52 protein-coding genes (2 of these 52 cut by a window edge) are annotated in these 57,671 nt (G+C 57.6%); 31 read left to right on the forward strand and 21 right to left on the reverse strand.

Annotation, left to right across the window (positions count from 1 at the left end; all coding sequences use genetic code 11):
* The 6 genes from mnmG to rpmH form a co-directional block, all read right to left on the reverse strand.
* Positions 1–1,675, reverse strand: the 5' portion of a protein-coding gene (gene mnmG / locus EYC95_RS02995) for a tRNA uridine-5-carboxymethylaminomethyl(34) synthesis enzyme MnmG (RefSeq protein WP_131059037.1). The gene continues 224 nt to the left of window position 1, outside the view; the window shows 1,675 of its 1,899 coding nt (coding positions 1–1,675); it begins with the start codon at positions 1,673–1,675; its stop codon lies off the left edge, out of view.
* Positions 1,676–2,226: 551 nt separating this feature from the next.
* Positions 2,227–3,597 carry a tRNA uridine-5-carboxymethylaminomethyl(34) synthesis GTPase MnmE gene (gene mnmE / locus EYC95_RS03005; protein ID WP_131059038.1) on the reverse strand — a complete coding sequence of 457 codons (1,371 nt, stop codon included), beginning with the start codon at positions 3,595–3,597 and terminating at the stop codon, positions 2,227–2,229.
* Positions 3,598–3,676: 79 nt separating this feature from the next.
* Positions 3,677–5,362, reverse strand: coding sequence for a membrane protein insertase YidC (gene yidC / locus EYC95_RS03010; protein WP_131059039.1), 1,686 nt, complete (start codon positions 5,360–5,362; stop codon positions 3,677–3,679).
* 2 nt (positions 5,363–5,364) lie between these two features.
* Complete coding sequence (yidD, locus tag EYC95_RS03015; RefSeq protein ID WP_074872215.1) at positions 5,365–5,610, reverse strand: membrane protein insertion efficiency factor YidD; 246 nt, start codon at positions 5,608–5,610, stop codon at positions 5,365–5,367.
* Positions 5,603–6,004 carry a ribonuclease P protein component gene (gene rnpA, locus EYC95_RS03020; protein WP_027926203.1) on the reverse strand — a complete coding sequence of 134 codons (402 nt, stop codon included), beginning with the start codon at positions 6,002–6,004 and terminating at the stop codon, positions 5,603–5,605. The genes yidD and rnpA overlap by 8 nt, the downstream gene beginning before the upstream one ends.
* 16 nt (positions 6,005–6,020) lie before the next feature.
* Entirely contained in the window at positions 6,021–6,155 is a 135-nt protein-coding gene (gene rpmH, locus EYC95_RS03025) for a 50S ribosomal protein L34 (RefSeq protein WP_003213577.1), read from the reverse strand.
* A gap of 567 nt (positions 6,156–6,722) precedes the next feature.
* Between rpmH and dnaA the strand changes: the two genes are divergently transcribed.
* The 4 genes from dnaA to gyrB are packed head-to-tail and all read left to right on the forward strand — an operon-like array spanning position 6,723 to position 12,939.
* Entirely contained in the window at positions 6,723–8,243 is a 1,521-nt protein-coding gene (dnaA, locus tag EYC95_RS03030) for a chromosomal replication initiator protein DnaA (protein ID WP_131059040.1), read from the forward strand.
* Between the two features lie 39 nt (positions 8,244–8,282).
* On the forward strand, positions 8,283–9,386 hold the full coding sequence (gene dnaN, locus EYC95_RS03035) for a DNA polymerase III subunit beta (RefSeq protein WP_017341709.1): 1,104 nt from the start codon (positions 8,283–8,285) through the stop codon (positions 9,384–9,386).
* A gap of 20 nt (positions 9,387–9,406) precedes the next feature.
* A complete protein-coding gene (gene recF / locus EYC95_RS03040) occupies positions 9,407–10,510 on the forward strand; it encodes a DNA replication/repair protein RecF (RefSeq protein ID WP_131059041.1) in 1,104 nt (367 codons plus the stop codon).
* 5 nt (positions 10,511–10,515) lie between these two features.
* Entirely contained in the window at positions 10,516–12,939 is a 2,424-nt protein-coding gene (gene gyrB / locus EYC95_RS03045) for a DNA topoisomerase (ATP-hydrolyzing) subunit B (RefSeq protein ID WP_131059042.1), read from the forward strand.
* Positions 12,940–13,226: 287 nt separating this feature from the next.
* Here the strand turns inward: gyrB and EYC95_RS03050 are convergent, their stop codons facing one another.
* From EYC95_RS03050 to glyQ, 4 genes are all read right to left on the reverse strand, one after another.
* The gene (locus EYC95_RS03050) at positions 13,227–14,006 is read right to left on the reverse strand and encodes a 1-acyl-sn-glycerol-3-phosphate acyltransferase (RefSeq protein WP_131059043.1); all 780 of its coding nucleotides are present in this window, start codon (positions 14,004–14,006) and stop codon (positions 13,227–13,229) included.
* Positions 14,007–14,088: 82 nt separating this feature from the next.
* On the reverse strand, positions 14,089–14,628 hold the full coding sequence (gene gmhB, locus EYC95_RS03055) for a D-glycero-beta-D-manno-heptose 1,7-bisphosphate 7-phosphatase (protein ID WP_165557421.1): 540 nt from the start codon (positions 14,626–14,628) through the stop codon (positions 14,089–14,091).
* A 4-nt stretch (positions 14,629–14,632) separates the two neighbouring features.
* Positions 14,633–16,687 (reverse strand): glycine--tRNA ligase subunit beta, encoded by a 2,055-nt coding sequence (glyS, locus tag EYC95_RS03060; RefSeq protein ID WP_131059045.1) that lies wholly within the window; start codon positions 16,685–16,687, stop codon positions 14,633–14,635.
* Positions 16,684–17,637, reverse strand: coding sequence for a glycine--tRNA ligase subunit alpha (glyQ, locus tag EYC95_RS03065; protein ID WP_008155694.1), 954 nt, complete (start codon positions 17,635–17,637; stop codon positions 16,684–16,686). The genes glyS and glyQ overlap by 4 nt, the downstream gene beginning before the upstream one ends.
* Positions 17,638–17,718: 81 nt before the next feature.
* Between glyQ and tag the strand changes: the two genes are divergently transcribed.
* From tag to EYC95_RS03080, 3 genes are all read left to right on the forward strand, one after another.
* A complete protein-coding gene (gene tag / locus EYC95_RS03070; RefSeq protein WP_131059046.1) occupies positions 17,719–18,276 on the forward strand; it encodes a DNA-3-methyladenine glycosylase I in 558 nt (185 codons plus the stop codon).
* Positions 18,277–18,316: 40 nt separating this feature from the next.
* On the forward strand, positions 18,317–19,204 hold the full coding sequence (locus tag EYC95_RS03075) for a lysophospholipid acyltransferase (RefSeq protein ID WP_131059047.1): 888 nt from the start codon (positions 18,317–18,319) through the stop codon (positions 19,202–19,204).
* A gap of 164 nt (positions 19,205–19,368) precedes the next feature.
* On the forward strand, positions 19,369–19,608 hold the full coding sequence (locus tag EYC95_RS03080) for a PilZ domain-containing protein (RefSeq protein ID WP_131059048.1): 240 nt from the start codon (positions 19,369–19,371) through the stop codon (positions 19,606–19,608).
* On the opposite strand, the gene EYC95_RS03085 is transcribed toward EYC95_RS03080, so the two are convergent.
* The 5 genes from EYC95_RS03085 to def form a co-directional block, all read right to left on the reverse strand.
* The gene (locus tag EYC95_RS03085) at positions 19,609–19,923 is read right to left on the reverse strand and encodes a tetratricopeptide repeat protein (RefSeq protein ID WP_131059049.1); all 315 of its coding nucleotides are present in this window, start codon (positions 19,921–19,923) and stop codon (positions 19,609–19,611) included.
* Positions 19,924–20,066: 143 nt separating this feature from the next.
* Positions 20,067–21,440, reverse strand: coding sequence for a Trk system potassium transporter TrkA (gene trkA / locus EYC95_RS03090; protein WP_131059050.1), 1,374 nt, complete (start codon positions 21,438–21,440; stop codon positions 20,067–20,069).
* A 22-nt stretch (positions 21,441–21,462) separates the two neighbouring features.
* Positions 21,463–22,773, reverse strand: coding sequence for a 16S rRNA (cytosine(967)-C(5))-methyltransferase RsmB (gene rsmB / locus EYC95_RS03095; RefSeq protein ID WP_131059051.1), 1,311 nt, complete (start codon positions 22,771–22,773; stop codon positions 21,463–21,465).
* Positions 22,770–23,729, reverse strand: coding sequence for a methionyl-tRNA formyltransferase (fmt, locus tag EYC95_RS03100; protein ID WP_131059052.1), 960 nt, complete (start codon positions 23,727–23,729; stop codon positions 22,770–22,772). The genes rsmB and fmt overlap by 4 nt, the downstream gene beginning before the upstream one ends.
* A 57-nt stretch (positions 23,730–23,786) precedes the next feature.
* Entirely contained in the window at positions 23,787–24,293 is a 507-nt protein-coding gene (def, locus tag EYC95_RS03105; protein WP_131059053.1) for a peptide deformylase, read from the reverse strand.
* Positions 24,294–24,460: 167 nt separating this feature from the next.
* Between def and EYC95_RS03110 the strand changes: the two genes are divergently transcribed.
* The 3 genes from EYC95_RS03110 (at position 24,461) to EYC95_RS03120 (ending at position 27,281) form a co-directional block, all read left to right on the forward strand.
* On the forward strand, positions 24,461–25,486 hold the full coding sequence (locus EYC95_RS03110) for a LysM peptidoglycan-binding domain-containing protein (protein WP_131059054.1): 1,026 nt from the start codon (positions 24,461–24,463) through the stop codon (positions 25,484–25,486).
* A 79-nt stretch (positions 25,487–25,565) separates the two neighbouring features.
* Positions 25,566–26,669: a DNA-processing protein DprA gene (gene dprA / locus EYC95_RS03115; protein ID WP_131059055.1), complete on the forward strand. Its 1,104-nt coding sequence runs from the start codon at positions 25,566–25,568 to the stop codon at positions 26,667–26,669.
* A 54-nt stretch (positions 26,670–26,723) separates the two neighbouring features.
* Entirely contained in the window at positions 26,724–27,281 is a 558-nt protein-coding gene (locus tag EYC95_RS03120; protein WP_131059056.1) for an L-threonylcarbamoyladenylate synthase, read from the forward strand.
* A gap of 114 nt (positions 27,282–27,395) precedes the next feature.
* Here EYC95_RS03120 and EYC95_RS03125 read toward each other — a convergent pair whose 3' ends face one another.
* The gene (locus EYC95_RS03125; RefSeq protein ID WP_131059057.1) at positions 27,396–28,373 is read right to left on the reverse strand and encodes an NADPH:quinone reductase; all 978 of its coding nucleotides are present in this window, start codon (positions 28,371–28,373) and stop codon (positions 27,396–27,398) included.
* Positions 28,374–28,529: 156 nt separating this feature from the next.
* Between EYC95_RS03125 and hemF the strand changes: the two genes are divergently transcribed.
* Positions 28,530–29,444: an oxygen-dependent coproporphyrinogen oxidase gene (gene hemF / locus EYC95_RS03130; RefSeq protein ID WP_131059058.1), complete on the forward strand. Its 915-nt coding sequence runs from the start codon at positions 28,530–28,532 to the stop codon at positions 29,442–29,444.
* A gap of 11 nt (positions 29,445–29,455) precedes the next feature.
* Positions 29,456–30,277: a shikimate dehydrogenase gene (gene aroE, locus EYC95_RS03135; RefSeq protein ID WP_131059059.1), complete on the forward strand. Its 822-nt coding sequence runs from the start codon at positions 29,456–29,458 to the stop codon at positions 30,275–30,277.
* Between the two features lie 109 nt (positions 30,278–30,386).
* Here the strand turns inward: aroE and EYC95_RS03140 are convergent, their stop codons facing one another.
* From EYC95_RS03140 to betC, 3 genes are all read right to left on the reverse strand, one after another.
* Positions 30,387–31,955, reverse strand: coding sequence for a SulP family inorganic anion transporter (locus EYC95_RS03140; protein ID WP_131059060.1), 1,569 nt, complete (start codon positions 31,953–31,955; stop codon positions 30,387–30,389).
* Positions 31,956–32,113: 158 nt separating this feature from the next.
* Positions 32,114–33,034 carry a choline ABC transporter substrate-binding protein gene (choX, locus tag EYC95_RS03145; RefSeq protein WP_131059061.1) on the reverse strand — a complete coding sequence of 307 codons (921 nt, stop codon included), beginning with the start codon at positions 33,032–33,034 and terminating at the stop codon, positions 32,114–32,116.
* A gap of 16 nt (positions 33,035–33,050) precedes the next feature.
* Positions 33,051–34,565: a choline-sulfatase gene (gene betC / locus EYC95_RS03150; RefSeq protein WP_131059062.1), complete on the reverse strand. Its 1,515-nt coding sequence runs from the start codon at positions 34,563–34,565 to the stop codon at positions 33,051–33,053.
* A gap of 114 nt (positions 34,566–34,679) precedes the next feature.
* Here betC and EYC95_RS03155 point away from each other — a divergent pair, with 114 nt between their 5' ends.
* From EYC95_RS03155 to EYC95_RS03175, 5 genes are all read left to right on the forward strand, one after another.
* On the forward strand, positions 34,680–35,630 hold the full coding sequence (locus EYC95_RS03155) for a LysR family transcriptional regulator (protein ID WP_131059063.1): 951 nt from the start codon (positions 34,680–34,682) through the stop codon (positions 35,628–35,630).
* Between the two features lie 267 nt (positions 35,631–35,897).
* The gene (locus EYC95_RS03160; RefSeq protein ID WP_131059064.1) at positions 35,898–38,447 is read left to right on the forward strand and encodes a pyridoxal-phosphate dependent enzyme; all 2,550 of its coding nucleotides are present in this window, start codon (positions 35,898–35,900) and stop codon (positions 38,445–38,447) included.
* 21 nt (positions 38,448–38,468) lie between these two features.
* Positions 38,469–39,524, forward strand: coding sequence for an iron-containing redox enzyme family protein (locus tag EYC95_RS03165; RefSeq protein WP_131059065.1), 1,056 nt, complete (start codon positions 38,469–38,471; stop codon positions 39,522–39,524).
* 13 nt (positions 39,525–39,537) lie between these two features.
* Entirely contained in the window at positions 39,538–40,824 is a 1,287-nt protein-coding gene (locus EYC95_RS03170) for an acetyl-CoA carboxylase biotin carboxylase subunit family protein (protein ID WP_165557418.1), read from the forward strand.
* Between the two features lie 12 nt (positions 40,825–40,836).
* The gene (locus EYC95_RS03175) at positions 40,837–42,063 is read left to right on the forward strand and encodes an MFS transporter (protein ID WP_131059067.1); all 1,227 of its coding nucleotides are present in this window, start codon (positions 40,837–40,839) and stop codon (positions 42,061–42,063) included.
* A gap of 47 nt (positions 42,064–42,110) precedes the next feature.
* Here the strand turns inward: EYC95_RS03175 and EYC95_RS03180 are convergent, their stop codons facing one another.
* Positions 42,111–42,782 (reverse strand): NAD(P)-dependent oxidoreductase, encoded by a 672-nt coding sequence (locus EYC95_RS03180; RefSeq protein WP_131059068.1) that lies wholly within the window; start codon positions 42,780–42,782, stop codon positions 42,111–42,113.
* An 84-nt stretch (positions 42,783–42,866) separates the two neighbouring features.
* Between EYC95_RS03180 and EYC95_RS03185 the strand changes: the two genes are divergently transcribed.
* A complete protein-coding gene (locus tag EYC95_RS03185) occupies positions 42,867–43,193 on the forward strand; it encodes a DOPA 4,5-dioxygenase family protein (protein WP_131059069.1) in 327 nt (108 codons plus the stop codon).
* On the opposite strand, the gene EYC95_RS03190 is transcribed toward EYC95_RS03185, so the two are convergent.
* The gene (locus EYC95_RS03190; protein WP_131059070.1) at positions 43,194–43,595 is read right to left on the reverse strand and encodes a GFA family protein; all 402 of its coding nucleotides are present in this window, start codon (positions 43,593–43,595) and stop codon (positions 43,194–43,196) included.
* A gap of 423 nt (positions 43,596–44,018) precedes the next feature.
* On the opposite strand from EYC95_RS03190, the gene EYC95_RS03195 reads away from it, so the two are divergent.
* From EYC95_RS03195 to EYC95_RS03255, 13 genes are all read left to right on the forward strand, one after another.
* Entirely contained in the window at positions 44,019–45,326 is a 1,308-nt protein-coding gene (locus EYC95_RS03195; protein ID WP_131059071.1) for a CitMHS family transporter, read from the forward strand.
* A gap of 85 nt (positions 45,327–45,411) precedes the next feature.
* On the forward strand, positions 45,412–46,179 hold the full coding sequence (locus tag EYC95_RS03200) for a TerC family protein (protein ID WP_131059072.1): 768 nt from the start codon (positions 45,412–45,414) through the stop codon (positions 46,177–46,179).
* A gap of 282 nt (positions 46,180–46,461) precedes the next feature.
* On the forward strand, positions 46,462–46,959 hold the full coding sequence (locus EYC95_RS03205) for a PAAR domain-containing protein (protein WP_131059073.1): 498 nt from the start codon (positions 46,462–46,464) through the stop codon (positions 46,957–46,959).
* Positions 46,960–46,978: 19 nt separating this feature from the next.
* Positions 46,979–48,136 (forward strand): DUF2515 family protein, encoded by a 1,158-nt coding sequence (locus EYC95_RS03210; RefSeq protein WP_131059074.1) that lies wholly within the window; start codon positions 46,979–46,981, stop codon positions 48,134–48,136.
* On the forward strand, positions 48,136–48,765 hold the full coding sequence (locus tag EYC95_RS03215) for a hypothetical protein (protein WP_165557419.1): 630 nt from the start codon (positions 48,136–48,138) through the stop codon (positions 48,763–48,765). The genes EYC95_RS03210 and EYC95_RS03215 overlap by 1 nt, the downstream gene beginning before the upstream one ends.
* Positions 48,762–49,403 carry a hypothetical protein gene (locus EYC95_RS03220; protein ID WP_256656900.1) on the forward strand — a complete coding sequence of 214 codons (642 nt, stop codon included), beginning with the start codon at positions 48,762–48,764 and terminating at the stop codon, positions 49,401–49,403. Before EYC95_RS03215 ends, EYC95_RS03220 begins: the two co-directional genes overlap by 4 nt.
* A 285-nt stretch (positions 49,404–49,688) precedes the next feature.
* Positions 49,689–51,347: a Na/Pi cotransporter family protein gene (locus tag EYC95_RS03225; protein WP_131059076.1), complete on the forward strand. Its 1,659-nt coding sequence runs from the start codon at positions 49,689–49,691 to the stop codon at positions 51,345–51,347.
* Positions 51,348–51,542: 195 nt separating this feature from the next.
* The gene (locus EYC95_RS03230) at positions 51,543–52,919 is read left to right on the forward strand and encodes a pitrilysin family protein (RefSeq protein ID WP_131059077.1); all 1,377 of its coding nucleotides are present in this window, start codon (positions 51,543–51,545) and stop codon (positions 52,917–52,919) included.
* Between the two features lie 285 nt (positions 52,920–53,204).
* Entirely contained in the window at positions 53,205–54,233 is a 1,029-nt protein-coding gene (locus tag EYC95_RS03235) for a DUF5924 family protein (protein ID WP_131059078.1), read from the forward strand.
* A 55-nt stretch (positions 54,234–54,288) separates the two neighbouring features.
* The gene (locus EYC95_RS03240; protein ID WP_131059079.1) at positions 54,289–55,437 is read left to right on the forward strand and encodes an ABC transporter permease; all 1,149 of its coding nucleotides are present in this window, start codon (positions 54,289–54,291) and stop codon (positions 55,435–55,437) included.
* Positions 55,434–56,237 carry an ABC transporter ATP-binding protein gene (locus EYC95_RS03245; protein ID WP_131059080.1) on the forward strand — a complete coding sequence of 268 codons (804 nt, stop codon included), beginning with the start codon at positions 55,434–55,436 and terminating at the stop codon, positions 56,235–56,237. The genes EYC95_RS03240 and EYC95_RS03245 overlap by 4 nt, the downstream gene beginning before the upstream one ends.
* Position 56,238: 1 nt before the next feature.
* A complete protein-coding gene (locus EYC95_RS03250; RefSeq protein ID WP_131059081.1) occupies positions 56,239–57,177 on the forward strand; it encodes an MlaD family protein in 939 nt (312 codons plus the stop codon).
* Positions 57,174–57,671 carry the 5' portion of an ABC-type transport auxiliary lipoprotein family protein gene (locus tag EYC95_RS03255; RefSeq protein WP_131059082.1) on the forward strand. 129 nt of this gene lie beyond the right edge of the window, so the window shows 498 of its 627 coding nt (coding positions 1–498); its start codon is at positions 57,174–57,176; the stop codon falls past the right edge of the window. The genes EYC95_RS03250 and EYC95_RS03255 overlap by 4 nt, the downstream gene beginning before the upstream one ends.

Consider the following 57,671-nt stretch of genomic DNA (forward strand, 5'->3'; position numbering starts at 1 on the left):
TTTCATCCTGTTGACGATCGATATAACCCGCGTATTTGGTCTTGATTTCGACCTGCTCGGCGACTTGTGGATCTTCAGCGCCGCCACCGGTCACGGCGATCAGACCCGCGTAGTCGATTTCCGGACGGCTCAGCAGATTGAGCAAATTGTATTCATGGGTCAGCGGCGTGCCGAACTTCTCGGAAATCGCATCGCCCTGCTCGGTGCCCGGGCGGACCCAGGTACTTTTCAGGCGTTGTTCTTCCAGGGTGATGCTTTCACGTTTGGTGCAGAACGCCGCCCAACGCGCGTCATCCACCAGACCCAGCTCGCGACCTTTTTCGGTCAGGCGCAGGTCGGCGTTGTCTTCACGCAGGATCAGGCGGTACTCGGCGCGGGATGTGAACATTCGGTACGGCTCTTGAGTACCGAGGGTAATCAAGTCGTCGACCAACACACCGATGTACGCCTCATCGCGACGCGGACACCAGGCGTCTTTGCCCTGCGCACGCAGTGCAGCGTTGGCACCGGCCAGCAAACCCTGGGCGCCGGCTTCTTCGTAACCGGTGGTGCCGTTGATTTGCCCGGCGAAAAACAGACCGCCGATGACTTTGGTTTCGAGGCTGTACTTCAGGTCACGCGGGTCGAAGTAGTCGTACTCGATGGCGTAGCCCGGACGAACAATGTGGGCGTTTTCCATGCCACGGATCGATTGCACGATCTGCAATTGCACGTCGAACGGCAAGGATGTGGATATCCCGTTCGGGTACAGCTCGTGAGTGGTCAAGCCTTCCGGTTCGATGAAGACCTGGTGGCTTTCCTTGTCGGCAAAGCGGTGGATCTTGTCTTCGATCGACGGGCAATAACGCGGGCCGATGCCTTCGATCAACCCTGCATCGGAATACATCGGCGAACGATCAAGGTTGGCGGCAATGATTTCGTGGGTGCGGGTGTTGGTGTGGGTAATCCAGCAGCTGACCTGTTTCGGGTGCTGCTCTTTGGAACCCATGAACGACATCACCGGGATCGGTGTATCGCCGGCCTGCTCGGTCATGACCGAGAAATCCACAGTACGACCGTCGATACGCGGTGGTGTACCGGTTTTCAAACGACCAACGCGCAGCGGCAGTTCACGCAAACGGTGAGCCAGGGCGATCGATGGCGGATCGCCGGCGCGGCCGCCGGAATAATTCTGCATCCCGATGTGGATAAGTCCACCGAGGAAGGTGCCAGTCGTCAACACCACGGAATCGGCGAGGAAACGCAGGCCCATTTGGGTGACAACACCGCGCACTTGTTCCTGCTCGACGATCAGGTCATCAGCGGCTTGTTGAAATATCCACAGGTTCGGCTGGTTTTCCAATGCTTCGCGGACAGCGGCCTTGTACAGAACCCGGTCTGCCTGAGCGCGAGTCGCTCGTACGGCCGGGCCTTTGCGGCTGTTCAACACGCGAAATTGAATACCACCTTTGTCGGTGGCCATGGCCATCGCGCCGCCAAGGGCATCGATTTCCTTGACCAGGTGGCTTTTGCCGATCCCGCCAATGGCAGGGTTGCAACTCATGGCCCCGAGGGTTTCCACGTTATGCGTCAGCAACAGGGTTTTTGCACCCATACGTGCTGAGGCCAGTGCTGCCTCGGTACCGGCATGACCGCCGCCGATGACGATCACTTCAAAACGGGAAGGGAAATCCACCACGCACCTCGTGCCTGCTTCAGTTAGGTAATCAGGAATAGTTTGAGCTCAGGTTTCTATACCTGGTCGGCAAGTATAGGGACTTCGCCCTTCCTAAAGAACCCTTTGCACAAAATTTAACCAGCTGTGGAGAAGTCGAGGTTATAGAAATTAAAAAGAGAGAAATTTATTAAATCTTTGTTTTTATGTTTATTTCTACTGAGGAACATTTCTGTGGATAGATCTCTACGGACCTTTATATTCAATGTGTACAGAGATTCAAAACCCTGTGGTCATGTGCCAAGGAGTCCCTTGGATAACCGGTTTAAGCCTGTGGATTAAAGTGGTGGTTATCCACAGTGGTGGTTATCTTCAGTTTTCAGGCCCTGTTATCAACTGCCCTTAGTGGCAGTTACTCACAGGGCTTAATCCACAGAAAAGCGCTGATCTAGCAAATTCCGCACACGGAAAATCCGCTCAAGCAGAAAGAATCTGCTCGGCACTGGAGAAAGATTTAAGAGAAGGGAGGGAACAGACAGGCGCGAATGGCCTGTCTGTGGACAACGGAAGGACTATTTACCAATACAGAAGCTGGAAAAGATGCGTCCCAACAGGTCATCGGAGCTGAATGCACCGGTGATTTCACCCAAAGAGTGCTGAGCCTGACGTAAATCTTCGGCCAACAACTCACCAGCCCCCGCCAATGTCAGCTGTGCACGGCCATGCTCAAGGGATGCGCTGGCATGACGCAACGCCTCAAGGTGACGCCTGCGTGCACTGAAGCTGCTTTCCGAGGTCTGCTCGTAGCCCATGCAAGCCTTGAGGTGATCGCGCAGCAATTCCAGGCCATCGCCTGCAGACTTGGCACTCAGGCTGATGGTGACGTGGCCATCATCACTGACCTCCAGGGCAATGGCTTCACCGGTCAGGTCTGCCTTGTTACGAATCAGCGTGACTTTGGCCGGATCCGGGCGGATTTCGAGGAATTCCGGCCATAACGCGAACGGATCAAGTGCCTCAGGAGCGGTCGCATCGACAACCAACAGAACGCGATCTGCCTCGCCGATGGCTTTCAACGCCCGCTCGACTCCGATTTTTTCCACCTGGTCATCGGTATCCCGCAGACCGGCAGTGTCGACCACGTGCAACGGCATGCCATCGATGTGGATATGTTCGCGAAGAATGTCTCGGGTGGTGCCGGCAATCTCAGTCACGATCGCGGCTTCCCGACCGGCCAAGGCATTCAGCAGGCTGGACTTGCCGGCATTCGGCCGGCCGGCAATGACCACGGTCATCCCATCGCGCAGCAAGGCACCTTGCCCGGCTTCACGAAGCACTGTGGATAATTCATCGCGAACTTTGTCGAGCATCGCCAGTACGTGGCCGTCGGCCAGGAAGTCGATTTCTTCTTCCGGGAAATCGATGGCTGCCTCGACGTAGATGCGCAGGCCAATCAACTGCTCGGTGAGGTTATGCACACGCTGGGAGAAGGCGCCCTGCAACGAACGCAGCGCGTTTCGAGCAGCCTGTGCAGAACTTGCCTCGATCAAGTCGGCGATGGCCTCCGCCTGGGCCAGATCGAGCTTGTCATTGAGGAAAGCACGCTCACTGAATTCACCTGGCCGTGCCAGACGGCAGCCCAGTTCCAGGCAACGTTTGAGCAGCATGTCCAAAACGATTGGCCCGCCGTGACCCTGCAGTTCAAGCACGTCTTCGCCGGTGAAGGAGTTCGGTCCCGGGAAATACAGCGCGATGCCTTCGTCCAGCACCTCTTCGTTTTCATTGAGAAACGGGCCGTAGTGGGCAAATCTGGGTTTCAATTCTCGACCGCTGATCGCCTTGGCGGCAATGCTCGCCAATGGCCCGGAAATACGGACGATGCCCACACCGCCGCGACCTTGAGCGGTGGCGACAGCTGCGATGGTTTCACGAGGAACGCTCATAAACCGGTATCCAGACAAAAGTGACAGATAGCAAAACGCCCCACTAGGGGGCGTTCTGAGTGGTTATTCACAGTGTAAATCAGGCAGCTGCTTTGGTAGCCGCTTCGACTTTACGAGTGATGTACCACTGTTGGGCGATCGACAAAACGTTGTTCACAACCCAGTACAGCACCAGACCAGCCGGGAACCACAGGAAGAAGAAGGTGAAGATGATTGGCATCAACTTCATCACCTTGGCCTGCATCGGATCCGGAGGAGTCGGGTTCAACTGCTGCTGGATGAACATGGTTGCACCCATGATGATCGGCAGAATGAAAAACGGATCCTTGATCGACAGGTCAGTAATCCACAGCATGAACGGCGCTTGGCGCATTTCAACGCTTTCCAGCAGAACCCAGTACAGCGAAAGGAAAACCGGCATCTGCACGAGGATTGGCAAGCAACCACCCAGCGGATTGATTTTCTCTTTCTTGTACAGCTCCATCATGGCTTGCGACATTTTCTGCCGATCGTCGCCGTGTTGCTCTTTCAGCGCGGCCAGTTTCGGTGCCACTGCACGCATACGAGCCATGGATTTGTAGCTGGCTGCCGACAGCGGGAAGAAGATCCCTTTGATCAGCATGGTCAGGAAGATGATTGACCAGCCCCAGTTGCCGATCAGCGCGTGGATATGTTGCAGCAACCAGAAAATTGGCTGGGCAATGAACCACAAAATGCCATAGTCGACGGTCAGTTCCAGACCTGGGGACAACTCTTTCAACACAGCCTGGCTTTTCGGACCGGCGTATAGAACGGCGCTGGTCTCGGCTTTTGCACCTGGCGCGACAGTCATCGCCGGGGCGGTGTAGCCGATGATGTAGTTGCCTTTGCTGTCTTTACGGGTCTGGACGACGTTATTTTCGCCCTTGGCCGGAATCCATGCGGTCACGAAGTAGTGCTGCAACCAGGCAACCCAACCACCGGTTACGGTTTCTTTCAGCTGGGCCTTGTCCATGTCGCTCATCGACACTTTCTTGTACGGCTCGTTACTTGTCCACAGGGCGGCGCCCAAATAAGTCGCGGTGCCGGTGGCAGTGCTGGAAGAAGGATCGGAGCTGGCGTCACGCTTCAACTGCGCAAACATTGCACCGGACCAGGGCTGAGCGCTCTGGTTATCGATCAGGTAGGAAACGGTTACGTCATACAGGCCACGTTTCACGGTGAAACGCTTGATGTAGTTGACGCCGTCCTTGCTGAACTTCAGGTCTACGACCAATTGGTCCTGACCGTCAGCCAGTTGGTAAACCTTCTTCTCCGAGGAGTAAACCGGACGACCGGCAGGACTTGCGTCCGGACCGTTGGTGCCGATCAAACCGCTCTGGGCCAGATAAGTCCGTTCGTTGCCGTTATCGAACAGCTGGAATGGAATGTCCGGATGGTCCTGGCGACGTGGATACAGTGGCAGCGTCAACTGGGCAACATCGCCACCTTGTGGATCGACAGCCAGGTTGAGCACATCCGTTTTGATCTGGATGAGGTCTTTGCTTGCAGCCACTGGGGCATCAGCAGGTGCAACGGCACTGGTTTCGCTTGCGGCGCGTGGAATGTCGTCACTGACAGAAGCATTATTGCCAGTCGCCGTATCCGGTAGACCCGGTGCGGTAGTACTGGAAGCAACATTCTGAGTCGGCAGGGCAGCCTGGCCATAGTCCTGGTTCCATTTAAGAACCATAACGTAGGACACGATTGCCAGGGCGACGATCAGGATCGTGCGTTTGATATCCATGATTACTCGGCCATCGAAGAAGAACGGGAGGTAGGGATAGATGGAACCGGGTCATAACCACCGGGATTCCACGGATGACAGCGACCTAAACGACGAAAGGCCAGCCAGCCACCGCGCAGAAGGCCATGATTTTCTATGGCCTCATACGCGTAGCAGGAACAACTGGGGTAGAAGCGACAGTGACTGGCCATCAGAGGACTAATGGCATAGCGATAAAACTGGATCGGAACGAGTGCCAGTTTACGCATCGGGACTGTCTACCCCTACAGTTTCGGTTTTGACTGCTGGTACTGGCGTGCTGCGTGCCAGACGCTTCCAGAGTTTGCCGAAATGCTGAATCAATTCGGGGTTTTCTACGTCCCCCAAACCTTTGCGCGCGACGATAACAATGTCCCAGCCGACCAGTGAATCCTGGTGCAGACGGAACGATTCGCGCATCAGACGTTTGAGGCGATTGCGCTCGACGGAGAGCTTTACGCTCTTTTTCCCGATAACCAGCCCGAGACGGGGGTGATCAAGATCGTTATTGCGCGCAAGGAGCAGGAGATTTTTCCCCGGAACCTTGCCGGTAGGGGAGTCAAAGACTGCCTTGAAATGCCGGGGAGTAAGCAGACGCTTTTCCCGACTGAAGTCCTGACTCACCTCCAGTGCCGGATTATCAAACTGCCAGACGCGCACGACCTTTGGCGCGACGACGCGACAGGACGGCACGACCGTTCTTGGTAGCCATGCGAGCACGGAAACCGTGGGTACGAGCGCGTTTGATAGTGCTTGGTTGGAAAGTACGTTTCATTGTCGTGTTACCTGGTTCGTCCACAACGGGCCGGAATGGCCCCCGTTTTAAGAGACCGGGGATTCTAGAGAAAGCAAGCCTCTAGGTCAATTTCCAACCAGCGTTTCCTTATAAATAGATCTCCAAGCGTTTTCCTGTCCGCAGGTCCTTCGCTAGATATAGAAATAAAGAAGGAAGTTATTTAAAGCTTTTCTGTAATGCTTATAAAAGCTAGGGACGCGATCATCTGTGGATAACTACCTTTAGCCCTTCTATCTCGTGCTGTACAGAGAATGACAACTACGGTGGAAAACAGTGGTCAGCCTGTGCTGCGCTGTCGGATAAGCTGTGTGTGGAATGGCTAGTTATCCACAGGCAGGTTATCCACCGAGTTTCACCCCCACTTGTCCAGTGCCCTCATGAGGGGTTATCCACAGAGCTTATGCACAGACCATTGGTCGTCTTTTTTGCGGTTAACGCGTTGATAATTCATGCCCTGTGCGCAACCTGCATGTGGATAAGTGGACGTCTGGCCGCTACAATGGCTGCTTGTTTTTGCCTCACCGGCTTTCAACTTAGGGGATATCCGTGTCAGTGGAACTTTGGCAGCAGTGCGTGGAGCTTTTGCGCGATGAGCTGCCTGCCCAACAATTCAACACTTGGATCCGTCCACTACAGGTCGAAGCCGAAGGCGACGAGTTGCGTGTCTACGCACCGAATCGTTTTGTTCTCGACTGGGTCAACGAAAAGTACCTGGGCCGCGTCCTTGAGCTGCTGGATGAGCATGGCAATGGCATGGCGCCTGCGCTCTCCTTATTAATAGGCAGCAAACGCAGTTCGGCACCCCGTGCGGCGCCGAATGCACCGTTGGCCGCCGCTGCCTCACAGGCTCAGGCCGCTCAAGCACCAGCCAGCGCTCCGGCGCCATCCTCGGTATCCGCCCCGGCCAAGCGTTCGACGCAAAAAATTGCCGAGGTTAATGAAGAGCCTTCTCGTGACAGCTTCGACCCGATGGCCGGTGCCAGTTCGCAACAGGCCCCGATTCGCGCCGAACAGCGCACGGTGCAGGTCGAAGGTGCGCTCAAGCACACCAGCTACCTGAACCGCACCTTCACCTTTGAAAACTTCGTCGAGGGCAAGTCCAACCAACTGGCACGGGCTGCGGCCTGGCAAGTGGCGGACAACCCCAAGCACGGTTACAACCCGCTCTTCCTTTATGGTGGCGTTGGCTTGGGTAAAACCCACTTGATGCACGCGGTGGGTAACCATCTATTAAAGAAGAACCCGAATGCCAAGGTCGTGTACCTGCATTCCGAGCGCTTCGTGGCCGATATGGTCAAGGCGCTGCAACTGAACGCGATCAACGAGTTCAAGCGCTTCTACCGTTCGGTGGATGCATTGCTGATCGATGACATTCAGTTCTTCGCCCGCAAGGAACGTTCCCAGGAAGAGTTTTTCCATACCTTCAACGCCCTGCTTGAAGGTGGCCAGCAGGTCATTCTCACCAGTGACCGCTACCCGAAAGAAATCGAAGGCCTTGAAGAGCGGCTCAAATCCCGTTTCGGTTGGGGCCTGACGGTCGCCGTCGAGCCGCCGGAGTTGGAAACCCGCGTCGCCATCTTGATGAAAAAGGCCGACCAGGCCAAAGTCGATCTGCCACACGATGCGGCGTTCTTTATTGCCCAGCGCATTCGCTCCAACGTCCGTGAGCTGGAAGGCGCGCTCAAACGCGTCATCGCCCACTCTCACTTCATGGGCCGCGACATCACCATCGAGCTGATTCGCGAATCCCTGAAAGACCTGTTGGCGCTGCAAGACAAACTGGTCTCTGTGGATAACATTCAGCGCACGGTCGCCGAGTACTACAAGATCAAGATCTCCGATCTGCTGTCCAAGCGTCGTTCACGCTCGGTAGCTCGTCCGCGTCAGGTTGCAATGGCGTTGTCCAAAGAGTTGACTAACCACAGCCTGCCGGAAATCGGTGACGTGTTTGGCGGCCGAGACCACACGACTGTTTTGCACGCCTGCCGCAAGATCAACGAACTCAAGGAATCCGACGCGGACATCCGCGAGGACTACAAGAACCTGCTGCGTACACTGACCACTTGATGAACACCAGCGCAGCTTATTAAGGCAAGGGACGAGACCATGCATTTCACCATTCAACGCGAAGCCCTGTTGAAACCCCTGCAACTGGTCGCAGGCGTCGTCGAGCGCCGACAGACCTTGCCGGTGCTCTCCAACGTGCTGCTGGTTGTCGAAGGCCAGCAACTGTCGCTGACCGGTACCGACCTGGAAGTCGAGCTGGTCGGTCGTGTGCAACTTGAAGAGCCTGCGGATCCGGGTTCCATCACCGTGCCTGCGCGCAAGCTGATGGACATCTGCAAGAGCTTGCCGAATGACGCGCTGATCGACATCAAGGTCGACGAGCAAAAGCTCGTGGTGAAGGCCGGTCGTAGCCGCTTCACCCTGTCGACTCTGCCGGCCAACGATTTCCCGACAGTTGAAGAAGGCCCAGGCTCGCTGACTTGCAGCCTGGAGCAGAGCAAACTGCGTCGTCTGATCGAACGCACCAGCTTCGCCATGGCCCAGCAGGACGTGCGTTACTACCTGAACGGCATGCTGCTGGAAGTCTCGGCTGGGATCATCCGCGCCGTGGCCACCGACGGTCACCGTCTGGCCATGTGCTCGATGCAGGCCGACATCGGTCAGCCGGATCGCCACCAGGTCATCGTGCCGCGCAAGGGTATCCTTGAGCTAGCGCGCCTGCTGACCGAGCCGGACGGCATCGTCAGCATCGTGCTGGGTCAACACCACATCCGTGCCACTACCGGCGAGTTCACCTTCACTTCGAAGCTGGTCGACGGCAAATTCCCTGATTACGAGCGCGTTCTGCCAAAAGGCGGCGACAAACTGGTACTTGGCGATCGTCAGGCCCTGCGTGAAGCCTTCAGCCGCACCGCGATTCTGTCCAACGAGAAGTACCGCGGCATCCGTCTGCAACTGGCTAACGGCCAGTTGAAAATTCAGGCGAACAACCCGGAGCAGGAGGAAGCGGAAGAAGAAGTGGGCGTTGAATACAACGGCGGCAATCTGGAAATCGGCTTCAACGTGAGTTATCTGCTCGACGTGCTGGGTGTGATGACCACCGAGCAGGTTCGCCTGATCCTGTCCGACTCCAACAGCAGCGCGCTGGTGCAAGAGTCCGACAACGATGACTCGGCCTACGTTGTTATGCCGATGCGTTTGTAATCATGCTCAGCAGAAGCTAGATGTCCTTAAGTCGCGTCTCGGTCACCGCGGTGCGCAATCTGCACCCGGTGACCATCTCCCCCTCCCCCCGAATCAATATTCTTTACGGCGCCAACGGCAGCGGCAAAACCAGTGTTCTGGAAGCCATTCACCTGCTGGGGCTTGCCCGTTCGTTTCGTAGCACCCGTCTGTTGCCCGTCATTCAGTACGAGCAATTGGCATGCACGGTGTTTGGGCAGGTTGAGTTGGCCGAGGGTGGCCACAGTGCTTTGGGGATATCTCGCGACCGGCAGGGTGAGTTCCAGATCCGCATCGACGGCCAGAACGCCCGCAGCGCCGCGCAACTGGCAGAGATCCTGCCGCTTCAGTTGATTAACCCGGATAGCTTCCGCTTGCTGGAGGGCGCACCGAAGATTCGTCGGCAGTTTCTCGACTGGGGCGTGTTCCACGTGGAACCGCGATTCATGTCCACGTGGCAGCGCTTGCAGAAGGCCCTGCGCCAGAGAAACTCTTGGCTGCGGCATGGTACACTTGACGCCGTTTCGCAAGCGGTTTGGGACAGGGAACTGTGCCAGGCCAGCGCTGAAATAGATGAATACCGCCGCGCTTACATCAAAGCCTTGAAACCAGTCTTTGAACAGACCTTGAGCGAACTGGTTGAGCTCGAGGGCTTAACGCTCAGCTATTACCGAGGTTGGGACAAAGACCGCGAACTGAGTGCAGTGCTCGCCGGGTCCCTTCAGCGGGATCAGCAAATGGGTCATACCCAGGCCGGACCACAACGTGCTGATTTGCGTCTTAGATTGGGCGCACATAATGCCGCGGACATCTTGTCCCGTGGTCAGCAAAAGTTGGTGGTCTGTGCATTGCGGATTGCCCAAGGGCACTTGGTGAGCCAGGCCCGACGCGGCCAGTGTATTTATCTGGTGGATGACCTGCCGTCCGAACTGGACGAGCACCACCGTCGCGCGCTTTGCCGCTTGTTGGAAGACTTACGCTGCCAGGTGTTTATCACCTGTGTAGATCACGAATTATTGAGGGAAGGCTGGCAGACGGAAACGCCAGTCGCTCTGTTCCACGTGGAACAGGGCCGTATCACCCAGACCCACGACCATCGGGAGTGAAGGCATTGAGCGAAGAAAATACGAATACCTACGACTCAACGAGCATTAAGGTGCTGAAAGGCCTGGATGCCGTACGCAAACGTCCCGGTATGTACATTGGTGACACCGACGATGGTAGCGGTCTGCACCACATGGTCTTCGAGGTAGTCGACAACTCCATCGATGAAGCACTCGCTGGCCACTGCGACGACATCAGCATCATTATCCACCCGGATGAGTCCATCACCGTTCGCGACAACGGTCGTGGCATCCCGGTAGACGTGCACAAAGAAGAAGGCGTTTCGGCAGCCGAGGTCATCATGACCGTGCTGCACGCCGGCGGTAAGTTCGACGACAACTCCTACAAAGTATCCGGCGGCCTGCACGGTGTAGGTGTGTCGGTGGTGAACGCCCTGTCCGAAGAGCTTGTTCTCACGGTGCGCCGCAGCGGCAAGATCTGGGAACAGACCTACATTCACGGTGTTCCGAAAGAACCGATGAAAATCGTCGGCGAGAGCGAAACCACCGGCACTCAGATCCACTTCAAACCATCCGATCTGACCTTCAAGAACATCCACTTCAGCTGGGACATCCTGGCCAAGCGTATTCGTGAACTGTCCTTCCTCAACTCTGGTGTCGGTATCGTCCTCAAGGATGAACGCAGCGGCAAGGAAGAGCTGTTCAAGTACGAAGGTGGCCTGCGTGCGTTCGTTGAATACCTGAACACCAACAAGACTCCGGTCAACCAGGTGTTCCACTTCAACATCCAGCGCGAAGACGGCATCGGCGTGGAAATCGCCCTGCAGTGGAACGACAGTTTCAACGAGAACCTGTTGTGCTTCACCAACAACATTCCGCAGCGCGATGGCGGTACTCACCTGGTGGGTTTCCGTTCCGCACTGACGCGTAACCTGAACACCTACATTGAAGCTGAAGGTCTGGCGAAGAAGCATAAAGTCGCCACCACCGGTGACGATGCCCGTGAAGGCCTGACCGCGATTATTTCGGTAAAAGTGCCGGATCCGAAGTTCAGCTCCCAGACCAAAGACAAGCTGGTTTCTTCCGAAGTGAAGACCGCGGTCGAACAGGAAATGGGCAAGTATTTCTCCGACTTCCTGTTGGAAAACCCGAACGAAGCCAAACTGGTCGTCGGCAAGATGATTGACGCGGCCCGCGCTCGTGAAGCGGCGCGTAAAGCGCGTGAGATGACCCGTCGCAAAGGCGCGCTGGATATCGCCGGCCTGCCGGGCAAACTGGCTGACTGCCAGGAAAAAGACCCTGCCCTGTCCGAACTGTACCTCGTGGAAGGTGACTCTGCTGGCGGCTCCGCCAAGCAGGGACGTAACCGCCGCACCCAGGCCATCCTGCCGCTCAAGGGCAAGATCCTGAACGTCGAGAAGGCGCGCTTCGACAAGATGATCTCTTCCCAGGAAGTGGGCACCTTGATCACCGCGCTGGGCTGCGGCATCGGCCGCGACGAGTACAACATCGACAAGCTGCGTTATCACAACATCATCATCATGACCGATGCTGACGTCGACGGTTCGCACATCCGTACCCTGCTGCTGACCTTCTTCTTCCGTCAGTTGCCGGAGCTGATCGAGCGCGGTTACATCTACATCGCTCAGCCGCCGCTGTACAAGGTCAAGAAAGGCAAGCAAGAGCAATACATCAAAGACGACGACGCCATGGAAGAGTACATGACGCAATCGGCCCTGGAAGACGCGAGCCTGCACCTGAACGAAGAAGCCCCGGGTATCTCCGGTGAAGCGCTCGAGCGTCTGGTGAACGACTTCCGTCTGGTGATGAAGACCCTCAAGCGTCTGTCGCGTCTGTACCCACAGGAACTGACCGAGCACTTCATCTACCTGCCAGCCGTCAGCCTGGAGCAATTGTCCGATCACGCAGCGATGCAGGCCTGGATGGCCCAGTACGAAGTTCGCCTGCGCACCGTCGAGAAGTCCGGCCTGGTCTACAAAGCCAGCCTGCGTGAAGACCGTGAACGTAACGTCTGGCTGCCAGAGGTCGAACTGATCTCCCACGGCCTGTCGAACTACGTCACCTTCAACCGCGACTTCTTCGGCAGCAACGATTACAAAACCGTTGTATCCCTGGGCGCTCAACTAAGCACCTTGCTGGACGACGGCGCGTACATCCAGCGTGGCGAGCGCAAAAAGCCGGTGACCGAGTTCAAGGAAGCCCTTGAATGGCTGATGGCTGAAAGCACCAAGCGTCACACCATCCAGCGATACAAAGGTCTGGGCGAAATGAACCCGGATCAGCTGTGGGAAACCACCATGGACCCAAGCCAGCGCCGGATGCTCAAAGTGACCATCGAAGACGCCATTGGCGCAGACCAGATCTTCAACACCCTGATGGGTGATGCGGTCGAACCTCGCCGTGACTTCATCGAAAGCAACGCCCTGGCGGTATCCAACCTAGACTTCTGATCCAGAAAACCTGCCCAAATGAAAAAGGCCAACGCTCAGCGTTGGCCTTTTTTATTGTCCGTGTAATAGCTCTGGAAGCAGTTAAACCGTGCTGTTGTTTAACTTATGAAACAGCAATCACGGGCATAAAAAAACCGGCTATATCAGCCGGTTTTTTTGCGCCCGAAAAAAACTTATGCACCATTTTCCAAGTTTTATGTGTTTAAGAAATATGTATATAAATCATAAAGATAAAATCAAAAATCGTTAGTTTTCAGCAAAACGGTACACAGGTTATCCACAGAATCTCAGACAGCTATCTGATCACTGGCAGTCGGCGTTTGCGGAGCGGGCGGAATCGAGCCCATTTCCTGTTGCATCTGCTCGTTCCAGCTCTGCACGCGGTCATTCAGATCGGCAATGGCGCGCGGCCCACTTCCCACGGCGTACATCGGCTCTCCGATGATCACGGTGATGACGCCCTGTTTCTTCGCCCAACCGGTTTTCGGCCAGAACTTGCCGGCATTGTGCGCAATCGGCAGCACTGGAAGTGCGGCGTTGACCGCCAACGCGGTGCCACCGCGTGAGAACTTGCCGATGGTGCCATAAGGAACTCGCGTCCCTTCAGGGAAGATCAGCACCCAGACGCCATCCTTCAGCAGTTCATCGCCCTTCTTCGCCACATGCTTGAGCGCAGCTTTTGGATTGCCGCGGTCGATGGCGATCGGTCGTAGCATGGCCATGGCCCAGCCGAAGAACGGGACAAACAGCAATGAGCGCTTGAGCACCTGGCTCAACGGCTCGAAGTAAGCAGAGAGGAAGAATGTCTCCCAGGTGCTCTGGTGGTTCGACTGAATCACGCAAGGCTGCTCAGGCACGTTCTCGGCGCCCTTCACTTCGTAGCGGATGCCCAGGAACACTTTGCTCAGCCACAAGGCGCAGCGACACCAGTACACGTTGATGAAGCGATAGCGTGCCTTGAATGGCAGAAACGGCGCGATAAAAAAGCTCAGGCTGCACCAAAGCAAAGAGCTGGTGCCCAGCAACAGATAGAAGAGGAACGTTCTGATGGCCTGCAGTATCGACATGGTGACGTTTACCGTGCGGGCTCTGCCCGTCTGTATAAAGCGCACCCCCGATCAATCCTTGGCCAGGAATATCAGAAGCACTCTAATTGTGGATAAGTTCTGCGGCAATCGCCGCAAGATCGTCAAAAATCAAGGTCCCCACCGGTAGGGTCTTGCCCAGAGTCTTTTCACCTTTCCCGGTCTTAACCAAAACTGGCTGAGAATCGACGGCTTTGGCGGCTTCCAGGTCACCAAGGGTATCGCCGACGAACCATAGATGGTTCAGCGATACGTTGTAATGTGCGGCGATGGTTTTCAACATCCCGGGTTTTGGCTTGCGGCAGTCGCAGCCGTCGTCCGGCCCGTGCGGGCAGTAGACGATCAGCCCGACCTCGCCGCCCTGCTCCGCCACCAATGCGCGCAAGCGCTCGTGCATGGCGTCCAGGGTTGCGATGTCGTAATAGCCGCGAGCGATGCCCGACTGGTTGGTGGCGACCGCCACCGTCCAGCCGGCCTTGCTCAACTGCGCGATGGCTTCGATCGAACCGGGGAGCGGAATCCACTCCTCCACCGACTTGATGTACGCGTCGGAGTCGTAATTGATCACCCCGTCACGATCGAGAATCAGCAGTTTCAACAGCAGTCCCTCAGCCCAGCATCGAAATATCGGCAACGCCGAGGAACAGCCCACGCAGGCGCGCCAACAACGCATAACGGTTGGCGCGGACCTTGGCGTCTTCAGCGTTGACCATTACCGCTTCGAAAAACGCATCCACTGGCTCGCGCAAGGCGGCCAGACGTGCCAGCGATTCGCTGTACTGACGCGCAGCGGCCATCGGCTGGACAGCCTGGTCAGCCTGCTGGATCGCCGAGTACAGGGAGAACTCGTTGGCGTTGTCGAAGTACTTGGCTTCCACGACCGACGGAACAGAGCCTTCGACCTTGCTCAGCAAGTTCGAAACGCGTTTGTTCACCGCGGCCAGTGCAGCGGCTTCCGGCAATTTGCGGAACGCTTCCACCGCTTGTACGCGCTGATCGAAGTCCAGCGCCGAACCCGGCTTCAGGGCACGGACCGACAGGTAAGTCCCGACATCCACGCCTTCGTCTTCGTAACGCGCACGCAGACGGTCGAAGATGAACTCCAGCACCGAATCGTTCAGGCCGGCAGCCTTGACCTTGGCACCGAATGCATTCACGGCGAATGCCACGGCGTCGTTCAGGTCGAGGTCGAGTTTCTTGTCGATCAGGATGCGCAACACGCCGAGTGCAGCACGGCGCAAGGCATACGGGTCTTTGCTACCGGTAGGCAACATGCCGATGCCGAAAATGCCCACCAGCGTGTCGAGCTTGTCCGCAATGGCCACGGCCGCGCCGGTCAGGGTGGTCGGCAGTTCAGCGCCGGCACCGCGCGGCATGTACTGCTCGTTCAGTGCCAGTGCGACTTCTTCCGGCTCGCCGTCGTTGAGGGCGTAGTAGTAACCGGCAACACCTTGCATCTCCGGGAACTCACCGACCATCTCGGTTGCCAGGTCGCACTTGGACAGCAGACCGGCACGGGAAGCCCACGCTGCGTTGCCGCCAATGCGTTGAGCGATAAACGCGGCGAGTTTGGAAACGCGCTCGGCCTTGTCGTAGACGCTGCCGAGTTTTTCCTGGAACACCACGTTTTGCAGACGCAGGTTGAAGTCTTCGAGTTTCTGCTTCTTGTCTTGCTTGAAGAAGAACTCGGCGTCGGTCAGGCGCGGGCGAACCACTTTCTCGTTACCGGCGATGATCTGCTGCGGGTCTTTGCTTTCGATGTTGGCCACGGTGATGAAACGTGGCAGCAACTTGCCATCGGCATCCAGCAGGCAGAAGTACTTCTGGTTGTCCTGCATGGTGGTGATCAGGGCTTCTTGCGGCACGTCGAGGAAACGTTCCTCGAACGAGCACACCAGCGGCACCGGCCATTCAACCAGCGCGGTCACTTCGTCGAGCAAGGCAGGTGGAACGATCGCAGTACCTTCCTGCATCGTCGCCAGCTCTTCGGTGCGCTTGCTGATCAGCTCGCGACGCTCGTTGGCGTCGGCCAGTACGTAGGCGGCACGCAGGTCGCTCAGGTAATTGGCCGGCGAGGTGATGCGCACGCTTTCCGGGTGATGGAAGCGGTGACCACGGGAATCGCGGCCGGCCGTCTGGGCGAGGATCGTGCAATCGATGACCTGGTCACCGAGCAGCATCACCAGCCACTGGGTCGGGCGAACGAATTCTTCCTTGCGAGCACCCCAGCGCATGCGCTTGGGGATCGGCAGGTCGTTCAGGGAGTCTTCGACGATAGTTGGCAACAGGCTCGCGGTCGGCTTGCCGGCGATGCTTTGGCTGTAGCGCAGTTTCGGGCCGCTCTGATCGATTTCGCTCAGGTCGACGCCGCACTTCTTGGCGAAGCCCAGTGCCGCTTGAGTCGGATTGCCTTCGGCATCGAACGCGGCCTGACGTGGCGGGCCATCGAGGTTGATGCTGCGATCCGGCTGATGGGTCGCCAGCGAGGTGATCAGCACCGCCAGGCGACGTGGCGCAGCGTAGACGGTTTTGGTCTCGTAGTTCAGGCCAGCGGCTTGCAGGCCCTTGTCGATACCGGCCAGGAACGCGTCAGCCAGGGTGTTCAGGGCTTTGGGTGGCAGTTCTTCGGTGCCCAGTTCAACCAGAAAATCTTGAGCACTCATTGTGCAGCCTCCAGCTTAGCCAACACTTCATCACGCAGGTCCGGGGTCGCCATCGGGAAGCCCAGCTTGGCGCGAGCCAGCAGGTAGGCTTGCGCAACGGAACGCGCCAGCGTGCGGACACGCAGAATGTATTGCTGACGCGCGGTCACCGAGATCGCCCGGCGCGCATCCAGCAGGTTGAAGGTATGGGACGCCTTCAACACCATTTCGTAGCTCGGCAACGGCAGCGGCTGGTCGAGTTCGATCAGGCGCTTGGCTTCGCTTTCATAGAAATCGAACAGCTCGAACAGCTTCTCGACGTTGGCGTGTTCGAAGTTATAGGTCGACTGCTCCACTTCGTTCTGGTGGAACACGTCGCCGTAGGTGACCTTGCCCATCGGGCCGTCAGCCCAGACCAAGTCGTAGACCGAGTCCACGCCTTGCAGGTACATGGCCAGACGCTCAAGACCGTAGGTGATCTCGCCGGTCACCGGGTAGCACTCGATGCCGCCCGCTTGCTGGAAGTAAGTGAACTGCGTCACCTCCATGCCGTTGAGCCAGACTTCCCAGCCCAGACCCCAGGCGCCCAGCGTTGGTGACTCCCAGTTGTCTTCGACGAAGCGGATGTCGTGGACCAGCGGGTCCAGGCCGACGTGCTTGAGGGAGCCCAGGTACAGCTCCTGGAAGTTGTCCGGGTTCGGCTTCAGGACTACCTGGAATTGGTAGTAGTGCTGCAGACGGTTCGGGTTTTCGCCGTAGCGGCCGTCAGTCGGGCGACGACTGGGCTGCACATAAGCGGCGTTCCAGGTTTCCGGGCCAATGGCGCGCAGGAATGTAGCGGTGTGGAAAGTGCCGGCGCCTACTTCCATATCGTAGGGCTGAAGTACCACACAACCTTGCTCGGCCCAGTATTGCTGGAGGGCGAGGATCAAGTCTTGGAAGGTACGCACGGCTGGCGTAGGCTGGCTCACGAAATTCACCTGTTTCTTGGGCTGCGATTTAAAGAGCGGGAGTATACCCGATTCGGTCCTGCGCACGCCCCCTGGAGCCTTATGCCACGCTGCTTTTGGTGTTCCGAAGATCCGCTGTACATGGCTTATCACGATCAGGAGTGGGGTACGCCGCTACGCGATGCGCAGGGATTGTTCGAGTTGCTTTTGCTCGAAGGGTTCCAGGCCGGCCTTGCCTGGATCACCGTGCTGCGTAAACGTGAGCGATATCGCGAGGTGTTGTTCGGCTTCGACGTGCAACGGGTGGCGCAGATGAGCGACGCGGAAATCGATGAATTGATGCTTGATCCGGGGATCATTCGCAATCGCCTCAAACTCAATGCAGCCCGCCGCAACGCCCAGGCCTGGCTGGCGCTGGAGGACCCGGTAGCGTTTCTCTGGTCCTTCGTCGGCGGCACGCCTGTGATCAATCATTTCAAGGATCGCAGTGAAGTGCCGGCCGTGACCCCAACCGCCGTGGAGATGAGCAAAGGCCTGAAAAAGGCCGGTTTCACCTTCGTCGGCCCGACCATTTGCTACGCGCTGATGCAGGCCTCGGGAATGGTCATGGACCACACCCAGGATTGCGATCGTTACGCGACGCTGGCGAACGGCGGTTAGAATAGCCGCCTCGCGCACAGCACAAGATCAGGAGTGACCTGTGGATAAGTTTAAAGGCGCCTTGCTGGTAGGCGCTCTGCGGCTGTTTGCCCTGCTCCCGTGGTGGGCAGTGCAAGCAGTGGGCTCGGCCATTGGCTGGGTGATGTGGAAAACCCCCAACCGTTCCCGCGATGTGGTGCGGATCAACCTCGCCAAATGCTTTCCGCAGATGGACCCGGTTGAACGCGAGCGTCTTGTCGGCCAGAGCCTTAGAGACATCGGCAAGTCCCTGACCGAAAGCGCCTGCGCCTGGATCTGGCCCGCCCAGCGTTCCATCGACCTGGTGCGTGAAGTCGAAGGGCTCGACGTGTTGAAGGACGCCCTCGCCTCCGGCAAAGGTGTCGTCGGCATCACCAGCCACTTGGGCAATTGGGAAGTGTTGAACCACTTCTATTGCAACCAGTGCAAACCGATCATTTTTTATCGCCCGCCCAAGTTGAAAGCGGTGGACGATTTGCTGCGCAAACAGCGCGTACAACTGGGCAACCGCGTGGCCGCTTCCACCAAGGAAGGCATCCTCAGCATCATCAAGGAAGTGCGCAAAGGTGGTGCAGTGGGTATTCCCGCTGACCCGGAACCGGCCGAATCCGCCGGGATTTTCGTGCCGTTCTTCGCCACGCAGGCGCTGACCAGCAAGTTCGTACCGAATATGCTCGCCGGCGGCAAAGCGGTCGGCGTGTTCCTGCATGCGCTGCGGCTGCCGGATGGTTCGGGGTACAAAGTGATCCTGGAAGCCGCGCCAGAGGCCATGTACAGCACCGATACGCAAACGTCCTGCGCGGCCATGAGCCAGGTGGTCGAGCGTTATGTGCGCGCTTATCCGAGCCAGTACATGTGGAGCATGAAGCGCTTCAAGAAGCGGCCGCCGGGCGAAGAACGCTGGTATTGAGTTGATTGGCATGATCTGTGGATAACTCAAACCTGTAGGAGCGAAGCTTGCTCGCGAAGAGGCCATTACAGTCAACATTGATTGGATGTGATATCGCCTTCGCGAGCAAGCTTCGCTCCTACAGGTTCAGGTTATCCACAACGGTTCATACAAGGGCGCAAAAGATGTCCGAACACCACAAATCGTTTCGCATCAAGATCACTCACGAAAGCTTCGGCGAATGCCTCGGCCAGACCCGCAACCTCTCCACCACGGGCGTCTACGTCAAGCATCCGGGCTTGTCGTCGTTGCCTAAAGGCGCGGTGGTTTATGGACAGGTGCAGGACTTGCCCACAGGCGCGCCGCGAGTGCGCATGGAAGTGGTGCTGGTAGATGCCGACGGCATTGGCCTGCGCTACCTCTGATCAGTGCGCCTGACGCTCAAGCTTTTTCAAAAACACCGTCATCTCCTTCTCTGCTTGCTTGTCACCATGGGCGCGGGCGGCTTCCAGGCCCTGCTCCCACGCCTGACGCGCAGCCGCAAAGTCTGCGAGCCCCAGATGGGCCTTGCCTAACAGCTTCCAGGCCGCCGAATACTTTGGATCGAATTCGACGCAGCGCTGGAAATGCTCGGCAGCCTTGGCGTTTTCCCCAAGGTCCAGATAGCCCTTGCCCAGGCCGAAGCGCAGCAATGAGTTATCCACACCCTTGGCGAGCATTTTTTCCAGGGATTCGAGCATCGGTGTTTCCCCTCAGTCAGTGATCGTTCCCACGCTCTGCGTGGGAATGCAGCCCGGGACGCTCTGCGCCCCATCTAAAGCCGAACGCGGAGCGTCCGTTGAGGCATTCCCACGCAGAGCGTGGGAACGATCTGGTTGCGAGATCAGAAGAAGCTGAGCCCCACATGAAACAGCTTCTCCACATCCCGAATATGCTTCTTATCCACAAGGAACAGAATCACATGGTCGCCCGCCGCGATCACCGTGTCATCGTGGGCGATGATCACTTCTTCATCACGAATGATCGCGCCAATCGTGGTGCCCGGCGGCAAGCCGATGTTCTCGATGGCCTTGCCAATCACCTTGCTCGACTTCTCATCGCCATGGGCAATCGCCTCGATGGCCTCCGCCGCCCCGCGCCGCAATGAGTGCACGCTGACGATATCGCCGCGTCGCACGTGGGCCAGCAGCGTGCCGATGGTCGCCAGTTGCGGGCTGATGGCGATGTCGATATCGCCGCCCTGGATCAAATCAACGTAAGCCGGGTTGTTGATGATCGTCATCACCTTCTTCGCGCCCAGGCGCTTGGCCAGCAGCGAGGACATGATGTTGGCTTCGTCATCGTTGGTCAGGGCCAGGAAGATATCCGCGTCGGCGATGTTCTCTTCCATCAGCAAGTCGCGGTCGGAGGCACTGCCCTGCAATACCACGGTGCTGTCGAGGGTGTCCGAGAGATGGCGGCAGCGGGCCGGGTTCATCTCGATGATCTTCACCTGATAACGGCTTTCGATCGCCTCGGCCAGACGCTCACCGATCTGCCCGCCACCGGCGATGACGATGCGCTTGTAGGTTTCATCCAGTCGGCGCATTTCGCTCATCACTGCGCGAATATTCGCCTTGGCAGCGATGAAAAACACTTCGTCGTCGGCTTCGATCACCGTATCGCCCTGGGGCAGGATCGGCCGATCGCGACGGAAAATAGCCGCCACGCGGGTTTCGACATTCGGCATGTGTTCACGCAACTGGCGCAGTTGCTGACCCACCAACGGTCCGCCGTAGTACGCCTTCACCGCCACCAGTTGCGCTTTGCCTTCGGCGAAGTCGATCACCTGCAACGCGCCGGGATGCTGGATCAGGCGCTTGATGTAATTGGTGACCACTTGTTCCGGGCTGATCAGCACGTCTACCGGAATCGCGTCGTTATCAAACAGCTCGGAACGCGTCAGGTACGCAGCTTCGCGGACCCGGGCGATCTTGGTCGGGGTGTGAAACAGGGTGTGGGCAACCTGACAGGCCACCATGTTGGTTTCGTCGCTGTTAGTCACCGCCACCAGCATGTCGGCATCGTCCGCGCCGGCCTGACGCAGCACCGTCGGCAGTGAGCCGCGGCCTTGCACGGTGCGGATGTCCAGCCGATCGCCGAGATCGCGCAGGCGTTCGCCGTCGGTGTCGACCACGGTAATGTCGTTGGCCTCGCTGGCCAGATGTTCCGCCAGCGAACCGCCGACCTGCCCCGCACCGAGGATGATGATTTTCATCCAGTCACTCCCTTAAAACCGGTTAACCGCGCGCGGCGGCGATCTTGATCAGCTTGGCGTAGTAGAACCCGTCGTGGCCGCCTTCCTGGGCCAGCAACTGGCGACCGTGAGGCTGCTTGATGCCGGCTGCCGTGGCGAGGTCCAGTTCACGAGCGCCCGGCGTGCGAGCGAGGAAGGCTTCGATGACTTCGGTGTTCTCGGTCGGCAGCGTGGAGCAGGTGGCGTAAAGCAGAATCCCGCCCACCTCCAGCGTTATCCACAGGGCATCGAGCAATTCGCCCTGAAGCACCGCGAGTGCGGCGATGTCGTCCGGTTGGCGAGTCAGCTTGATGTCCGGGTGACGACGGATCACGCCGGTGGCCGAGCACGGCGCGTCGAGCAGAATGCGCTGGAACGGTTTGCCGTCCCACCAAGTCGCGGTGTCGCGGCCGTCGGCGGCGAACAGATCGGCGCTCAGGCCCAGGCGTGCAAGGTTCTCGCGCACTCGCACCAGACGCTTGGCTTCCAGATCCACCGCCACGACGCCCGCCAGTTTTGGCTCGGCTTCGAGGATGTGGCAGGTCTTGCCGCCCGGTGCACAGCAGGCGTCCAGCACCCGTTGGCCCGGCGCCAGGTCGAGCAGGTCGGCGGCCAGTTGCGCCGCTTCGTCCTGAACGCTGATCCAGCCTTCGGCGAAACCCGGCAGGCTGCGCACGTCGGCCGGCGCTTCGAGGATGATGCCGTCCTGACTGTAAACGCATGGCGTGGCGGCGATGCCGGCCTCAGTCAGTAACCCGAGGTAAGCGTCGCGAGTGTGATGACGGCGGTTCACCCGCAGAATCATCGGCGGGTGCGCATTGTTCGCTGTGCAGATGGCTTCCCACTGCTCAGGCCAGAACGCCTTGAGGGATTTTTGCAGCCAGCGCGGATGCGCGGTGCGCACCACCGGGTCGTGTTCCAGCTCGGTCAGCAGTGCTTCGCTTTCACGCTGGGCGCGGCGCAAAACAGCATTCAACAATGCCTTGGCCCAGGGCTTTTTCAGCTTGTCAGCGCATCCGACGGTTTCGCCGATGGCGGCGTGGGCCGGGACGCGGGTGTAAAGCAGTTGGTAGAGGCCTACCAGCAGCAGCGCCTCGACATCGGCGTCCGCTGCCTTGAATGGCTTCTGCAGCAACTTGGCCGCCAGTGCCGACAGACGGGGTTGCCAGCGAGCCGTGCCGAACGCCAGGTCCTGGGTGAAACCGCGATCACGGTCTTCAACCTTGTCCATTTGTGTCGGCAGAGAACTGTTGAGTGAGGCTTTTCCGTTAAGAACAGCAGCGAGTGCCTTGGCGGCGGCCAGACGTGGATTCATTGAGCGTCCGCCGCTTGACCAAGCACGGTGCCGACGGCGAATTTCTCACGACGGCTGTTGAACAAGTCGCTGAAGTTCAGCGCCTTGCCGCCGGGCAATTGCAGACGAGTCAGGCACAGGGCTTGCGCACCACAGGCGACGATCAAGCCGTCCTTGCTGGCGCTGAGGATTTGCCCCGGTGCGCCCTGCCCTTCGGCGAGGCTCGCGGCCAGCACTTTCAGCGCTTCACCGGTCAGCGTGCTGTGGCAGATCGGCCACGGATTGAAGGCGCGGACCAGGCGTTCCAGCTCTATCGCCGGACGGCTCCAGTCGATGCGCGCTTCGTCTTTGTTCAATTTGTGAGCATACGTGGCGAGGCTGTCGTCCTGCACCTCGCCTTCCAGCGTTCCGGCGGCGAGGCCGGCAATCGCCTGAATCACGGCCGGTGGGCCCATTTCGGCGAGACGGTCGTGGAGGCTGCCGCCGGTGTCTTCGCCGGTAATCGGCGTGGTGACTTTCAGCAGCATCGGCCCGGTGTCGAGGCCCAGTTCCATGCGCATCACGGTCACGCCGCTTTCGCTGTCGCCCGCTTCAACGGCACGCTGAATCGGCGCCGCGCCGCGCCAGCGTGGCAGCAACGAGGCGTGGCTGTTGATGCAGCCCAGGCGCGGAATATCCAGCACCACTTGCGGCAGGATCAGGCCGTACGCGACCACCACCAACAAATCCGGCTTGAGCGCGGCCAGTTCAGCCTGAGCGTCTTCGTTGCGCAGCGTCGACGGTTGCAGCACCGCAATGGAGTTTTCCAACGCCAGTTGCTTGACCGGGCTCGGCATCAGCTTTTGCCCACGGCCCGCCGGACGGTCCGGCTGGGTGTAAACCGCGACGATCTCGTAAGGGCTGTCGAGCAGGGCCTTTAGGTGTTCGGCGGCGAATTCCGGGGTGCCGGCAAAGACGATGCGCAGTGGCTCAGTCATGGGAGCAATCTCTGAAAAGAAAAAGGCTTGCCGCAGCAAGCCTTTGAAAGAAGGGCATCAAGCGTTCTGGCGATGGAGCTTTTCCAGTTTCTTCTTGATTCGGTCGCGTTTGAGGCTGGACAGGTAGTCGACGAACAATTTGCCGTTGAGGTGGTCGCATTCGTGCTGGATGCACACGGCGAGCAAGCCTTCGGCGATCAGTTCGTAGGGCTTGCCGTCGCGGTCCAGAGCCTTGACCTTGACCTTCTGCGGGCGATCGACGTTTTCGTAGAAGCCCGGCACCGAGAGGCAGCCTTCCTGGTATTGCTCCATCTCGTCGGTCAGGGATTCAAACTCCGGGTTGATGAACACCCGTGGTTCGCTGCGGTCTTCGGAGAGGTCCATCACGACGATACGTTTATGCACGTTGACCTGGGTCGCGGCGAGGCCGATGCCTGGCGCTTCATACATTGTTTCAAACATGTCATCGACCAACTGACGCACTTCGTCGTCCACTACGGCCACAGGTTTGGCGATAGTGCGCAGGCGCGAGTCGGGGAATTCGAGGATGTCTAAAATGGCCATAAGCTTGATTGCTGCACGTGTGAGGTAAAGTCGGGCGATGGCCTGGCGGGTCCGAAGATGCCGGCTACCGTTGTGAAGCGTAGCTCCCTTTTCTTTTCAGAAACGAGGAGCGAGCCACGAGGGCTCTGGCGTTTCACGCGAACGCACATAATAAAGGGATTCACCGCATGAGGAAATCACTACTCGCCTTGCTCCTTCTGGCCTCGGCCGGTTTGGCGCACGGGCAAGTGCAACTCAAGGAAGGTTTTCCACAGCAATACACAGTGGTGGCGGGTGACACACTCTGGGACATTTCGGGAAAATTCCTCCGGGAGCCGTGGAAGTGGCCAGAGCTTTGGCAGGCCAATCCACAGATTGAAAACCCCAATCTCATCTACCCTGGCGACTCGTTGTCGCTGGTCTACGTCAACGGCCAGCCGCGCCTGACCCTCAATCGCGGGGCTTCGCGCGGCACCATCAAGCTCTCGCCACGGGTGCGCAGCAGCCCGGTGGCCGATGCGATCCCGAGCATTCCGCTGCAATCGATCAACAGCTTTTTGCTGAGCAACCGCATCGTCGACAAGGTCGAGGACTTCGACAAGGCGCCTTACATTGTCGCTGGCGATGCCGAACGCGTGCTCAGCGGCACCGGTGACCGTATTTTCGCCCGTGGCCATTTCGATCCGAACCAGCCGGTGTACGGGATCTTCCGTCAGGGCAAGGTTTATACCGATCCTGACAGCAAAGAGTTTTTGGGCATCAATGCCGATGACATCGGCGGTGGCGAGATTGTGGCCACCGAAGGCGACGTCGCCACGTTGGCGCTGCAACGCACGACTCAGGAAGTCCGTCTCGGCGACCGTTTGTTCAGCGGCGAAGAGCGATCCATCAACTCGACCTTCATGCCCAGTGCGCCAAAAACCCAGATCAACGGCTTGATCATCGATGTGCCGCGCGGGGTTACCCAGATCGGCGCGCTGGACGTCGTCACCCTGAACAAGGGTCAACGCGATGGCCTGGCTGAAGGCAACGTGCTGGTGGTGATGAAAACCGGTGAAACCGTGCGTGACCGGATCACCGGCCAACCGCTGAAAATTCCCGATGAGCGTGCCGGTTTGCTGATGGTTTTCCGTACTTACGACAAACTCAGTTATGGGTTGGTACTCCACGCTTCGCGCTCGCTGGCCGTCATGGACAAAGTGCGAAACCCTTAGCCTGCTCCACAAGTTACCAACAGAGTTATCCACAGCTTATTCCCGTTTGAACGGGGCTCATAACGATCAAGGATGATCCATGTCGCTGTCTGCTGTCACACCGGTTTCCCCTGCGGAACTGGAAGCTCGTCTACGTCTGCATCGGTTGCCGGAACTCGGCCCGGCGCGTTTCAAGAAATTGCTCGAGGCCTTCGGCTCGGCGTCAAAAGCCATCAGCGCCCCCGCCAGCGCCTGGCGTTCGCTGGGTTTGCCGCTGGCGTGCGCCGAGGCCCGACGCACCAATGAAGTGCGCGATGGCGCGAGCCACGCATTGGCCTGGCTAGAGCGTCCGGGCCAGCATTTACTGATGTGGGACCAACCTGAGTACCCGGCGCTGCTGGCGGAAATCAGTGATGCGCCGCCGCTGTTATTTGTGGCAGGCGATCCCGGCATCCTGGAAAAACCGCAATTGGCGATGGTCGGCAGTCGTCGCGCCTCGCGGCCGGGCATGGACACCGCAGCTGCGTTTTCGCGCAGCCTGGCCAGCGCCGGTTTCGTCATCACCAGCGGTCTGGCGCTGGGCATCGATGCAGCTGCGCATCAAGCTGCGCTGGACGTCGGCGGGCGAACGGTGGGGGTACTTGGCACGGGACTTGAAAAGTTTTATCCACAGCGCAATCGGCGGCTGGCCGATGCCATGATCGCGACGGGCAGCGCGGTGCTTTCCGAGTTCCCGCTGGACGCCGGCCCCAGCGCAGGCAACTTTCCTCGGCGTAACCGGATCATTAGCGGTTTATCCCTCGGCGTGCTGGTGGTCGAGGCGAGTGTCGCCAGCGGGTCTTTGATCACGGCGAGACTGGCGGCGGAACAAGGGCGCGAGGTCTACGCGATTCCAGGGTCGATCCATCACCCAGGCGCCAAGGGGTGTCATCAATTGATCCGCGACGGGGCAATGCTGGTGGAAACCATCGAGCATATCCTCGAAGCCTTGCGCGGCTGGCAACGGTTGCCGTTATCCACAGAGACGCTGCAAGCACCCACTCATCCACTCCTCATGTTGCTTCACGCCGCGCCCCACACCAGTGAAGCACTGTCGGTCAGCAGTGGCTGGGCCTTGTCCAAAGTCCTGGCAGCGCTGACGGAACTGGAAATGGGGGGTCAGGCCGTGTGCGAAAGCGGGCGCTGGTTTGCGCGGGTGAGCTAGGTTTTATAAGGAAGATCGGTAAACTGCGCAGAGCCTTATTCCGGAGAGTTTTTCATGGTCAACAATTGGCGTGTGCAACAAGCCGCACAAGCCGTTCGCTCAGGGGCGGTGATTGCCTATCCAACCGAAGCGGTCTGGGGCCTGGGTTGCGATCCGTGGGACGAAGGCGCGGTTTCTCGTCTGCTGATGATCAAGGGCCGGTCCATGGAAAAGGGCCTGATTCTGGTGGCCGACAATATTCGTCAGTTCGACTTCCTGTTCGAAGACTTTCCCGAACTGTGGATGGACCGCATGGCCAGCACTTGGCCGGGGCCGAATACCTGGCTGGTGCCGCATCAGAATTTGTTGCCCCTGTGGATTACGGGTGTGCATGAAACGGTGGCGCTGCGCGTTAGCGACCACCCGCAGGTGCGGGATTTGTGTGCGATGGTGGGGCCGTTGGTGTCGACCTCGGCTAATCCTCAAGGGCGGCCGGCGGCAAGGACGCGGATTCGCGTCGAGCAGTATTTCCGTGGGCAGGTGGATTTTATCCTCGGCGGTAACCTTGGCGGGCGCAAAAATCCGAGTGTGATTCGCGATCTCGCGACCGGGAATGTCATTCGCCCGGATTGAGACCGCGTCATCGTTCTTCGCGGGCAAGCCTCGCTCCTACAGAACCACGGTCGGACACAAATTATGTGAACAACCGTGGTTCTGTAGGAGCGAGGCTTGCCCGCGAAGGCGTTCTCAAGGCAACAAAACAGTCGAACCCGTAGTACGCCGCGCCGACAACTCGGTCTGCGCCTTCGCCGCTTCAGCCAATGGGTACTTCTGGCTGATGTCCACCGTAAGCTTGCCGCTGATGATCATCTCAAACAGCTCATCCGCCATACGCTGCAGGTTTTCCGCATTGTTCGCATAAGTCGCGAGTGTCGGCCGGGTCACGTACAACGAACCCTTCGCCGACAATATCCCCAGGTTCACCCCGTCCACTGCGCCAGAGGCATTGCCGAAGCTCACCACCAGCCCCCGTGGTGCCGCGCTATCGAGCGACGTCAGCCAGGTGTCTTTGCCAACCCCGTCGTACACCACCGGGACTTTTTTGCCGTCAGTCAATTCCAGTACGCGTTGTGCGACGTTTTCGTGGCTGTAGTCGATGGTCGCCCAGGCACCGTTGGCCTTGGCCAGCGCGGCTTTCTCCGGTGAACTGACCGTGCCGATCAACTTCACGCCCAAGGCCTTGGCCCATTGGCAGGCCAGGGATCCGACACCGCCTGCGGCAGCGTGGAACAGGATGGTTTCGCCACCCTTGAGTTCATACGTCTGACGCAGCAGGTACTGCACGGTCAGGCCCTTGAGCATCACCCCGGCAGCCTGTTCGAAGCTGATGGCGTCCGGCAGGTGCACCAGATTGGCCTCCGGCAACACGTGAATGTCGCTGTAGGCGCCCAACGGTCCACTGCCGTAAGCCACGCGATCACCGACCTTGAAGCGGGTGACTTGGCTGCCCACTGCCTCGACCACGCCCGCACCTTCCGAACCCACGCCCGATGGCAGGGCGGGCGGCGGATAGAGACCGCTTCGGTAGTAGGTGTCGATGAAGTTGAGGCCGATGGCCTTGTTGGTCACGCGAACCTGCTGCGGGCCGGGCTCGGCGGGTTGATAGTCGACATGCTCAAGTACTTCGGGGCCGCCATGGGCGCGGAACTGGATACGCTTTGCCATCAGAACTCTCCTTAGGTCAATTTGCGAAGCTCCCTATCGGACTCCTAAGCTTGATCTTCGTCAACTGCGGCGGGGCAAGGTGCAGTGTTATCCTACGCAGCAATTTGCCGCCGGCCGTTAAACGCCGCGCAGCTTTGCCCGATTCAAGGTGATGACATGACGACCCGCACCGAGGCCGTAAAAGCCTACCTGCTCGACCTGCAAGACCGTATTTGCGCTGCCCTGGAAGCTGAAGACGGTGGCACGCAATTCGTCGAAGACGCCTGGACCCGGCCTGCCGGTGGTGGCGGTCGCACGCGAGTGATCGAAAACGGCTCTGTGATCGAAAAGGGTGGCGTCAACTTTTCCCACGTCTTTGGCAGCGGTCTCCCACCGTCCGCCAGCGCTCACCGCCCCGAATTGGCTGGCCGAGGCTTCGAAGCCCTGGGCGTGTCGCTGGTGATTCACCCACACAACCCGCAGGTGCCGACTTCCCACGCCAATGTGCGCTTTTTCATCGCTGAAAAAGAAGGCGAAGAACCGGTCTGGTGGTTCGGCGGCGGTTTCGACCTGACCCCTTATTACGGCAATGAAGAAGACTGCGTGCACTGGCACCGCGTCGCCGAACAGGCCTGCGCGCCGTTCGGACCGGATGTCTACCCGCGTTACAAAGCCTGGTGCGACACTTACTTCCATATCAAGCATCGCCACGAACCGCGGGGCATCGGCGGTCTGTTTTTTGATGACTTGAATGAGTGGGACTTCGACACCAGCTTCGCTTTCATGCGCGCCATCGGTGACGCCTACATCGAGGCGTACCTGCCGATCGTGCAGCGTCGCAAGAATGACGCGTTCACCGCCAAACAGCGTGAGTTCCAGGAATTCCGCCGTGGTCGCTACGTTGAGTTCAACCTGGTTTACGACCGCGGCACGTTGTTCGGCCTGCAATCGGGCGGGCGTACCGAGTCGATCCTCATGTCCCTGCCCCCGCAAGTCCGCTGGGGCTACGACTGGAAGGCCGAGCCGGGCAGCGAAGAAGCACGCCTGACTGAATACTTCCTGCAAGACCGCGATTGGTTGGCCAAGGCCTGAGAGGAATCCTGATGGATCGTTACGTCGTATTCGGTAACCCGATTGGCCACAGCAAATCGCCGCTGATCCATCGCTTGTTCGCCGAGCAGACCGCTCAGCAACTGGACTACAGCACCTCGCTGGCGCCACTCGACGGCTTTTCCGACTTCGCCCGAGCGTTTTTCTCCGAAGGTCGCGGGGCGAATGTGACGGTGCCGTTCAAGGAAGAAGCCTATCGCCTGGCTGACAGTCTGACAGAGCGTGCGCAGCGGGCCGGTGCGGTCAACACCTTGAGCAAACTCGCCGATGGCAGTTTGCTGGGCGACAACACCGACGGCGCAGGGCTGGTGCGGGACCTGACGGTTAACGCCGGTTTCAGCCTCAAGGGCAAACGTATCCTGCTGCTCGGTGCCGGCGGCGCGGTCCGTGGTGCGCTGGAACCGTTGCTGGCCGAGTTGCCGGAATCGGTGATCATTGCCAACCGCACGGTGGAGAAAGCCGAACTGCTGGCGGAGTTGTTCGCTGACCTCGGGCCGGTGTCGGCCAGCGGTTTTGACTGGCTGCGGGAATCGGTAGACCTGATCATCAACGCGACGTCGGCGAGCTTGTCAGGCGATGTACCGCCGATTGCCAGCAGCCTGATCGAACCGGGCAAGACGGTGTGCTACGACATGATGTACGGCAAGGAGCCGACCTCGTTCTGCCGTTGGGCCAGTGAGCACGGCGCGGCGTTGTCGATGGATGGGTTGGGAATGCTCGCTGAACAAGCGGCGGAAGCGTTCTTCCTGTGGCGCGGTGTGCGGCCGGACACGGCGCCGGTATTGGCAGAACTCCGCCGCCAGCTCGCCGCATAAACTGTAGGAGCGAGCGGTGCGGCGGTCCGACTTGCCCGCGAAGGCGTCCTCAAGTACGCCAAAAGCTTCGCGGGCAAGCCTCGCTCCTACAGGGTTCAATCCTCAATCCTCAATCCTCAAACCGGATCGGGCATTTCTCCGCGCCTTCAAGCTTGCGCAACTCTTCCACCACCTGCGGCCGTGCGCGCCGCAAGGTCAGGCTGCGATCCTGTTTGAGCAACCGCCGCGCTTCCTGATGCAGCATTTCCACACCTGAATAGTCGATAAAGTTGATCTGCTGCGCCTCGATCACCACGCGCGCGCCGTGCATCCGTTGCAGGCGCACTTGCAGGTAATGGCTGGCGCCGAAAAAGATCGAACCGCCGACCCGCAGAATGTCTTCATCGCCTTCGCGCCAATGCTGCACCCGCGGTTGCGAAGTTCGCTTGAGGTAAAAGAACAGCGAAGCCAAGACCCCGGCATAGATCGCGGTCTGCAACTCCAGCAACAGCGTGGCGACGCAGGTCAGCGCCATGACCAGGAACTCGGCGCGACTGACCCTCCACAACGCGCGAATACCCCGATGGTCCACCAATCCCCAAGCGATCAACAAAATGCTGCCGGCCATGGCCGGGATCGGAATGTGCGCAATCAACTTCGCGCCGAAGATCGCAAACAACGCCACCCACACCGCCGAAAAAACGCCGGCCATCGGTGAGCAGGCGCCCGCTTCGTAGCTCAGGCCCGAGCGGGTGAACGAACCGGCTGACAGCGAGCCAGAGAAAAACGCCCCGACCATGTTCGAAAAACCCTGGGCACGGACTTCCTGATTGGCGTCGAGCAATTGCTGTGACCGCGCCGACAAGGAACGGGCAATTGACAGGCTCGTCACCAGTCCGAGCATCCCCACCGCCACGGCGCTGGGCAGCAGGCGCAGGATCAGATCAAGGTCCAGCGGCAGCGGACTGAAGGGCGGCAACCGCCCGACAAACGCACTGACCAACTTCACATGGCCAAACATCGACGGCCAGAACCACACCAGCAGCCCGCTCAGCACCAAGGTGATTAACAGCGTCGGCCAGCGTGGCAGCAGTAATTTCAGGATCACGCCCACCACAACGGTGGCCAGCCCCAGCACCAGCGAAGGTTTATCCACTTCGCCGAGATGTCTGAACACCATCAAAAAGCTGTCCAGTGCGGTGGACTGATTGGGCAGGTCCAGCCCCAGCAGGTTAGGCAGTTGGCCGATGGCGATCACCACCGCCGCGCCGAGAGTGAAGCCCAGCACCACCGAGTGCGAAACGAAATTCACCAGGGCGCCAAAGCGCAGCAAACCGAGCAGCCACTGGAAAATCCCGGCGAGCAGCGTCAGCAGCAGGATCAGGGTGACGTAGTCCTCTGACGCGGGAACCGCCAGAGGGCTGACACTCGCGTACAGGACGATGGAAATCGCCGCCGTAGGACCGCAGATCAAATGCCACGACGAACCCCATAGGCAAGCGATCAGCACCGGGATGATTGCGGCGTACAGGCCGTATTCCGGCGGGAGACCGGCGATCAGGGCGTAGGCAATGGATTGTGGCAGCGCAAGAATGGCGCCGCTGAGGCCAACGATCAGGTCACGACCGACGCTGGCACGGGTTTGCCGGGGCAACCAGGAAAGGAAGGGGAAGAGTGAATGGCGGCTGGGGAAGGCCATGGGTCCTCTCGGTTGAGAATTTTGCGCAAGGGTATCAGGACAGACGACGATCCTTCCCCCTGTAGGAGCGAGGCTTGCCCGCGAAGAACGATAACGCGGTTTTTCTAAAGAACCGCGTTATCGTTCTTCGCGGGCAAGCCTCGCTCCTACAGGGTTGGTTAAAGTTTGGCTTTTACTGCCGGCAACGCATCCTTCCCATCCACGGTCTTCACGCCATCCAGCCATTTATCCAGTACGGCGGGATTCGCCTTGATCCACGCCTTGGCCGCATCGGCATTGCTGACTTTCTTGTTCACCACCTCGGCCATGATGCTGTTCTCCATCTCCTGGGTGAAACTCAGGTTGGTGAGCAGCTTGCCAACGTTCGGACAGGCCTGTGCATAACCTTTGCGGGTGAGTGTATAAACGCTGCCGGTGTCGCCAAAGTACTTCTCGCCGCCCTTCAGGTAATGCATTTTCAATTGCACGTTCATCGGGTGCGGCGTCCAGCCGAGGAAGGTCACGAACTTCTGTTTCTTCACCGCGCGGGACACTTCAGCCAGCATGGCCTGCTCGCTGGACTCGACCAGTTTCCACTGACCCATGTCGAAGTCGTTCTTCTTGATGATCTCTTGCAGCGAGATGTTCGCCGGGGCGCCCGAGCCGATGCCGTAGATTTTCTTGTCGAACTTGTCGGCATATTTGTTCAGGTCGGAAAAGTTATGCACACCCGCGTCCCACACATAATCCGGGACGGCCAGGGTGAATTCGGTGCCGTCGAGGTTCTTCGCCAGTTGCGTGACATCGCCCGTGGCGACGAACTTGTCGTAGAAGCCCTGCTGCGCCGGCATCCAGTTACCCAGGAACACGTCGACCTGGCCATCCTTCAACCCGCCAAAGATGATCGGCACAGCGAGGGTGTCGACCTTGGCCTTGTAGCCCATGCCGTCCAGCAGAAACCCGGTAATGGCGTTGGTCGCGGCGATGTCGCTCCAGCCTGGGTCGGCCATTTTCACCGTGTCGCAACTCTGATCGGCGAACGCCGATGCACTGCCCAGAGCCAGTAGCCCGACCGTCAGTACTGTGGATAACTTTTGCATGAACTTCCCCTTAACATTATTGGTTTTGGCAGGGTTGTGGATAACGTGCTTTACGTTCCAGATCGTCGAGGTCGATGTGGTTGCGCATGTACTGCTGACTGGCGTCCACCAGCGGCTGGTGATCCCAGCTCTTCAACTTGCCGATGGTCAGCGCATCGGCGACGAAACGCCGGCGCCGCTGACTGGCGAGCACTTGTTGGTGAATCGCCGGAATGTCCCATTTGGCCCGTGCTTCGGCCAGAAAATCTTCGAACAATGGCCGATGTTGCGGCGATTGACTGAGTTCTTCCTGTTCGCGCGGATCATTGTGTACATCGAAGAGTAGGCAAGGGTCGTCTTCGCTGTAGATGAATTTGTAAGCACCCCGCCGGATCATCATCAAAGGACTGATGGTGCCTTCGGCCATGTATTCGCCGAAGACTTCGTCGTGACCGCCCTGCCCTTGCAGGTGCGAGACCAGCGAGCGGCCGTCCAGCGGCAACCCCGGCTCCAGTGAACCACCGGCCAGTTCCACAAAGGTGGGCAGCAGGTCGGCGGTGGACACGGCAGCGCTGACTCGGCCAGCCCCGAATTGCCCCGGTGCACTGATCAACAGCGGTACGCGGGCGGCCATTTCGAACCAGTGCATTTTGTACCAGAGGCCACGCTCGCCAAGCATGTCGCCGTGGTCGCCGGAGAAGACAATGATGGTGTCGTCGATCAGCCCGGTTTCTTCGAGTGTTTGCAGGAGTTTGCCGACGTTGCTGTCGATATAGCTGCACGCGCCGAAATACGCGCGTCGAGCGTCGCGAATCTTATCCACAGGCAGCGGCTTGCCCCACAGGTCATACACCTTGAGCAAACGCTGGGAGTGCGGATCGAGTTCGGTTTGCGCCGGGGTTTCGGGCAAAGGGATGTCGGCGTCGTCGTACATATCCCAAAAAGCCTTGGGAATCGTGTACGGATCGTGTGGGTGAGTCATCGACACGGTCAGACAGAACGGCTGATTGCCGTCCTCGCGGATATGATCGAACAGGTATTGCTGGGCCTTGAACACCACCTCTTCGTCGAAATCCAGCTGATTGGTGCGCACGCACGGCCCGGCTTGCAGCACCGAAGACATGTTGTGGAACCAGGTCGGACGCACGTCCGGCTCATCCCAGTTCACAGACCAGCCGTAATCGGCCGGGTAGATGTCGCTGGTCAGGCGTTCTTCATAGCCGTGGAGCTGATCCGGACCACAGAAATGCATCTTGCCCGACAACGCGGTGCGGTAGCCGAGTCGACGCAGGTAGTGGGCATAAGTCGGTACATCGGCAGGAAAATCGGCCGCGTTGTCGTAGGCGCCGATCTTGCTTGGCAACTGTCCGCTGACCAGGGTGAAACGCGAGGGCGCGCACAGTGGGCTGTTGCAATAAGCGGCGTCGAACACCACGCCTTCGGCGGCGAGGCGGCTGAGATTAGGCAGTTTGATGGGCGAAGGACCGTAGAACGGCAACATTGGCGCGGCCATCTGATCGGCCATGATGAAAAGAATATTCTTGCGCTTCATGTGATCGCGGCATTCCATAGTGAATATTTATGCGAGAGTGCTGCGATCGAGCATGTAGCCCAAGCAATTTGTGGTAAAGCCCATGCGCGGCAATGACTAGGATAAGCACAGCTTATGTATGACGCTCTTGGTGATTTGTCTCTGGATTTGCTTCGCGCCTTTGAAGCGGCGGCTCGTCAGCGCAGCTTCACCGCTGCTGCGGTGGAGCTTGGCACCACGCAACCGGCCATCAGTCAGCAGATCAAACGGTTGGAAGAACAACTCGGAACGCGGCTCTTCGACCGTATCTACCGTGGCATCGAATTGACCGAGCCCGGGACAATCCTGTTTGAGCAGGTTCAGCTCGGATTGCAGAATATCAATTCAGGATTGAGCGCGATCAGTGCACAGCACCAACATGAAGTGTTGCAGGTCGCCACCGATTTCGCCTTTGCCGCCTATTGGCTGATGCCGCGCCTGCACCGCTTTCATGCCGCCAATCCTCAAGTGGACGTCAGCCTGGTCACCAGCGAACGCAGCCTCAACATGCTGCGCACCGATATCGATGTGGCAGTGTTGTTTGGTGATGGTCGATTCAAGCAGGGTGAAAGCCATTGGTTGTTCAGCGAAGAAGTATTTCCGGTGTGCAGCCCACTGTTGCTGAAGGACCGCGCCCTGCCCTTGCCGGTCCAATCACTTCTGGAACTCCCGCTGCTGCACCTTCGAGGTGAGAACAGCAGCAACTGGTTCGACTGGAGCGGCGTGTTTCGTGAGTTGGGGATTGCTTCGGCACCCGCGCCAGGGCAATTGCGCTTCGACAATTACACGTTGTTGATTCAAGCGGCGATTGGCGGCCAAGGGGTGGCGATTGGCTGGCGACACCTTGTGGATAACTTGCTGGCGCAGGGATTGTTGTGCCGACCGATTGCGCAAACGGTCATTTCCAGGCTCGGCTATTACGTGGTCCTGCCCCAACGAAAACGGCGTGGCGCACTGATTCAACAGTTTGTGGACTGGCTGATGGCTGAGCAGGCCAGCAGTGCGCAATCGCTGAATGGCTTACCGTTGCCGTCGATTGCGGTGTAGTCCCAGTTTCGTTTAAAAGTTACAAATTTCCACAGATTCTTAACTGATAGCTACATGAGCGTTCCTAATATATTAATTATTTTCCGAAATATTAATTAGCGAGAAGCGCTGTACAGCCCCGTAATGATGGGGTGTTAGGAATCGACCTACAGAACTTTCTAAATGAGTAAAGAATAAAATTATTGTGACTGAGTTTTTTGTATGCGATTGTTTTTAGGCGATAGTTAGTGGGCGCGACTTTGCGTCTAATTACAAGGAATGTAAGCTATGAACGATCTGACGCGTACGCATTCAAGTGATCAATATCAAAAGTTTGCCAATGAGGTAGAGCAGGATGCTCTCTTCATAAGAGAGCTCGCTTTACACACTCCGTTGATAAGACTCCCTTGGCTTAGCACTGCGACACGCTCTGTCTGGGCGAAACTTGAGTGTAATCAGCTCACCAACTCGTTCAAGATTCGGGGTGCTTACAATGCAATTCGAAAACTATCTCCAGATACTCCTCTGTTCACCGCTTCTGCCGGCAATCACGGGTTGGCAGTTTCCTATGTGGCGCAGCACCTGAAGCGAACCTGTACTGTCTTTGTGCCTGCTAACGCATCAGAGCTGAAACTGCGAAGGCTGGTTGATAGCGGTGCGCATGTCGAGGCTGCGGGAAAAGACCTTTTCGAGGCTTGCGAGATCGCCAGGAAGCAGGCAGCTCAGCAAGCAGGCGCTTTTATATCTCCGTTTTCGCATGCTGACGTCATAAAGGGACAGGGCAGCTTGGCAACCGAGATACTGGAAGAGGCCGTAATTGAGTTCGATAACATAATTGTTCCACTTGGCGGCGGCGGCCTGTTGGCAGGTGTCGGCGCGGTGTTCAAGGCACGCAGCCCCTATACACGTGTATTGACTGTCCATCCAAAAATATTCAACAGGGATCTGGAAGAAGGTTCGTTAGACGCGTTGAAAAAAGGAGTCTATCCGACAATTGCTGATGGCTTGGCGGTGCAGCACACAGACGATGATGTGGCTTTGCGCGACTTTATCCTGCCTTTGATTACTTCGAATATCGCCGTGGCGGAGCACGATGTCGAACGGGCCATCGTGGCGTTGTTGCACAATGAAGGTGTCTTGTCCGAGGGCGCCGGCGCCATCTCATTAGCGCCATTGCTTGCCGATCCTCAAGGAAAGGTTATTAAAGGCAACACGCTGGTTATCATCAGTGGAGGGAATATATCGACTTCGGTATTGATGAAGTGTATTGCGACCCATGAAAAGGATAGTGCGTCTGCCACATTGCTTGGCCACCAGTCGGCCAAGTTGATCGCCGAGACGCAGCGAAACATACCGGCCAGTCTTGAGATGACGCGAGAGTATCCGCAGGACGTTATCGTCACCGAGAGCAAGCATTTCTGGTTCGACATGCTCGATCAGTTGGCGCTCAAGTTCGAGAAGCTGCTGACTGACGTTCAGCGGCATCAAGAGTTTGCGACGCTGGAGGGACTTTCACTTGAGCAAGACAGTATTAACTATGTGCTGAACCGTACCCGCACGACGCTGGCCCGCTTGAATGATATCAATGGACAAGGGTTGTCTCACTCCTCGGCCAGCCATCGTTATCGTTTGATTATCCAGGAGTACGCCTTTTTGCGTAACAGTCTGGCGTGGTGCAGCGCCAGCAACGATCAAAGCGATTGTGTAATGTTTTTCGATCCACAGGAAAACAGTGATTCGGCGGTCAATTATGATCGGTATGGTTCAATGCTGCTGCGGGAGGTGGAAATCAATCTATTACAGAGTCTAGGATTCAGTAACACGAAGAACGACTTGTTGTTAGTGTCTTCCGGTCAGGCCGCCTATACGGTGATTGAAAGCTTCCTGTTGGGAAGTGTTTTTCAGCCGGGCACCAAGGTTGTCACGTCTCCCTATATCTACTTCGAAGCACTGGAGCAACTGGAACGTCTGCAGCACATTGAACTGATCCGATCCGACTCATGGGAACTGGATGCACTAGTTGCGTTGATCAATAGCTCGGATGCCAGCGTTATATTCCTCGACCCACTAGCCAATCTTGGCGCCATGAACATCCTGGACCTGAAAACCTTAGCCAGCAAAATGGTGATACATGACTGGCGGCATAAATGGCTGGTGATAGACGGCACAATGGTGTCTGGTGGTATCGATGTTTTCGAGGTGTTTTCTGCGCGAAACCATCCAACCGTTCTCTACTACGAGAGTGGCAGTAAGTACCTACAGTTCGGTTTAGACATGCAGATGGCGGGCGTAGTGGTAAGCACCAAGGCCCACATTGCCAGTTTGGCAACTCATCGCAGAAATACGGGGGGCGTAATGTACCAGTCCGCGGTCACCAAATTCCCTGAATATGACCGCCAGATGTACCTGAGCAGAATGCGACTGTTGAGCCGAAACGCCCAGATGTTTACTCAAGGCCTGCATGATAACGACTATCTGATGGCCCGAATTGATCTTGCCTATCCCTGGGGCTGGCGCGAACTTGGCTGGCAGCACGGTGGTGGTGTCGTTGCTATTTCGATGAAGGCCCCCGGTCTTAATAATCGTGCTTGTCTGGATGGCTTTATTGGTTTGTTACTGCAGCGTTGTCGTGAAAATCATATTCCTATGACCAAGGGAGTGAGTTTTGGATTTTCCATTACTCGCGTGTCTGCCGCAGCGGCGATGGCTGACAACATGCCTCCGTTTCTGCGCTTCTCCCTCGGAGAGGAAAGTACTAAGCACATGCAAAAACTGGTGAATACAGTAGTCCTTACCTTAAGCGATTTCTTGAGTGATTTTGATAACGAAGCTATTTGAGCCTCATCTGGAGACAGGGAAATGTCAGTTTTTGAAAGTGTGGAGTTCACGGCCAAGCGGGTTGCCGGTGTCACCGGAGTTTATAAAAATAAATTGCTGGATAACTTACAAAAACGCTTGGCACGGCACGTTGCCGGTGATGAGGCAGCTATCGAGAGTGATGAGCAAGCCCTGTTGGCCTTGCTGGAAAGTGAGTTGAATTTGGCGTTCGTCGAACAGTCCACGAAAAGTCTGGCGGCGGTCCATTTTTTGGCGAACGAATTACTTCGCCGTCGCTATCTTTTGCTAGATGACGGGCTGGAAATGTCACCGTTGATGTTTAAAGTTCAGCAACGCATCATGCAAGCACAGCTACAGAGTGATCTGGCGTCGCTGAGAAACGAAAAGCTTCCCTCGACGGAGGAAGAGTTCAAAGAGTGGTTTAATAAAAAGTGTGCAAATTATAAACACTCACCTCACCCTTTGTTTGAATACATTGAGCATGATGCGTCACTGGCAGAGTACCGTAACTTTATCGAGACGGAAGCCGCAGTGCATGTTTCATTTGACGATGTTATCGCGCTTGCACAAATCGGTGTTCGAGGCAGTCCAAAACTGGAGTTTTTTGATAACTTCCAGGACGAGTTGGGAAGCAGTGATCCTGAAAAGTTTCATTTGACAATGTTTGGTCGCTTGGTTTCTGCTTTGGAAATTAATACGGTTCGTCAGAGTGATATTGCCTGGCAGGCAGTGGCGTGCGGCAACTATATGTTATACCTCGCGCATTTCCGGAGTCTTTACCATTACTGCGCCGGTTATCTTGGTTTTTTGGAAGCGTTGACGCCGAAACGGTTCTCCAGCATTGCCAAAGGTGGGGCCCGTCTGGGGTTGTCCGAGCATGTGCTGGCGTATCATTACGACCATTCAGAACTTGACGTCAAACACGCAGAAGGCTGGCTGGATAACATAATTCTTTCAGAAATAAAGGAAAAAGGCGCTGACGTTGCCCGATTGTTTGCCTTGGGTGTTCTATTGCGTGAGCTTGTATCAAAACGCTATTGGGATGCCATTCTCAATACATTCTCAGCTGCCAAATAGCAGGGAGGTTGTGATGACAGGAAGTTTAATATTTGTCGAAGCAAGTCAATCTGGCGCGGGTGAAGTCGCATGCCGTTACGCACACCAGCAAGGGTTTGACGTTATTTTGCTATGCCGCGAACCGAAAGCCTATCCTCGAGCCATCTCTCAACATTGTCAGCTCGTGGTGAAAGTCGATACATCCGACGTCGAGTTAATGGTCGACGCTATTGAATCACTAATGGACCGATCGAAAATACGTGCTGTTACTACAACCAGCGATTTTTTCGTTGTCCAAGCTGCGCAACTGGCCACGCACTATGGGTTGCCGACAAATGAGCCGTCGGTCGTGCAACGATTCAGAAACAAATTTCAGATGCGCGAAGCCATCAATCGTATCGCGCCGTCACTCAACCCTGCGTATAGCTTGGCGAGTCATCTGGAAGAAGCGCTGGCATTTGCTGAAGAGGTTGGATTTCCTTTTATTGCCAAACCGGTTAACGGCAATGACAGTTTGTATGTGAAGAAAATCAATGACCCTGCCGAACTTGAGCGCTATTTGCAGGCCCGCCAGGGCTGGGGGTGTGATGTTTCCGGGCAGGATTTTGAACGTGGCACATTGCTGGAAGCTCTGGTCGGTGGGGAGGAGTTTTGCCTTGATCTACTGAAACCGCTCTATGAAGAATTTATTTTGATGGGTGCATTCAGGAAGACAATCACCAAGGGGGATGGAACTAACTTTATAAAAATAGGTGCCAGTTTCCCATCCTCTGACGAAGAAACGGTGTTGTTGTTTCGGCATATTGCCCCGCTGCTGAAGCAGTTGGGCTTTGTAGTAGGCGCTGTTAACGTCGACTGCAAAGTCATTGATGGGCAGGTCAAAATTCTGGAAATAAATCCGCGCCTGGTCGGTGATCAGATGGGGAGCCATATGATTGAGCTCGCGACGGGTGAAAACCCGGCTCATGCGATTGTCGAGCTGGCTCAGGGCAAATCCATTGAATGGAAACCTTCCATTAACAGAGGTGTTGCGATCCATCGCGTGACGATGCCCGAGGCCGGTTTTTTTCTGGGGCTTGAAAACGAGCAGGAAATGAGGGGGCACCCTAGTGTCGAGAGTGTTCAGGTGTTGGGTGAAATCAACAAATGGTACGAACCGGCAGCCTCTAACCAAGGAGTCATAGGCTCGATCATCGTCTCTCAGGACTCAGCGGAGCAAGCTATGATTTTGGCCGAATCATTGGCCAAAGCAGCAAAAGTGCGTTTGTCCAAAAGCAGGCATGACGACACCGTACATATCGCTATTTCGTCCTCTAATTAACTGATAAATCACATGATTCGAACCCTGCCTCGAGCGGTACAACTCCAACTGTTGGCGACCTTGCTGAATAGCGCCGGCGGTATCGTCAAACTGTTTATGCCGTTGTACTTCCTTGAAGTGTATGGGTACGAATTTTCTACTATTGCTTGGCTCATGGCGGCCTATGGCGGCGGATGCATTCTCGGAGCTTATGTCGGGGGTGTATTGTCGGAGCGCCTGGATTCGCAATGGGCCACCGGAATTTCCTTACTGCTGAGCGGCATTTTTGCTGCCTCTCTGGCGTTGGCTCCACCCCTTGAACTATTGCTGATCGTGGTACCTCTGGTAGGTGTTTTTGACGGTGCGTTTCGTCCAGCCAATTTGCGTCTGGTGATGGAGGGCTGCCCGCAAGAGCTACAAGTGCGTGTGCAGGGGGTGCATCGGGTGGTGTTCAATCTGGGAGTTGCCCTGGCGGGCGTTCTGGCCGGAGCTTTGGTCGGTTTTGGTTACGGCTACGTGTTTCTAATTCAAGGGTTGCTGAATTTGTTCGGTAGCTTGTTCTTGCTCGGCTATGCCTTGAAACAAACCACCGGTTTATGGCGGCCGGCGGGTATTGAGATAGTGCACAAGGACGCTGGCGGGGATGGAGGGAGCTCCCCTTGGAGAGACGGTTTTTTCCTTGTCTTCATACTTGGCCAATTGCTGGCTTTAGGCATATTCGATCAGATGTACGGTACGTTCGGGATCTTCCTGCGTGAGCACACTGATGCCGGCGCCCCGTGGATTGCCTACTTGTTTTCCATGAATGCACTGCTTGTAGTGGTGCTGCAATTACCCGTGAGTCGAATGATCGAACGACACGGAGTGGTCATCGCCTCGCGCTTGGGAGGTCTGCTACTCAGCGGAGCTTTTCTTATTTTGAACATGGGCAGCCATATCATCTGGGCTGTGTTGACGATGTTAGTACTCACTGCTGCCGAGTTACTGCTGACGCCTGTCTGGACACTGTCGGTTATGAACCGATCCCAAGGGCGTCAAAGAGGCAAATATTTGGGGATATTCAGCGCCGCCTGGTTAGGGCACTCGCTGTATGGTCCTGGTTTGGGAACATGGTTATACGGCGCCTATGGTGGCTTTATTTTGTGGTGGATATGCGCGGGGGCGGGGTTGCTGATGGTCATTCTGCATTACTCGGCTGTCCCACGATTATGGACAGCCCCTGTTACAAGTACGGAGGAACAGGCATCGATTGTTCATTGAGGACTGGAAATGAGCGCGTTACCTGATGCTTGTCCCGGCTCTTTCCTCTATCGCTGTATAGCCTCGGTCGCGACGAAGGTCACGTGTTCGCCGACATGCAGGTTCAACCGCAACTCATCGGCAATCCCGACAGCCACCCGGCTCAACCGCTCAAGTGGTTCAGCGAGGCCCGGCTCCAGGCTGCTGCTGACCTGGCTGAAATGCTCAATGGTCAGCCCGGCCACCCCGCGCGGCGCATTCACCAGCGTCCAGTGCAAGGAGCTGCTTTGCAGGGCTTCTCGAATTTCTTCGGCGGCGTGGCGTTGCAGTCGATCTTCTATTTCCGGATCGTCCAATGCCTCGAAATCGCCCACCAGAAACAACCGGACAATCCCCGAGGCCTGCATGCCATCGATCAGAGCATCCACCGCCAGCACTTGCTCGACCGGGCCGGGGACGATGGATTTTTCCACGTGCTCGCTGTTCATCGGCAACCCTGGTGCATCCAGCAGGCAGATCACCGCCGAACAACCGGCGACACTCTGCTTGACCCGCTCGGCGTCGAACACATCGCCGGTCTTGGTCCGCAATCCCGGGCGCGGTGGGAGCGCCGTCAGGTCATCCAGAATCGCGATCACTTCATGTTGGCGCCGCAGCATTTCAGCCATCAGCGCACTGCCCAGGCTACTCATGGCACCATAAAGCACCACTTTCACCACAGGGGTTTCGGCATTTTTCATGGCTGAGATTCCTTGTTTCCGACGTATATGTCGTGTGACCTGTAGGAATCGGTGAGGGTTCGACTGGGATTTAGAGGGTTTCAGATGCAACAGATCAAGGGCTACCACGCCCATGTCTATTTCGACGCCAGCAGCATTGATCAGGCGCGAGCGCTGTGTGAGCAAGCCGCGCACGTGTTCCCGCTGAAAATGGGCCGCGTGCACGAACGCCCGGTGGGTCCGCACCCGGACTGGAGTTGCCAGTTGGCGTTCGGGCCGGAGCTGATCGGTGACGTGCTGCCGTGGCTGGCGCTCAACCGCAAGGGTTTGGTGGTGTTCCTGCACCCGGTCACCGGCGACGATTTGCTGGACCACACCGAGCACGCGATCTGGATGGGCGCGATCCGGCCGCTGGACCTGTCTATTTTTTGATCAGAGGTTTTCTTCGGCTTCACCCGGCAAGTGCTCGTCCAGGTGCAGCCAGGGTAAACGGTTGTCGGTCCAGATATGCCGCTCGGCCGGGGCCTGCTCCGGGTGATCGAGGGTGGCGATGGTCACGTCGATGCTCTCGGGGCTGAGATGCGTCGTCAGCGCCAGTTGCGCCCCACAGTTCGAGCAGAAATAGCGCACGCAGGTTGTCGAAGAATCGTACTGCGCCGGTTTCCCTTTCAGCCATTTGAAGGCTGACGTGGGCACGGTGATCCAGGTCGTCACGATCCCGCCGCTGACCCGTCGGCAGATTGAGCAATGGCAGTGCGCGATGTCATGCAATGGACCGCTGAATTGATAGCGCAGATTTCCGCAGTGGCAACCGCCTGTGTGAAAGTCGCTCATGACCTTTCCTCCTGATGCGTATTTAGCGACGCCATCGCCGGCAAGCCGGTCTCGCTCCCACACTGGATATACGTCGTACACAAATCACCTGTGGGAGCGAGCTTGCTCGCGATGGCCTCAACTCGGTTTAACACCCTGCCCTAGTCCGACGACCGGTCACACATCCAGTCAATGCTTTCACCAGCGAAAGCTGGCTGAAAGCTTCCCCGATTAGGATCGCCCCACTACCGGCAACAGACCGGTCGGCCAATGCCAGTGTTTTATCGCTCGCACAGCCCATTTAACAACAACAATGGTGATTCTGATGTCCTCTATTACCCGCCGCTTCGCTGCAACTCCGCCCGTACGCCTCGTGCTTCCCGTTCTGCGCTGACCGCACCCGGTTCGCCCATTCCCTAGCCGCGCTACGCCTGGAGTATTCCCATGCTGACTTTCCTTGGCTTCGCCATGGTCATCACGTTCATGTTCTTAATCATGACCAAGCGCCTGTCTGCGCTGATCGCCCTGATCATCATTCCAATCGTCTTTGCCCTGTTCGGTGGTTTTGCGCCGAAGATCGGCCCGATGATGCTCGAAGGCATCACCAAGCTGGCGCCGACCGGCGTGATGCTGATGTTCGCCATTCTGTATTTCGCCCTGATGATCGATTCCGGCCTGTTTGACCCGGCCGTGCGCAAGATCCTCAAACTGGTCAAGGGCGACCCGTTGAAAGTTTCGGTCGGCACCGCCGTACTGGCGCTCGTCGTTTCCCTTGATGGTGACGGCGCGACCACTTATATGATCTGCGTGGCCGCCATGCTGCCGCTTTACAGCCGCATCGGCATGAGCCCGCGGATTATGGCCGGCCTGATCATCCTCGCCGGTGGCGTGATGAACATGACCCCGTGGGGCGGCCCGACTGCCCGTGCGGCCAGTGCACTGCACGTGGACCCGTCGGACATCTTCGTACCAATGATTCCAGCGATGGCGGCCGGCGTGGTGGCAATCCTGTTGATTGCTTACTTCTACGGCAAACGTGAACGTGCGCGTCTGGGGGAGCTGCACTTGGTGGGCGATGAAGTCGACCACAGCGAAATCAGCGTTTCGCAGTTCCCGGATGCCCGTCGTCCGAAGCTCATTTGGTTCAACGGCGCCCTGACCCTGGGCCTGATGTGCACTCTGATTGCCGGTCTGTTGCCACTGCCGGTGTTGTTCATGGTGGCGTTCAGTATTGCCATGATCGTCAACTATCCTTGCCTGCAACAGCAGAAGGACCGCGTTGCGGCTCACGCCGGTAGCGTGCTGGCGGTGGTCGGTCTGATCTTTGCCGCGGGCATTTTCACCGGTATCCTGACGGGCACCGGCATGGTCGATGCGATGTCGAAAAGCCTGCTGGCGGTGATCCCTGATTTCCTCGGTCCGTACCTGGCCGTAATCACTGCGCTGGTGAGCATGCCGTTCACGTTCTTCATGTCGAACGATGCATTTTATTACGGCGTGTTACCAGTACTTGCCGAAGCAGCCAGTCATTACGGTATAACCGCGGTTGAAATGGCACGTGCCTCGATCGTCGGTCAGCCCGTCCACTTGCTGAGCCCGCTGGTACCATCGACTTACTTGTTGGTGGCCCTGGCCGGTATCGATTTCGGTGACCATCAGCGCTTTACCCTGAAATGGGCAGTGCTGGTGTGCATGTGCATACTGGTTGCAGCATTGCTGATGGGGATTTTTCCGCTGTTCAGCACTCTATAAGCCCAAGACTCACCACAACGGGTCCAGGCTTCGCTGTTCGAAGCCTGGGCCTTTTGTGGTTTAACACATCCTCAAAGGAATACACATGGAATGGCTGACCAACCCTGAAATCTGGGTTGCCTTCTTTACCCTGACCGCCCTGGAAATCGTCCTGGGTATCGATAACATCATCATGATTTCGATCCTGGTCAGCCGCATGCCCAAGCACATGCAGCAGCGCACCCGGATCTTCGGCCTGGCGCTGGCCATGGTCACGCGGATCCTGTTGTTGCTGTCGATCACCTGGGTCATGCGCCTCACCGCCGACCTGTTCGAAATGTTCGGCCAGGGTATTTCCGGGCGAGACCTGATCCTGTTCTTCGGTGGTCTGTTCCTGCTGTGGAAGAGCTCGCAAGAGATGTACCACGCGCTGGAAGGCGAGGATGAGACCCACGAGGAACCGACCGCCAAGGGTGGCAGCTTCCTGTACACCATCATCCAGATTGCGATTATCGACATCGTGTTCTCCCTGGATTCGGTAATCACCGCCGTGGGTATGGTTTCTCATGTGCCGGTCATGGTCGCTGCGATCATCGTCGCCGTACTGGTGATGATGCTGGCGGCTGGCACCATCAGCGAATTCATCGACAAGCACCCGTCGCTGAAAATGCTGGCGCTGTCGTTCCTGTTGCTGGTCGGTACCGTGTTGATTGCCGAGTCCTTCGAAGTGCATTTGCCAAAAGGCTACGTCTACTTCGCCATGGCGTTCTCGCTGGCGGTGGAAGCGATCAACATCAAGATGCGCACCGCGATTGCGAAAAAACGCAAACAGCAAGATCCGGTGAAACTGCGCAAGGACATTCCGGGGCAGTAACCCGAACCTGTGCACTTGGCTGGTGTCAGCCAGTGCACAAAACCTGTGGGAGCGAGCCTGCTCGCGATTGCGGCCTGTCAGTCAACATCAGTGTTGAATGTGACGGCCTCATCGCGAGCAGGCTTGCTCCCACATTTTTTTGCTCAGTGGTTACCCAGGCGGATCGAGGTTATCCAGCACTCGATTGCGAATTCTTCGCGAAGGTTTGTTCAAAGGTTGACGCACCGAGCTCTGGTGGTTAGCGTCCCTCGCTCGCTTCAAACGACATGACAAGGAATGCATATGTCAGGAAAACCGGCTGCACGCCTCACGGACCCCACCACCTGTCCCCTCCCCGGCCACGGCACCAACCCGATTGCCAGCGGTTCTCCCGATGTGTTTTTCAACGGCCTTGCGGCCGCTCGGGTCAGCGACAAATGCACCTGCGGCCAAGCCCTGAACGGTGGATTCTCTTCAACCGTGTTCATCAACGGCCTGAACGCCATGACGCTCGATAGCACCACCAGTCATGGCGGCGTGGTGATCGGCGGCTCCGGCAACGTCATCATCGGCAGCTCTCATACCCCCACGCCGTTCATTCCGCCCCTGCCGATCATTGGTCAGCCCTTGGTCGAGTTCAAAGTCGTCAGCGCCGGCAATGGCGAGCCGATTGCCCAACATGACTACGAAATCGAAACCGCCGAAGGCCGCATCGTCAAAGGTCAGACCAACGCCGAGGGCATGACCCAAAGCGTCGCCACCCTACAGCCCGACCTCGCCGTAGTCCGCTGGACTGTCTGACGCCTCAAGGAAGAATGAAATGACTGGACAATGCATGGCCCCAGACGACCTGGACATGAAGAAACTCTGGGACAGCACCTGCGAACTCCCCGCCTGCAAGCGCGAAACCACCAAGGGCGGCCCCAACCCGAAAACCCGCGTCGAAGTGCCATTGCTGACCTGTAACTGCCTGTGGCGCAGGTTTCAGAAAGAAGCCGAAGAGTGGGTCGCACCGGGCGGCGTGTTGATTGCCGACCCGCAAGCTCGTAACCGCAAAATCAACGCGGCCTATGCACAGTTGTGGCTGGCGGATAACCGATTTCAGTGGGCGGGTTTGGCGGCGTTTGCTTCTAAGCAGGTGGGGTGTGGGTTGTTGCATGCCGCTACTTTAGAGCAACGAATTGAAGCCGAAAAAAAGGCCTATCGGACTCTCAAAGATAGCCAGCCCAAGGATCTGTATGAACATATGGTGGTCAACAAATGGCGTTCGGACCCTGAACTTTGGAACAAATGGAACCAGGCAAAGCAGCAGAATTCGGTCCCACTTACGAGTGATCCACTCTCTGGCGATGCGATTGCATTGCTCCAGGAAGAATTGAAATACGTTCACCAAATGCTGGCTCTTGGAAACACTGCTCTGTTCTTGGATGTTTACCCACTGCACCGTTTTTTTATGGTGCGTGGATTTAAAGAAATGGAGAAGTGTTTACCTGACCGCAGCAGCCTGCGTAGTGAAGTGCTCTGGCCTATTGCGGAAAAAGTCGACTTTGGTACTGCCCGTCTGGATATTTCCGAAACATTCGCCTCTATTGATAAGGGCGATGTTAGCGGCAGCGTCAGAGCGATGGCTCGGCATGAACAGTTAAATATCCTTCAACCTGCAATGTATGACGTAGAACATTTCGCACTATTAATGCGAGGTACTCAAGCGGGTGACGTGGTGTCGGTTGTTACTGGCTTATTTTCAGGGCTGCCGGAGGAAATACAGTTAACTCTAGCAAGTCAGTGTAAAGCTCCAGATGGTCGAAAAGTTGCTTTTAGCCGTAACCCCATCGCGGATTTAGCGGACAAGGATCAGCGAATGGAGTTCGTATTACGAGCGGCAACACAATTTGACACCTTGTTAAAAAACCCAACCGCCCATGCTCAACTAAAGGCATCGATCTCGGAAATTGCTAGCGGCGGAGGAGTAAATTGATGCGTAAGCTGGTTTGGAGCCTTCTGGCTCTGATATCTATATTTCTGATTATTTATATCGTTCGCGATTTGATAGCCGTAGATACAATTTCCGTTCGTGTAGGAAAGCCTTATGAAGATGTAGTACGAGACTCTACATTTCCGGTCAAAGCTAAAACCGCAATATATCCAAGTGAACCACCAGAAATAGACTCAACTTGGATTAGCAGTCCAGTTGTAGTCCAATTTGATGACCCGCAGCACGGCTTCACCTTACCGCCCACGAAGTTTGGTGCTGTAGGTTACAAAGAAGAGAAAGTATCGACCCTTACTACTTCTCCGATGTTGGAGGCTCTACCCTACGATCAGTTGGCTCCCTTAATCATCCAGTTGCAGGAGATGTTAAAAAATTCTGGATGGGTACCGCGGGATAATGAAAGCCACGCTTGGTTAAGGTTAAGTAACGAGGTCGATAGAAATGCTTTGCAGAACCTGTTGTTCGACCAAGTCGTCGTTGTGATGCTTCTGGTGCCGCACAAATATGGTCTTGCGCTTAACGTAAAATGCTATGCACGCTGTAATGAGCGCGACCCGAAAACGGCGAAATATCTAATCGACGTTAGCGTGGGTTCGGATTACTACAGCGAATGAAGAGTCGCTTCAAGACTTACTACAAGTGGTGGAAAGGGACGGTGTTTGCGGCGCTGTTCATATGCCTAAGCTCTTTTCACTTTCCGGTTGATAGGTTGATCCTTCATATCGGTAAGCCGTACGTAGAGGTCGTCAAAGACTCTACTTTTCCCATCGAACGCCAAATCGCCGTTTATCCAAGCGAACCGCCTGAAGTTGACTCCACTTGGATAAGCAGTCCGGTCGTCATTACTTTTGATGATCCTGAGCATGGCTTTACCTTGCCGGAAACCATCTATGGGGCTGTGGGTTACAGCAAGGGAAAAGTGGATGGCATCACTACATCTCCGATGGTGGAGACGCTACCTTTCGACCAGACAGCAAAACTGCTGAGCGACCTGCAATCCATGTTCAAAAAGACCGGTTGGACGCCTGAGCCGGTTGAAGGAAACGACTGGATAAAAGTATCGAGTGGCGAAGAGAAACGACAATTACAAGCCAAGCTGTTTGGTCAGGCTGACGGAGTAGTTCTCCTGATTCCGAACAAATACAGTCTGTTACTACACATCAAATGCTACGCCCGTTGTGATGAGCGAGACGCCGAAACAGCCAGGTATCTGATCGACATCGGGCTGAGCAGGGATCATTTCAGCGATTGAACGCTCCCCCGATTTTTGGGCTGCTGCGCAGCCCAGCGGGAGCAAGCTCCCTCGCCACAGGGATAGCGCTCATGGATTTTTTCAACAGAGTGGCTGAGACCTTCGGGTCTCTTCTTCATTTCTGCATGAACCTGTTTTCATGACAGTTTTGTTTCAATCACTTCTTTAGCTATGCGATGCTGGCGCCCAGACCGTTAGCCAACTACAGCTTAAGTACAGAACGTAGAACGTCGCGCGGCACCGTCAATTTGCCCCTTTGGGGCGCTACCACCACAGGGGGCCTGCATGCTCACCCTGCTCAATTTGTTATCTGCCGTGGCCTTGTTGATCTGGGGCACGCACATCGTCCGAACCGGCATCCTGCGGGTCTACGGTTCCAATCTGCGCCATGTGATCGGCCAGAACATGTCCAAACGCTGGCTCGCGTTCATCTCGGGGATCGTCGTCACCGCGATGGTCCAGAGCAGCAACGCCACCGCCATGCTTGTCACCTCTTTCGTCGGTCAGGGCCTGATGGCGCTGACTCCCGCTCTCGCGACCATGCTCGGCGCGGATGTCGGGACCGCGCTGATGGCGCGGGTGCTGACGCTCGATTTGTCTTGGCTGTCGCCGCTGCTGATCTTTCTCGGGGTGATTTTCTTCCTGTCCCGCAAGCAGACCCGACTGGGCCAGATGGGCCGCGTCAGCATCGGCCTTGGGCTGATCATTCTGGCGCTGCAGCTGATCGTCGAATCCGCCGCGCCGATTACCCAGGCGCAGGGCGTGAAGGTGATTTTCGCCTCACTGACCGGCGACATCCTGCTCGATGCTCTGGTTGGCGCGTTGTTCGCGATGATTTCCTACTCCAGCCTGGCCGCCGTCCTGCTGACCGCGACCCTGGCTGGCGCTGGCGTGATCAGTCTGCCGGTGGCCATCGGCCTGGTGATCGGTGCCAACATCGGCAGCGGCGTCCTCGCTTTCCTCAGCACCAGCATGCAAAACGCCGCCGGGCGCCAGGTGGCGCTCGGCAGCCTGCTGTACAAGCTGATCGGCCTGTTGCTGATCATTCCGGTGCTGGACCCGTTGGTGCACTGGATCGACAGCCTCGACTTCAGTCCTCAGGAAATGGTCATCGGCTTCCACCTGCTCTACAACACCGCGCGCTGCCTGGTCCTGTTGCCGAGCATCGGCCCGATGGCCAGGCTCTGCGCGTGGCTGCTGCCGGAGCGGCCGGAGCTTAACGGCATGGCGAAACCCCGGCACCTTGACCCGACAGCGCTGGTGACACCCAGCCTGGCGCTGGCCAACGCTGCTCGGGAAACGCTACGCATGGGCGACCTGATCGACAATATGCTCGAAGCGATGCTCGACGTGCTGCGCGGGAATCAATCCGCCATCACCCAGGAAATGCGCAAACTGACGGATGATGTCGAAGCGCTCTACAGCGCGATCAAGCTCTATCTGGCGCAAATGCCCCGGGAAGACTTGAGCGATCAAGACAGTCGGCGTTGGGCGGAAATCATCGAGCTGGCGATCAATCTCAAACTCGCCAGCGACCTGATCGAACGCATGCTGCGCAAGGTGCAGCAGCAGAAAACCTCGCAGCGCCGGTCATTTTCAGAGGTTGGCCTGGAAGAGTTGGCCGGGTTGCACAGCCAGTTGATCTCCAACCTGCGTCTCGGGTTGTCGGTATTTCTCAGTGCCGACAAGGAAAGTGCCCGCCAGTTACTGCGTGAGAAACGTCGCTTTCGCGCACAGGAACGCCGCCTGGCCCATGCTCACGTCAGCCGGTTGCAACGTAAGATCGTGCAGAGTATCGAGACCAGTTCACTGCACCTGGAGCTGATCGCCGACATAAAGCGCTTGAATTCGCTGTTCTGCAGCAGCGCTTATGTGGTGCTGGAAACGTCGGACACTGGTGCCTTGGCGGTTGACGATTTGGCTGACATCACGCATTCGCCTTGAACGTCTGGCGGTGTGGTCAGTCAGTAACATGTACTCAGCCTCAACGCCGTCTTCGCGAGCAAGCCCGCTCCCACAGGTGATCTGAGTCGGACACTGTTTCCAAGTGCACCAAAGATCCACTGTGGGAGCGGGCTTGCTCGCGAAGGCGGCATGACTGACGACACGGATCTCCGATTGGTTGCCTGGAAGCTTGCTATGCGTTGTCTGCTGTTCGCCTGTCTGTTGCTTGGTTCATTTCCTTCGTTTGCCCTGGATCGCTTTCAGGTCGAGGGTTATACGCTGCCCAACGGCCTGCAATTGCTGCTCAAACCCGGCACGGAGCGCGGGCATGTGGCGATTCGTCTGGTGGTCGGCGTGGGTCTGGATGATTTCAGCTGCGCCGACAAGGAGCTGCCGCATTTGCTTGAGCATTTATTGTTCAGCGGCATCGATGCCACCGGCGAAGGTGGCCTGGAAGAGAGGATGCAGGCCTTGGGCGGTGAGTGGAACGCCTACACCAGCAATGCCGACACCACGTTCGTCATCGAAGCCCCGGCGAAAAACCAGCGCAAGGTGCTCGACCTGCTGCTGGCGTTGCTGACGCAGACCCGAATCGACGACAACGCCATTAACGCGGCCAAACAAGTGGTCGAGCGCGAAGACGGCGGCCATTACTCTCATTTGCAGCGTTGGCTGGATCGTCAGGACCTGGGCCACACGGCGAGCAATCAGCTGGCGGTGGAACTGGGCCTCAAATGCCCCGAGCGGGCCGAGGTCGATCACCTGACCCGCGAGCAACTGGAGACAGTGCGCAAGGCCTGGTACGCGCCCAACAACATGACGCTGATCGTGGTCGGCGAGCTCGACAAGCTGTTGCCAGCGTATCTGGAACGCTCGTATGGCGCACTTGAAGCCGTCGACCCCAGCGATCACCTGTCCTTGCCGGAAATCCAGGCCAGTGCCGCCCATGAGCGCACGTTGAGTCACGGATTCGTCGGCGGTGGTGCCAAGTTGCACTGGCTGGTGCCGGAACCGGTGCTGCAGGATCAGCACGACGAAACCTTCGACCTGCTCAAGGACTATCTGGACTGGGCGCTCTATCGCCAATTGCGCCTGTCCCACAGTTTGTCCTACGGTCCCTCGGCCGAGCGCGAGGTGTTTGGCGGGGTCGGTTTCATAAGCCTGAACGCAGACCTCGAGCGCGACGACATGCCTGAGGCCGAACAGGTGTTGGAGGATTTGAGGGCCGGCTTGCTCAAGGATGGTCTCAACGCAGACACCTTCAACCGTCTCAAACAGGCCGCCATCGCCCGCCAGGCGTGGGCCGTGCAAGGCAACAGCGCGCTGGCCGATTACTACTGGAGCGCGCTTGGGGACTACCAGGACGGGCGCTTCGCCGACCCGGCGAAGGAACTGCAAGGCGTGACGCTGGCGGAAGCGAACAAAGCCATGCGCGAGTTGCTCATGCAGCCGGGGTATCTGCGGATCGAGAAGCCGGTCATGAGTTATGACCAGTTGATGTGGGCGATGGCCGGGGTGTTTGGCCTGATGGTCCTTGGAGTTTTAGCTTGGCGAGTCCATCGCAGCAGATAACCGATCCCTGTGGCTAAGACGCTTTGTGGTGAGGGAGCTTTTGTGGCGAGGGGATTTATCCCCGTTCGGCTGCGAAGCAGTCGCAAAACTGGCGAATGCGGTATGTCTGATTAACTTAATCGCGGGATAGGGGCCGCTTCGCAGCCCAACGGGGATAAATCCCCTCGCCACAGTAGATTTCCAATCCGGGTTTTGTGTTCGACAAAGTGACCGGCACCCTCGCCACGCCTGCGCCCGGGCGGTACTCTGTCGAGGATTTTTCCCACGACTATTGCGAACCGCCGAATGCCTACTCTGACCCTGTACGTGCAGCGCATCCTGGAATTGATCAAGCGCTATCCCGGGGTCATTGCGCTTGGTGGTTTTGTCTCCGGGGTCGGCAGCTTCATTCTGGTGGATCGCCAACAGGGCCTGGCGACCTGGATCACCATCATCATGGTGCTCAGCTGGATCTGGCTGATGCTGGAAAACAGCCTTACCAAGCTCTTTACCCGAATCTTCAAACGCGAAATTCCCCAGCCGTTGCTGCGCTACGCCACGCAGATGATTCACCAGGAAAGCCTGTTCTTCGTCCTGCCGTTCTTTTTCATCACCACCACCTGGAACAGCGGCCAGTTATTTTTCACCGGGCTGCTGGGCATCGCCGCGCTGATTTCCATCACTGATCCGCTCTACTACAAATGGCTGGCACCGCGGCGCTGGGCGTTCCTGGCGTTGCACACGCTGACCTTGTTCGCGGCGCTGCTGACCGCCCTGCCCGTCATCCTGCACCTGAGCACCTCCCAGAGCTTCAAACTGGCGCTGGGTACGGCCGTTGTCCTGTCGTTCCCGAGCCTGGCGTCCATCTTCCCGATCCGCACGGTGCGCAACGCGTTGGCAATTCTGAGTATCACGGTCGGCATCGGCGGCGTGGGTTGGGTGCTGCGTTCGTGGGTGCCGCCGGCAACCCTGTGGATGACCGATGTGGCGATCAGCACTCAGATGCAGGACCGCACACCCGGCAACAGCCTGGAAGAAGTCAGCGTCGAGCAGATCCGTGGCGACGGCTTGTACGCCTACACGGCGATCAACGCTCCGCGCGGTCTCGATGAGCGGATTTATCACGTCTGGCAGTTCAACGGCAAAGAGGTCGATCGCATCCCGCTGGACATCCACGGCGGGCGCAAGGAGGGCTACCGCGCCTGGACCCACAAGCGGAATTTCCCGGGCAATCCTGCGGGTAAATGGCAGGTCCGGGTGTTGACTGAAGACGGCCAGTTGATCGGTGTGTTGCGCTTCAAAATCATGGACAGCACACCGATCAAAGAAAAGTAATCCGGTTCGTGCTATTACGTAGATCTGCGTAAATAGCCGAACAAGCACGGAGCTTATGACCAGCAGCACAATGGCCGGCAATGCCCAGCTAGACGCCTCTCACTCACCCGCACAACTGCGGGTCACGGGTGACTGGACGCTCGCCCATTACGCCGATCTCAAGAACCTGAGCGAAAAGCTCCGCGGCCAATACGACGACAGCACGCACATTGACCTCAATGGCCTCGGTGCGCTCGACACCGCCGGTGCTTCGCTGCTGGTTGAGTTGCTCGGGTCCGAGCGTTTGGGCCGATCCGCCGAACATCCCGATTGCACACTGTCCCCGCCCGACCGCGCCTTGTTGCAGACGGTTTATTGCTCGCTCAGTGACTTCTGCGTGCCGATCAAGGAACCGGAAATCAGCGTCGGCATTCAGCTGCTGACCCGCATTGGTCGCGCAGTCGACACCGTCTGGCAGGACACCCTGCAACTGCTGGGCTTTGTCGGTCTGATCCTCGAAACCATCGCGCGCGGGCTGTTTCGCCCCAAGCGCTGGCGCATCACGCCAATGGTTGCGCACATCGAACAGACCGGCCTCGACGCCGCGCCCATCGTTGCCCTGCTGACCTTTCTGGTCGGCGCCGTGGTGGCGTTTCTCGGGGCGACGGTGTTGGCGAGTTTCGGCGCGAGTATTTTTACCGTGGACCTGGTGGCGTTCTCCTTTCTGCGCGAATTCGGCGTGTTGTTGACTGCAATCCTCATGGCCGGGCGCACCGCCAGTGCGTTCACCGCGCAGATCGGCTCGATGAAGGCCAACGAAGAAATTGACGCCATCCGCACGTTGGGCCTCGACCCGATGGAGTTGCTGGTGGTGCCGCGGGTATTGGCGTTGCTGGTGGCGCTGCCGATGCTGACCTTTCTGGCGATGCTCTCGGGCATTATCGGCGGTGGCGTGGTGTGCGCGGTGTCGCTGGATATTTCGCCCGCTATGTTCCTGTCGCTGCTGCAAACCGATATTGGCGTTCAGCACTTTCTGGTGGGGATCGTCAAAGCGCCGATATTCGCCTTCCTGATCGCTGCGATCGGTTGCCTTGAAGGCTTCAAGGTCAGTGGCAGCGCCGAATCCGTTGGCGCGCACACCACGTCGAGCGTGGTGCAGTCGATTTTCGTGGTGATCGTGCTCGACGCCGTGGCCGCGCTGTTTTTCATGGAGATGGGCTGGTGAGTCGTCTACCCCGAGCGCCTTCCGAGGCGGTGATCGAAGTCCGCGGGCTGTGCAATCGCTTCGGTAGCCAGAGCGTGCACGAGAACCTCGATCTGGATTTGTACAAAGGTGAAATCCTCGCCGTGGTGGGCGGTTCCGGCAGCGGTAAATCGGTGTTGCTGCGCAGCATCGTCGGCTTGCGCCAGCCCAGCGAAGGGATGGTGAAGGTTTTCGGCAAGAACCTGCCGACCCTGTCCGAACACGAGCGCTCGATGGTCGAGCGGCGTTTCGGCGTGCTGTTCCAGAAGGGCGCCCTGTTCTCTTCGCTGACCGTGACCGAGAACGTCGCCCTGCCCCTGATCGAACACGCGGGCCTGAGCCGTGAAGACGCCGAGCACCTGGCGGCGGTGAAACTGGCGTTGGCCGGGCTGCCGCTGTCGGCGGCGGACAAATACCCGGCTTCGCTGTCGGGCGGCATGATCAAACGTGCGGCGCTGGCCCGGGCCTTGGCGCTGGACCCGGACATTCTGTTTCTCGACGAACCCACTGCCGGCCTCGATCCGATTGGTGCCGCGGCTTTTGATCAATTGATCCTGACGCTGCGCGATGCCTTGGGCCTGAGTGTGTTTCTGGTGACCCACGACCTCGACACGCTCTACACCATCACCGACCGGGTGGCGGTGCTGGCGCAGAAAAAAGTGCTGGTGGCGGATGCCATTGACAAGGTTTCGGAAACCGACGATGCGTGGATTCACGAATACTTCCATGGCCCTCGCGGCCGCGCGGCGCTGACGGCCGCTAAACAGTTGAACGAGGTCTGACATGGAAACCCGAGCCCATCATGTATTGATCGGCCTGTTCACCGTGATTGTGGTGGCAGGCGCCCTGCTCTTCGGTCTATGGCTGGCCAAGTCCAGCGTCGACACCGAGTTCAAGGATTATGAAGTCGTTTTCAACGAGGCGGTCAGCGGCTTGTCCAAGGGCAGCGCTGTGCAATACAGCGGGATCAAGGTCGGCGACGTGGTGACGTTGCGCCTGGACCCGAAAGACCCGCGCCGGGTGTTGGCGCGAATTCGCCTGGGCGGCGATACACCGATCAAGGAAGACACCCGAGCCATATTGGCACTGACCGGGATCACTGGCACTTCGATCATCCAGCTCAGCGGCGGTACGCCGCAAAGTCCGAACCTCAAGGGCAAGGACGGCCATCTGCCGGTGATTATCGCGTCGCCCTCGCCCATCGCCCGACTGCTGAACGACAGCGGCGACCTGATGGCTGGCGTGAACACGCTGATGCATAACGCCAACCTGATGTTTTCCACGGAGAACGTCGAGCGCATCAGCAAGACGCTGGAACATCTGGAACAAACCACCGGCACCATCGCCGACCAGCGCGGCGATATTCGTCAGGCAATGCAGCAACTGGCGTCGGTCGGCAAGCAGGCTGGCGCCATGCTGGAGCAAACGTCGGCGTTGATGCGCAACGCCAACGGCCTGCTCAACGATCAGGGCAAGCAGATGTTCGGCAGCGCCGAGCAGGCGATGAAATCGCTGGAGCAAAGCAGCGCGACCATCAACACGTTGATCACGACCAATCAGGATTCTCTGAACAGCGGCATGCAGGGCCTCAATGGCCTGGCGCCGGCGGTGCGTGAACTGCGCGACACCCTGACGTCGTTGCGGGCCATCTCCCAACGCCTGGAAGCCAACCCCAGCGGTTATTTGCTGGGCAATGACAAGAACAAGGAGTTCACGCCATGAAGCTTGCGCCCCTCGCCCTCCTCGCCAGCTTCACGTTAGTCAGTGCCTGCTCGATCTTGCCCAAGTCCGAGCCGTCCGATGTCTATCGCTTGCCGTCGGCCCAGAGCAACGTCTCGGCCAGCCCCGGCGGGCCGCAACGCTGGTCGCTGCGCCTGAACAAACCTCAGGCCAGCGAAGCGTTGAACAGCCCGAAAATTGCGGTGATCCCGCAAGGTGATTTGATCAGCAGCTACACCGCCTCGCGCTGGAGCGATCCGGCACCGGTGTTGCTGCGTAATCGATTGCTTGATGGTTTTCAGCGGGACGGTCGGGTGCCGTTGCTGAGTACGGATGACAGCAACTTCCAGGCAGACCTGGAATTGGGCGGGAGTCTGCAGGCGTTCCAGACTGAATACCAAGGCACCGCGGCGAGCGTGGTCGTGCGGCTGGATGCGTTGCTGGTGCGCGGGTATGACCAGCGAATCCTCGCCGGCCGACGCTTTGAAGTGCGTCAG

Source organism: Pseudomonas sp. BGI-2, from assembly GCF_004310295.1.
In the GTDB taxonomy this organism is placed as follows: Bacteria; Pseudomonadota; Gammaproteobacteria; order Pseudomonadales; family Pseudomonadaceae; genus Aquipseudomonas.

Bases quoted from the DNA above. Each gene is read 5' to 3' on its own strand.
- mnmE (WP_131059038.1), bottom strand. From the start codon at position 3,597: ATGAGCGTTCCTCGTGAAACCATCGCAGCTGTCGCCACCGCTCAAGGT.
- yidC (WP_131059039.1), bottom strand. From the start codon at position 5,362: ATGGATATCAAACGCACGATCCTGATCGTCGCCCTGGCAATCGTGTCC.
- yidD (WP_074872215.1), bottom strand. From the start codon at position 5,610: ATGCGTAAACTGGCACTCGTTCCGATCCAGTTTTATCGCTATGCCATT.
- rpmH (WP_003213577.1), bottom strand. From the start codon at position 6,155: ATGAAACGTACTTTCCAACCAAGCACTATCAAACGCGCTCGTACCCAC.
- dnaN (WP_017341709.1), top strand. From the start codon at position 8,283: ATGCATTTCACCATTCAACGCGAAGCCCTGTTGAAACCCCTGCAACTG.
- recF (WP_131059041.1), top strand. From the start codon at position 9,407: ATGTCCTTAAGTCGCGTCTCGGTCACCGCGGTGCGCAATCTGCACCCG.
- EYC95_RS03050 (WP_131059043.1), bottom strand. From the start codon at position 14,006: ATGTCGATACTGCAGGCCATCAGAACGTTCCTCTTCTATCTGTTGCTG.
- glyS (WP_131059045.1), bottom strand. From the start codon at position 16,687: ATGAGTGCTCAAGATTTTCTGGTTGAACTGGGCACCGAAGAACTGCCA.
- tag (WP_131059046.1), top strand. From the start codon at position 17,719: ATGCCACGCTGCTTTTGGTGTTCCGAAGATCCGCTGTACATGGCTTAT.
- EYC95_RS03080 (WP_131059048.1), top strand. From the start codon at position 19,369: ATGTCCGAACACCACAAATCGTTTCGCATCAAGATCACTCACGAAAGC.
- EYC95_RS03085 (WP_131059049.1), bottom strand. From the start codon at position 19,923: ATGCTCGAATCCCTGGAAAAAATGCTCGCCAAGGGTGTGGATAACTCA.
- trkA (WP_131059050.1), bottom strand. From the start codon at position 21,440: ATGAAAATCATCATCCTCGGTGCGGGGCAGGTCGGCGGTTCGCTGGCG.
- rsmB (WP_131059051.1), bottom strand. From the start codon at position 22,773: ATGAATCCACGTCTGGCCGCCGCCAAGGCACTCGCTGCTGTTCTTAAC.
- fmt (WP_131059052.1), bottom strand. From the start codon at position 23,729: ATGACTGAGCCACTGCGCATCGTCTTTGCCGGCACCCCGGAATTCGCC.
- def (WP_131059053.1), bottom strand. From the start codon at position 24,293: ATGGCCATTTTAGACATCCTCGAATTCCCCGACTCGCGCCTGCGCACT.
- EYC95_RS03110 (WP_131059054.1), top strand. From the start codon at position 24,461: ATGAGGAAATCACTACTCGCCTTGCTCCTTCTGGCCTCGGCCGGTTTG.
- dprA (WP_131059055.1), top strand. From the start codon at position 25,566: ATGTCGCTGTCTGCTGTCACACCGGTTTCCCCTGCGGAACTGGAAGCT.
- EYC95_RS03120 (WP_131059056.1), top strand. From the start codon at position 26,724: ATGGTCAACAATTGGCGTGTGCAACAAGCCGCACAAGCCGTTCGCTCA.
- EYC95_RS03125 (WP_131059057.1), bottom strand. From the start codon at position 28,373: ATGGCAAAGCGTATCCAGTTCCGCGCCCATGGCGGCCCCGAAGTACTT.
- hemF (WP_131059058.1), top strand. From the start codon at position 28,530: ATGACGACCCGCACCGAGGCCGTAAAAGCCTACCTGCTCGACCTGCAA.
- aroE (WP_131059059.1), top strand. From the start codon at position 29,456: ATGGATCGTTACGTCGTATTCGGTAACCCGATTGGCCACAGCAAATCG.
- EYC95_RS03140 (WP_131059060.1), bottom strand. From the start codon at position 31,955: ATGGCCTTCCCCAGCCGCCATTCACTCTTCCCCTTCCTTTCCTGGTTG.
- choX (WP_131059061.1), bottom strand. From the start codon at position 33,034: ATGCAAAAGTTATCCACAGTACTGACGGTCGGGCTACTGGCTCTGGGC.
- betC (WP_131059062.1), bottom strand. From the start codon at position 34,565: ATGAAGCGCAAGAATATTCTTTTCATCATGGCCGATCAGATGGCCGCG.
- EYC95_RS03155 (WP_131059063.1), top strand. From the start codon at position 34,680: ATGTATGACGCTCTTGGTGATTTGTCTCTGGATTTGCTTCGCGCCTTT.
- EYC95_RS03160 (WP_131059064.1), top strand. From the start codon at position 35,898: ATGAACGATCTGACGCGTACGCATTCAAGTGATCAATATCAAAAGTTT.
- EYC95_RS03165 (WP_131059065.1), top strand. From the start codon at position 38,469: ATGTCAGTTTTTGAAAGTGTGGAGTTCACGGCCAAGCGGGTTGCCGGT.
- EYC95_RS03170 (WP_165557418.1), top strand. From the start codon at position 39,538: ATGACAGGAAGTTTAATATTTGTCGAAGCAAGTCAATCTGGCGCGGGT.
- EYC95_RS03175 (WP_131059067.1), top strand. From the start codon at position 40,837: ATGATTCGAACCCTGCCTCGAGCGGTACAACTCCAACTGTTGGCGACC.
- EYC95_RS03180 (WP_131059068.1), bottom strand. From the start codon at position 42,782: ATGAAAAATGCCGAAACCCCTGTGGTGAAAGTGGTGCTTTATGGTGCC.
- EYC95_RS03185 (WP_131059069.1), top strand. From the start codon at position 42,867: ATGCAACAGATCAAGGGCTACCACGCCCATGTCTATTTCGACGCCAGC.
- EYC95_RS03190 (WP_131059070.1), bottom strand. From the start codon at position 43,595: ATGAGCGACTTTCACACAGGCGGTTGCCACTGCGGAAATCTGCGCTAT.
- EYC95_RS03195 (WP_131059071.1), top strand. From the start codon at position 44,019: ATGCTGACTTTCCTTGGCTTCGCCATGGTCATCACGTTCATGTTCTTA.
- EYC95_RS03200 (WP_131059072.1), top strand. From the start codon at position 45,412: ATGGAATGGCTGACCAACCCTGAAATCTGGGTTGCCTTCTTTACCCTG.
- EYC95_RS03205 (WP_131059073.1), top strand. From the start codon at position 46,462: ATGTCAGGAAAACCGGCTGCACGCCTCACGGACCCCACCACCTGTCCC.
- EYC95_RS03210 (WP_131059074.1), top strand. From the start codon at position 46,979: ATGACTGGACAATGCATGGCCCCAGACGACCTGGACATGAAGAAACTC.
- EYC95_RS03215 (WP_165557419.1), top strand. From the start codon at position 48,136: ATGCGTAAGCTGGTTTGGAGCCTTCTGGCTCTGATATCTATATTTCTG.
- EYC95_RS03220 (WP_256656900.1), top strand. From the start codon at position 48,762: ATGAAGAGTCGCTTCAAGACTTACTACAAGTGGTGGAAAGGGACGGTG.
- EYC95_RS03225 (WP_131059076.1), top strand. From the start codon at position 49,689: ATGCTCACCCTGCTCAATTTGTTATCTGCCGTGGCCTTGTTGATCTGG.
- EYC95_RS03230 (WP_131059077.1), top strand. From the start codon at position 51,543: ATGCGTTGTCTGCTGTTCGCCTGTCTGTTGCTTGGTTCATTTCCTTCG.
- EYC95_RS03235 (WP_131059078.1), top strand. From the start codon at position 53,205: ATGCCTACTCTGACCCTGTACGTGCAGCGCATCCTGGAATTGATCAAG.
- EYC95_RS03240 (WP_131059079.1), top strand. From the start codon at position 54,289: ATGACCAGCAGCACAATGGCCGGCAATGCCCAGCTAGACGCCTCTCAC.
- EYC95_RS03250 (WP_131059081.1), top strand. From the start codon at position 56,239: ATGGAAACCCGAGCCCATCATGTATTGATCGGCCTGTTCACCGTGATT.